This window comes from Sphingobium mellinum (assembly GCF_037860795.1).
GTDB classification, from domain to species: domain Bacteria; phylum Pseudomonadota; class Alphaproteobacteria; order Sphingomonadales; family Sphingomonadaceae; genus Sphingobium; species Sphingobium mellinum.
In genome coordinates this window covers 1-57,367 of sequence record NZ_JBANRK010000013.1, presented here as the reverse complement: position 1 = coordinate 57,367, position 57,367 = coordinate 1, and the positions used below count along the sequence as shown (strand labels likewise).

General features: G+C 63.0%; 48 protein-coding genes, 1 tRNA gene and 2 pseudogenes (1 of these 51 cut by a window edge). 27 read left to right on the top strand and 24 right to left on the bottom strand.

The features are described from left to right. Both AAC640_RS13430 and AAC640_RS13425 read right to left on the bottom strand, forming a co-directional pair. Positions 1-746, bottom strand: partial view of a tetratricopeptide repeat protein gene (locus tag AAC640_RS13430; RefSeq protein WP_340267070.1) — the 5' portion only. The gene continues 103 nt to the left of window position 1, outside the view; 746 of the gene's 849 nt are visible here — the first part of the coding sequence; its start codon is at positions 744-746; its stop codon lies off the left edge, out of view. After that, entirely contained in the window at positions 746-1,501 is a 756-nt protein-coding gene (locus AAC640_RS13425; protein WP_340267068.1) for an alpha/beta hydrolase, read from the bottom strand. Before AAC640_RS13425 ends, AAC640_RS13430 begins: the two co-directional genes overlap by 1 nt. A 141-nt stretch (positions 1,502-1,642) precedes the next feature. On the opposite strand from AAC640_RS13425, the gene AAC640_RS13420 reads away from it, so the two are divergent. Continuing rightward, positions 1,643-1,729: transfer RNA gene (locus AAC640_RS13420), tRNA-Leu, on the top strand. A 162-nt stretch (positions 1,730-1,891) separates the two neighbouring features. Continuing rightward, complete coding sequence (locus AAC640_RS13415) at positions 1,892-3,115, top strand: tyrosine-type recombinase/integrase (protein WP_340267066.1); 1,224 nt, start codon at positions 1,892-1,894, stop codon at positions 3,113-3,115. A 10-nt stretch (positions 3,116-3,125) separates the two neighbouring features. On the opposite strand, the gene AAC640_RS13410 is transcribed toward AAC640_RS13415, so the two are convergent. Then, complete coding sequence (locus AAC640_RS13410) at positions 3,126-3,806, bottom strand: hypothetical protein (RefSeq protein ID WP_340267064.1); 681 nt, start codon at positions 3,804-3,806, stop codon at positions 3,126-3,128. Positions 3,807-4,581: 775 nt separating this feature from the next. Between AAC640_RS13410 and AAC640_RS13405 the strand changes: the two genes are divergently transcribed. The 4 genes from AAC640_RS13405 (at position 4,582) to AAC640_RS13390 (ending at position 11,117) form a co-directional block, all read left to right on the top strand. Beyond that, positions 4,582-5,349: an RNA polymerase sigma factor gene (locus AAC640_RS13405; RefSeq protein WP_340267062.1), complete on the top strand. Its 768-nt coding sequence runs from the start codon at positions 4,582-4,584 to the stop codon at positions 5,347-5,349. Beyond that, positions 5,342-6,331 carry a FecR family protein gene (locus AAC640_RS13400; RefSeq protein ID WP_340267060.1) on the top strand — a complete coding sequence of 330 codons (990 nt, stop codon included), beginning with the start codon at positions 5,342-5,344 and terminating at the stop codon, positions 6,329-6,331. Before AAC640_RS13405 ends, AAC640_RS13400 begins: the two co-directional genes overlap by 8 nt. A gap of 101 nt (positions 6,332-6,432) precedes the next feature. Next, the gene (locus AAC640_RS13395) at positions 6,433-9,003 is read left to right on the top strand and encodes a TonB-dependent receptor domain-containing protein (RefSeq protein ID WP_340267058.1); all 2,571 of its coding nucleotides are present in this window, start codon (positions 6,433-6,435) and stop codon (positions 9,001-9,003) included. 110 nt (positions 9,004-9,113) lie between these two features. Next, complete coding sequence (locus AAC640_RS13390) at positions 9,114-11,117, top strand: Atxe2 family lasso peptide isopeptidase (protein ID WP_340267056.1); 2,004 nt, start codon at positions 9,114-9,116, stop codon at positions 11,115-11,117. Between the two features lie 351 nt (positions 11,118-11,468). Here the strand turns inward: AAC640_RS13390 and AAC640_RS13385 are convergent, their stop codons facing one another. The 11 genes from AAC640_RS13385 to AAC640_RS13335 form a co-directional block, all read right to left on the bottom strand. Further along, positions 11,469-13,076 carry a hypothetical protein gene (locus AAC640_RS13385; protein WP_340267054.1) on the bottom strand — a complete coding sequence of 536 codons (1,608 nt, stop codon included), beginning with the start codon at positions 13,074-13,076 and terminating at the stop codon, positions 11,469-11,471. Positions 13,077-13,245: 169 nt separating this feature from the next. After that, positions 13,246-15,795: a TonB-dependent receptor gene (locus AAC640_RS13380; RefSeq protein ID WP_340267052.1), complete on the bottom strand. Its 2,550-nt coding sequence runs from the start codon at positions 15,793-15,795 to the stop codon at positions 13,246-13,248. A 76-nt stretch (positions 15,796-15,871) separates the two neighbouring features. After that, entirely contained in the window at positions 15,872-16,873 is a 1,002-nt protein-coding gene (locus tag AAC640_RS13375; protein ID WP_340267050.1) for a FecR family protein, read from the bottom strand. Continuing rightward, positions 16,870-17,424, bottom strand: coding sequence for an RNA polymerase sigma factor (locus AAC640_RS13370; RefSeq protein WP_340267048.1), 555 nt, complete (start codon positions 17,422-17,424; stop codon positions 16,870-16,872). Before AAC640_RS13370 ends, AAC640_RS13375 begins: the two co-directional genes overlap by 4 nt. A gap of 416 nt (positions 17,425-17,840) precedes the next feature. Further along, positions 17,841-19,583, bottom strand: a complete 1,743-nt coding sequence (locus tag AAC640_RS13365; protein ID WP_340267046.1) for an asparagine synthase-related protein — start codon at positions 19,581-19,583, stop codon at positions 17,841-17,843. Next, positions 19,580-20,290, bottom strand: coding sequence for a lasso peptide biosynthesis B2 protein (locus AAC640_RS13360; protein ID WP_340267044.1), 711 nt, complete (start codon positions 20,288-20,290; stop codon positions 19,580-19,582). Before AAC640_RS13360 ends, AAC640_RS13365 begins: the two co-directional genes overlap by 4 nt. A 20-nt stretch (positions 20,291-20,310) precedes the next feature. Next, a complete protein-coding gene (locus AAC640_RS13355; protein ID WP_129927693.1) occupies positions 20,311-20,430 on the bottom strand; it encodes a benenodin family lasso peptide in 120 nt (39 codons plus the stop codon). 114 nt (positions 20,431-20,544) lie between these two features. Beyond that, the gene (locus tag AAC640_RS13350) at positions 20,545-21,153 is read right to left on the bottom strand and encodes a GntR family transcriptional regulator (protein ID WP_340267040.1); all 609 of its coding nucleotides are present in this window, start codon (positions 21,151-21,153) and stop codon (positions 20,545-20,547) included. Then, a complete protein-coding gene (locus AAC640_RS13345) occupies positions 21,150-22,022 on the bottom strand; it encodes a phytanoyl-CoA dioxygenase family protein (RefSeq protein ID WP_340267038.1) in 873 nt (290 codons plus the stop codon). The genes AAC640_RS13350 and AAC640_RS13345 overlap by 4 nt, the downstream gene beginning before the upstream one ends. Positions 22,023-22,038: 16 nt before the next feature. Further along, positions 22,039-22,656, bottom strand: coding sequence for an acyl-homoserine-lactone synthase (locus AAC640_RS13340; RefSeq protein ID WP_340267036.1), 618 nt, complete (start codon positions 22,654-22,656; stop codon positions 22,039-22,041). Positions 22,657-22,713: 57 nt separating this feature from the next. Continuing rightward, positions 22,714-23,487, bottom strand: coding sequence for a LuxR family transcriptional regulator (locus tag AAC640_RS13335; protein ID WP_340267034.1), 774 nt, complete (start codon positions 23,485-23,487; stop codon positions 22,714-22,716). 167 nt (positions 23,488-23,654) lie between these two features. On the opposite strand from AAC640_RS13335, the gene AAC640_RS18380 reads away from it, so the two are divergent. Both AAC640_RS18380 and AAC640_RS13330 read left to right on the top strand, forming a co-directional pair. Beyond that, on the top strand, positions 23,655-23,879 hold the full coding sequence (locus tag AAC640_RS18380) for a transcriptional regulator domain-containing protein (protein ID WP_422794995.1): 225 nt from the start codon (positions 23,655-23,657) through the stop codon (positions 23,877-23,879). Continuing rightward, positions 23,812-24,468, top strand: a complete 657-nt coding sequence (locus AAC640_RS13330) for a DNA -binding domain-containing protein (protein WP_340267032.1) — start codon at positions 23,812-23,814, stop codon at positions 24,466-24,468. Before AAC640_RS18380 ends, AAC640_RS13330 begins: the two co-directional genes overlap by 68 nt. Before the next feature lie 254 nt (positions 24,469-24,722). Here the strand turns inward: AAC640_RS13330 and AAC640_RS13325 are convergent, their stop codons facing one another. Then, positions 24,723-24,950 carry a hypothetical protein gene (locus AAC640_RS13325; RefSeq protein ID WP_340267030.1) on the bottom strand — a complete coding sequence of 76 codons (228 nt, stop codon included), beginning with the start codon at positions 24,948-24,950 and terminating at the stop codon, positions 24,723-24,725. A 23-nt stretch (positions 24,951-24,973) separates the two neighbouring features. Between AAC640_RS13325 and AAC640_RS13320 the strand changes: the two are divergent. The 3 genes and pseudogenes from AAC640_RS13320 to AAC640_RS13310 form a co-directional block, all read left to right on the top strand. Continuing rightward, positions 24,974-25,774: pseudogene (locus AAC640_RS13320) on the top strand (TraB/TrbI/VirB10 family type IV secretion system protein); the annotation flags it as partial. A gap of 9 nt (positions 25,775-25,783) precedes the next feature. Continuing rightward, the gene (locus AAC640_RS13315; protein WP_062062182.1) at positions 25,784-26,005 is read left to right on the top strand and encodes a DUF2274 domain-containing protein; all 222 of its coding nucleotides are present in this window, start codon (positions 25,784-25,786) and stop codon (positions 26,003-26,005) included. A 237-nt stretch (positions 26,006-26,242) separates the two neighbouring features. Continuing rightward, on the top strand, positions 26,243-26,479 hold the full coding sequence (locus AAC640_RS13310) for a helix-turn-helix domain-containing protein (protein ID WP_340267027.1): 237 nt from the start codon (positions 26,243-26,245) through the stop codon (positions 26,477-26,479). A gap of 181 nt (positions 26,480-26,660) precedes the next feature. Here AAC640_RS13310 and AAC640_RS13305 read toward each other — a convergent pair whose 3' ends face one another. The 3 genes from AAC640_RS13305 to AAC640_RS13295 form a co-directional block, all read right to left on the bottom strand. Beyond that, the gene (locus AAC640_RS13305; RefSeq protein WP_340267025.1) at positions 26,661-27,917 is read right to left on the bottom strand and encodes a type II toxin-antitoxin system HipA family toxin; all 1,257 of its coding nucleotides are present in this window, start codon (positions 27,915-27,917) and stop codon (positions 26,661-26,663) included. An 11-nt stretch (positions 27,918-27,928) separates the two neighbouring features. Then, positions 27,929-28,222, bottom strand: coding sequence for a helix-turn-helix domain-containing protein (locus tag AAC640_RS13300; RefSeq protein ID WP_062068364.1), 294 nt, complete (start codon positions 28,220-28,222; stop codon positions 27,929-27,931). Between the two features lie 688 nt (positions 28,223-28,910). Beyond that, the gene (locus AAC640_RS13295; RefSeq protein WP_340267022.1) at positions 28,911-31,265 is read right to left on the bottom strand and encodes a TonB-dependent receptor; all 2,355 of its coding nucleotides are present in this window, start codon (positions 31,263-31,265) and stop codon (positions 28,911-28,913) included. 389 nt (positions 31,266-31,654) lie between these two features. Between AAC640_RS13295 and AAC640_RS13290 the strand changes: the two genes are divergently transcribed. From AAC640_RS13290 to AAC640_RS13280, 3 genes are all read left to right on the top strand, one after another. Further along, the gene (locus tag AAC640_RS13290; protein ID WP_340267020.1) at positions 31,655-33,379 is read left to right on the top strand and encodes a CocE/NonD family hydrolase; all 1,725 of its coding nucleotides are present in this window, start codon (positions 31,655-31,657) and stop codon (positions 33,377-33,379) included. After that, entirely contained in the window at positions 33,376-35,019 is a 1,644-nt protein-coding gene (locus AAC640_RS13285) for an AMP-binding protein (RefSeq protein ID WP_340267018.1), read from the top strand. Before AAC640_RS13290 ends, AAC640_RS13285 begins: the two co-directional genes overlap by 4 nt. Before the next feature lie 68 nt (positions 35,020-35,087). Beyond that, positions 35,088-35,771, top strand: a complete 684-nt coding sequence (locus tag AAC640_RS13280; protein ID WP_340267016.1) for a nitroreductase — start codon at positions 35,088-35,090, stop codon at positions 35,769-35,771. A 39-nt stretch (positions 35,772-35,810) separates the two neighbouring features. Here AAC640_RS13280 and AAC640_RS13275 read toward each other — a convergent pair whose 3' ends face one another. The 3 genes from AAC640_RS13275 to iolG all read right to left on the bottom strand — a co-directional run bounded on the left by AAC640_RS13275 (position 35,811) and on the right by iolG (position 38,622). Further along, entirely contained in the window at positions 35,811-36,683 is an 873-nt protein-coding gene (locus AAC640_RS13275) for a MurR/RpiR family transcriptional regulator (protein WP_340267014.1), read from the bottom strand. Between the two features lie 131 nt (positions 36,684-36,814). Further along, complete coding sequence (locus tag AAC640_RS13270) at positions 36,815-37,624, bottom strand: TIM barrel protein (RefSeq protein ID WP_340267012.1); 810 nt, start codon at positions 37,622-37,624, stop codon at positions 36,815-36,817. Further along, positions 37,621-38,622, bottom strand: coding sequence for an inositol 2-dehydrogenase (gene iolG, locus AAC640_RS13265; RefSeq protein ID WP_340267010.1), 1,002 nt, complete (start codon positions 38,620-38,622; stop codon positions 37,621-37,623). The genes AAC640_RS13270 and iolG overlap by 4 nt, the downstream gene beginning before the upstream one ends. Positions 38,623-38,666: 44 nt before the next feature. On the opposite strand from iolG, the gene AAC640_RS13260 reads away from it, so the two are divergent. The 10 genes from AAC640_RS13260 (at position 38,667) to AAC640_RS13215 (ending at position 51,853) form a co-directional block, all read left to right on the top strand. Next, complete coding sequence (locus tag AAC640_RS13260) at positions 38,667-40,070, top strand: MFS transporter (protein WP_340267008.1); 1,404 nt, start codon at positions 38,667-38,669, stop codon at positions 40,068-40,070. Between the two features lie 90 nt (positions 40,071-40,160). Next, entirely contained in the window at positions 40,161-41,471 is a 1,311-nt protein-coding gene (locus tag AAC640_RS13255) for a serine hydrolase domain-containing protein (protein ID WP_340267006.1), read from the top strand. After that, the gene (locus tag AAC640_RS13250; RefSeq protein ID WP_340267004.1) at positions 41,468-43,399 is read left to right on the top strand and encodes a bifunctional 5-dehydro-2-deoxygluconokinase/5-dehydro-2-deoxyphosphogluconate aldolase; all 1,932 of its coding nucleotides are present in this window, start codon (positions 41,468-41,470) and stop codon (positions 43,397-43,399) included. Before AAC640_RS13255 ends, AAC640_RS13250 begins: the two co-directional genes overlap by 4 nt. Next, a complete protein-coding gene (gene iolD, locus AAC640_RS13245) occupies positions 43,396-45,231 on the top strand; it encodes a 3D-(3,5/4)-trihydroxycyclohexane-1,2-dione acylhydrolase (decyclizing) (protein ID WP_340267002.1) in 1,836 nt (611 codons plus the stop codon). Before AAC640_RS13250 ends, iolD begins: the two co-directional genes overlap by 4 nt. After that, complete coding sequence (iolE, locus tag AAC640_RS13240; protein WP_340267000.1) at positions 45,228-46,121, top strand: myo-inosose-2 dehydratase; 894 nt, start codon at positions 45,228-45,230, stop codon at positions 46,119-46,121. Before iolD ends, iolE begins: the two co-directional genes overlap by 4 nt. Further along, positions 46,118-46,942, top strand: coding sequence for a 5-deoxy-glucuronate isomerase (gene iolB / locus AAC640_RS13235; RefSeq protein ID WP_340266998.1), 825 nt, complete (start codon positions 46,118-46,120; stop codon positions 46,940-46,942). Before iolE ends, iolB begins: the two co-directional genes overlap by 4 nt. 1 nt (position 46,943) lies before the next feature. Further along, on the top strand, positions 46,944-47,903 hold the full coding sequence (locus tag AAC640_RS13230; protein WP_340266996.1) for an alpha/beta hydrolase: 960 nt from the start codon (positions 46,944-46,946) through the stop codon (positions 47,901-47,903). 36 nt (positions 47,904-47,939) lie between these two features. Further along, complete coding sequence (locus AAC640_RS13225; RefSeq protein ID WP_340267134.1) at positions 47,940-49,436, top strand: CoA-acylating methylmalonate-semialdehyde dehydrogenase; 1,497 nt, start codon at positions 47,940-47,942, stop codon at positions 49,434-49,436. 97 nt (positions 49,437-49,533) lie between these two features. Next, a complete protein-coding gene (locus AAC640_RS13220; protein WP_340266994.1) occupies positions 49,534-51,210 on the top strand; it encodes an AMP-binding protein in 1,677 nt (558 codons plus the stop codon). A gap of 7 nt (positions 51,211-51,217) precedes the next feature. Then, positions 51,218-51,853 (top strand): glutathione S-transferase family protein, encoded by a 636-nt coding sequence (locus AAC640_RS13215; protein WP_340266992.1) that lies wholly within the window; start codon positions 51,218-51,220, stop codon positions 51,851-51,853. Between the two features lie 137 nt (positions 51,854-51,990). Here AAC640_RS13215 and AAC640_RS13210 read toward each other — a convergent pair whose 3' ends face one another. Next, positions 51,991-52,842 (bottom strand): nucleotidyl transferase AbiEii/AbiGii toxin family protein, encoded by an 852-nt coding sequence (locus AAC640_RS13210; protein ID WP_340266990.1) that lies wholly within the window; start codon positions 52,840-52,842, stop codon positions 51,991-51,993. After that, positions 52,835-53,521: a type IV toxin-antitoxin system AbiEi family antitoxin domain-containing protein gene (locus AAC640_RS13205; protein WP_340266988.1), complete on the bottom strand. Its 687-nt coding sequence runs from the start codon at positions 53,519-53,521 to the stop codon at positions 52,835-52,837. Before AAC640_RS13205 ends, AAC640_RS13210 begins: the two co-directional genes overlap by 8 nt. A 658-nt stretch (positions 53,522-54,179) precedes the next feature. Here AAC640_RS13205 and AAC640_RS13200 point away from each other — a divergent pair. After that, a pseudogene (locus AAC640_RS13200) lies at positions 54,180-54,479 on the top strand (integrase core domain-containing protein); the annotation flags it as partial. Positions 54,480-54,757: 278 nt separating this feature from the next. Here the strand turns inward: AAC640_RS13200 and AAC640_RS13195 are convergent. Further along, on the bottom strand, positions 54,758-55,864 hold the full coding sequence (locus tag AAC640_RS13195; protein WP_340266986.1) for a Fic family protein: 1,107 nt from the start codon (positions 55,862-55,864) through the stop codon (positions 54,758-54,760). Positions 55,865-56,144: 280 nt separating this feature from the next. Between AAC640_RS13195 and AAC640_RS13190 the strand changes: the two genes are divergently transcribed. Beyond that, positions 56,145-56,402: a hypothetical protein gene (locus AAC640_RS13190; RefSeq protein WP_340266984.1), complete on the top strand. Its 258-nt coding sequence runs from the start codon at positions 56,145-56,147 to the stop codon at positions 56,400-56,402. Positions 56,403-56,714: 312 nt separating this feature from the next. Beyond that, a complete protein-coding gene (locus tag AAC640_RS13185) occupies positions 56,715-57,332 on the top strand; it encodes a hypothetical protein (protein ID WP_340266982.1) in 618 nt (205 codons plus the stop codon). Positions 57,333-57,367: the final 35 nt, after the last annotated feature.

Sequence of the window (57,367 nt, the reverse complement as noted above, 5' to 3'; positions counted from 1 at the left end):
GCATGATCGGAAAGGATCGCGATATTGCCTTCCTCCAGCGCGACGGACGCGTCGTCGGGCGACAACTGGACCGCTCGCGCGATATGGGCCTGCGCCAGCGTTGTCTGCCCCGATCGTCGCGCCAGCGTTGCTGACAGCAGCCAGCCGAGCGGGTCCTGCGGCGCCTGATCCAGCGCGATATCCAACGATTCGCGTGCGCCGTTGGCGTCGCCCAGCGCCACGAGCGCGCGAGCGCGGTCGAGATGCGTTTCGCCCTTTTCAATGCCCTCTGGCAGTCCGCGGGCCAAGGCGGCATCGAAGCTGGTCTTTGCCTTGGCCGCGTCTCCTGCCGCCAGCGCTGCATTTCCGGCCTGCGCCCACAGTCGCGCGCTTTGCGCCATTTCGCCGCTGCGTTCTGCCTCCTCGGCCGCTTGTTCAAAGGCGATGATGGCAGGCTGCCACCGCTCCGCCCGTGCATAGGCGAAGCCCATGCAATGGCGGGCATAGAAACTGCCGCCTTCGATGCGCCATTTCTCCGCGAAAGCCACGCCCCGCTCAGGCGAATCTATCGCTTGGTCGAGGCAGGCCTGAAAAGGCTTGGCGAATTTTTCGGGCACGGGAATGCGGCCATCACTTGGCCCTGGTTGCGCGGCAGCCGCTGCGGGTGCAGGCGCAGCGACCTTGGCCTTGCGGTGGCTTATGACTGCCTCGATCTCCGGATCATAAGCTTGCGGCATCATCAGCAACAGGGGCAGAAGAAGGGGCATCAAAGACTGTCCAAAAGGCTGGCGACGGTGCGGATCAGCAGGGCAATGTCGCCGTCGCGGGAAAGGCGGTGGTCGCCATCCTTAACCAGTAACGTCTGCACATCGGATGAACGCACCCGCTGTGAGATGCGCAACGCCGTCTGCCAAGGGACGTCGCGATCCTCCTGTCCGTGCAGCAGCCGCACGGGACAGTCGATCGGGATCTCGCCACCCAGCAGCCGCAGCGCCTGTCCCGACTGCCAGAAGGCGAATGTCGTCACATAGGGCTGGTCGCCATAGGGCGTCTCTTCCTCGATCCGTCCGTCGCTGGCCAGCCGCGCCTTGTCCTCGTCGGTAAAGCCCCAGTCAGTAAAGTCGGGTGCCGCCGCGATGCCGACAAGGCCCACCACCCGGCCCGGCCGGGCCAGCGCGATGAGCAGCGCCAGCCATCCCCCCATTGACGACCCCACCAGCACGATCGGCCCTTCCGTCAGCGCGTCGATCAGCAGCAGCGCGTCATCGCGCCAGCTGGCCAGTGTACCATCCTCGAACTGTCCCTCGCTGGCCCCATTGCCGCCATAGTCGAGCCGCAGCATCGCGCGTCCGGTACGTTCGGCCCACCCGTCGAGCGCCAGCGCCTTGCTCCCTTCCATTTCGGACATGTAACCCGGCAGGAAGATAATCGTGGGCTCCATGCCAATCCGGTGACGATAGGCGAGTCTTATGTCGTCCGAGCGGGGGAACAGCCCCGGCGGCGGGGTGGGGGGATTGTTCATGAACGTCTCCAGGTGGGGCATGATCCTTGTCAGGCCGGCATTAGATCGAGACGCAGGAAAAACCAAAAACAGAAGAAAATAATGCCGCTGCCGTAATTGACAGGCCGCCACCCAACGGCTAATCGCGCCGTCCTACCCCGTGCCCAGATGGCGGAATTGGTAGACGCACCAGCTTCAGGTGCTGGCGATCGCAAGGTCGTGGAGGTTCGAGTCCTCTTCTGGGCACCATTTGTTCTTCCGGCAGCGTCCGGGGACGTCCCGAAAGTGGCTGATTTCAGCCTTTTTTTGTGCTAAGACCGTCCGGTCAAATCCGGGCTGATCCGGCACCAATCGGGAACAAATATGGTATCCTGCATGGTATCGAAGGCCCATTATGGACGGGCCGATACCATGGGAAAACTCTTCGCGACCACCGTCACGAGCGCCAAGCCGAGGGAGCGCGAATACAAGCTCACCGACGGCGCCGGCCTCTATCTCCTCGTCAAGCCTAACGGCAGGAAGCTCTGGCGTCTCAACTACGCCTATCTCGGCAAGCAGCGCACGCTCTCCTTCGGCGCGTGGCCTGACGTCGGTCTCGCCGATGCACGCGAGCGGCGCGACGAAGCCCGCAAGCTGATCGCCGCCGGCCTCGATCCCTCGCACGAAGCCAAGCTCGCCGAAGCCCGCGCGATGCTGTCCGAAGAAAACAGCTTCAAGCTAGTCGCCGAGGAATGGGTTGGCAAGCAGGAACGCGAAGGGATGGCGGAGATCACCCTCAGCAAGATCCGCTGGCTGCTCGCCAAGGCCTATCCCAAGATCGGCAACCGCCCTGTCGCCAAAATTACCGCCCAGGAAGTGCTTGCCGTGCTCCGTTCGATCGAGGCAACCGGACGATACGAAAGCGCCCGGCGGATGCGCAGCGTGCTGAGCCGCGTGTTCCGCTACGCCATCGCCACCACGCGGGCCGAAACTGATCCGGCGCGTGACCTGCGCGGCGCGCTGACCGTACCCAAGGGCAAGCATCTTGCTGCCATCACGACACCCAAGGGCGCCGGTGAACTCATGCGCGCGATCGAAGGCTATACCGGCCATGCCATCACCCTGTTCGGGCTCAGGCTGTCGGCGCACCTGTTCGTGCGCCCGGGTGAACTGCGCCAGGCCGAGTGGAGCGAATTCGACTTCGACCGCTCGGTATGGAACATCCCCGAGCAGAAGATGAAGATGCGACGGCCGCACCGCGTGCCGCTGTCCACGCAGGTGACTGCGCTTTTCGAGCAGCTCTGGGAGCTGACGGGCACAGGACGATATTGCTTTCCCTCTTTCCGCTCGCCGCGTCGCCCGATGTCCGAGAACACGGTCAACGCGGCCCTTCGAGCGCTCGGGTTCGGCCAGGAGGAGATGACGGCGCACGGCTTCCGGGCGATGGCGGCAACGCTGCTCAACGAAACGGGCAAGTTCAATCCCGACGCCATCGAGCGCCAACTCGCCCATATGGAGACCAACGCCATCCGGCGTGCCTACACGCGCGGCGAATATTGGGACGAGCGCGTGCGGATGATGCAGTACTGGTCGGATCAGCTCGACGAGATGCGCGACGGCGCGAGGGTTCTGAAGCCCAATTTCCGACGCGCCTGAGGCTCCCAACCTAGCGATCACGGTAGGTACTCTCCGTCACTTCGGCGATCGACCGGAAGACGACGGACGAATCCTGGGTGAGCGGATCATGGGCCTGCACATGCCCTTGCGCCCATTCCAGCCACTCGATGGCAGGCCTGCCGCCAATTTCCAATGAAGAGTCCGGGATCGCGGCGCGCAGCGCCATGAGGAAATCCCGCGCCAGTCCCGCTTCGCGCCATCTGCCGGCCTGTTCGAGAAAGCATCGAAAGCGATCGCGGTCGAGCTTGAGCTCCCGCGCCAGCATCTGGCGACACCGTTCCTCGGTCTCCCGCAGTCGTTGCCGCTCCTCGGCCTGTTCGCGCGCTGCCGCCATCATCGGGAATGCCTCAAGCAGGGTCGCGACTATGTCGCCTACCTTGTCCTCGATCATACCCTTGCGACCGTCCTGCCAGAGGCGCGACAAATTGCCGGGCAGCCAGCGCTTGATCTCGAACACCAGCACATCCGTCTCGACCAGGTCTCGCCGGTATTGCCTGCCGGAGCCATGCCACCGTCTCTCTTCGGCAGTGAGGAGCTGGCGCACTTCCTTGAGCCGGGGCCTGAGTTGAAATGCGATCTCGTCCCGTCCGCACCGCGCAACGGGACCGTGCCGGTCTGTCTCGGCAATGGCGATCTTCTCTGCCTCCAAGGCTTTGAAAAGGGCGTCCAATATCCTGAGGCGACGCCGTTCGATGGGCTTGAAAGGCGCAGCCCGGACCAGCCGATTGGGCCAGATGTCATAGACCAGCCGGCCCCGGCGATCGCCTCCCTTCGATTTGCAAGCCAGCCGGCAATGATGGGATGCGGATCCGAGAGCCGCTCCGCCACGCGCACCGCTTTCCCATTCTGGCGGGCCGCCGCAAGAGCAGCGTCTCCCTCCATTGCCATGCCTCCAGCCGACTGGGGCGTAATTTCTATCGTTTCGTCCATACCGGCTTTCGCGGGCGGCAAGACCGGCATGGCGATCTCCCTGCCGGCCGCGACCTTGTTCCAGTGCCCAGGCCGAGGACGCGGGATATCGAAACGGTCGCATAGCTTGGCGAGACATTGATCCGAAATGCCGAAGCGTCTTGCGAGGTGACGGAGAGGCTCGGCCCAGACCAAGGCGTGAAGTTCGGTACGGGACAGCAATGCAGGGACCAACTGCGTGGTGGGCATATCCATCGGACAGTCTTTCACTCCAAAGCCACGTGCGTGAGGACGCCGGAAGCTGCCGATCCGCAGCCCAAAACCGTTTCGCCATCATTCCATGACGCTCGGATTCAGAGATACCCGACAAGAAAAATTCATCGGCAGTGACGCTGCTCGATTTGACGGATATTATGCGTGTTCAGAGCCTCAAATCGCCTTGTCCCGCAGAGCCGGGCTTGCGTCTTGGATGACCTGCGATAAGCTGAAGGCGCGCCATCGATGCATGGCGCCGAGGCGTGAGAACCTCGTGCGAGATGAAATGGATCCGCCATCGTGCGGCCGGGTGGCCGACGCGCATGTCCAAGCCGTTCGCGGCCAAAGGCGTTGGCGCATGTGCTCGTGCATGTTCTCAACACCCGGCTTTCGCCGGCATCGCCTCGCCAGAGCGAGGAGATGTGATCGATGCGATCCACAGCCAGGATCGGCGCACTGCGCCGCAAGCCATGCGGCCTGCGCTAGGGGCGGCCCGCTTGCCTCTCGACGAAGGCGAGCCGCTGCCGCCGACGCATGATCGCGTGCCATCGATGGCGACTGCTATCGACGAAATGTACCGGACCGAAAGGCCACGGCTCCTGCGCTTCCTCGATCGTCGCGCCCCGGACGACCGCGCCGAGGAGATCGTCCAGCAGGTCTTCACCCGTCTTGTCGCGCGCGCGCAGACCGATGCCGTCGCGATCCATGCGCCCGGAGCCTATCTGTGCGAGGCCGCGCACAATCTCCTGCGCGATCACGCTCGCGCCGCCGCCCGCAATCACCAGTCCCACCATGTGCCGATCGACGATGTCGAAATTGGAAGCGGGGATCCTGTCGCCGCGTTGGAGGCGCGCGACCGCCTTGCCCGTATCGAACAGGCCGTCCTGCGCCTCAAGCCGCTCACCCGGCAAATATTTCTCGCTTGCCGCCTTGATGGCTATAGTTACGCCGAAATCGCGGAACAGACGGGATTGAGCGTGCGAGGCGTGGAAAAGCAGATGAGCCGGGCCATCAAGCAACTGGGGCGGCACCTCAGCGATCATGCCTGACGAAGTCCGTGCCATACCGCGCGCCATCCGGGATGCCGCCGGGGACTGGCTGGCGCGCCGGCAGGAACCTGCTCGACCAGATGTCGAGCGGGCCTTCGCCGTCTGGATGGATGCCGATCCGCGTCACCGGATCGCTTATGAACAGGCGGAGCGCCACTGGCAGGAAAGCCGATTACTGTTCGACAGCGACGTGGGCCGCACGCGGAAGCTGGTTCGCGCACCCTTCCTGATGCGGCACAGTACCCATGTTGCGGCTGCCAGCCTTGGCGTCGTCGTCCTGCTCGGGATCGGCAGTGTCGGCTTGCTGCGCTATGGATATCCTCTCGAGCTGGTTTCTCCGGCGCAAGCCGCGACCTACGAAACCGCGCTGGGCGAAATCAGGACGATATCGCTGGCGGACGGATCGCAGCTCACGCTCGACACCGCCACGCGCGTGCGCGTCACCCTTTCCGCGGGCGAGCGGAAAGTCTCGCTGGAACGAGGCCGCGCGCGCTTTCGCGTTACGCCAGACGGCAAGCGCCCCTTCACTGTTACGGTTCCCGGCGGCACTGTCGTTGCACGAAGCACGCTGTTCGACGTCAGCGTGGAGAGCAGCAGTCCTGTGGTGGCGGTGATCGAGGGGCGGGTCGATCTCGCCAGCGCGAGTGCCCCGGCCACCCATCCTGTTAGAACGCTTGCCGCGGGGCAGACCGCAGACCTGGGCAGTGCCGACACGCCCCGTCCTACGAAGGCAGGCGAAACCCAATGGGTGTCCGGCATGCTCGCGCTGGACGGCGGCCCGCTTGGCGATGCCGTCGCCGCCGTCAACCGCTACAACCGCATCCAGATACGCCTTGCCGAGCCTGAGCTGGCCCGCCTGTCGGTTACCGGTGCCTTCCAGGTGCGCAATCCGGACGCCTTCGCCCAGGCCGTGGCGGCGACATTCGGGCTCGGTATCGACCGAACCGATCCGGGCGTGATCCTTCTTCGCCGTGCTCCGTAGGACGTTTTGACCCTTCGCTGAAAAAATCTGTCGTGGGTTTTCAGGACCAGGCGTCTCCCCGCCAACCAGCCACGACGTGGCCAGGGGGGAGACACAGGGTAATGGTTCGATTTGACGCAAGATATCTGTTCAACAGCATCGCTGCCGTGGCGCTGGTGGCGGGCCCTTCGGTCGCGCGAGGCCAGGACGTAAAGCGCCATTCCTTTGAAGTGCCGGCGCAAGACTTGGGCGCGTCGCTCAAGGCGCTGGCACTTCAATCCGGTATCACCGTGCTGGTCGACAGCAAGATCGTGGCGGGCAAGCAGGCCCCGGCGCTTCACGGTTCCTACACGATCGAGGAAGCGCTGCGCATCCTGCTCGACCGATTCGGGCTGGCCTATACGCCTGTCGATGGCGGCTTTGCCGTGCGGCAGGCCCGCACAAGCCGTGACGGCAGTTCGACAAATGACGGGCAGGATATTGTCGTCACGGGAAGCCGGCTGCGCGGTGCCGCGATTGCTTCGCCGGTGGTCCGGATCGGTCAGGAAGATATCCGCGATTCCGGCCAGGCTGGCCTGGGCGATGTCGTCCGCAGTATCCCGCAAAGCTTCGGAGGCGGGCAGAACCCCGGCATCGGCATGAATGTTCCCGACGCCAGTGGCGTCGACGTGGGTGGCGGATCGTCCATCAATCTGCGCGGCCTTGGAAGCGATGCTACGCTGACGCTGCTCAACGGCCGGCGCCTTGCCTATACGGCTGTCCGGCAAAGCGTCGATGTATCGGGCATTCCGGTTTCCGCCGTCGATCGTATCGAGGTCGTTCCAGATGGCGCGTCGGCAATCTATGGCTCCGACGCGGTCGCGGGCGTCGCCAACATCATCCTGCGCCGGGACTATGATGGCCTGGAAACCAATGCCCGCTTGGCGGGCACCACGGATGGAGGCGATTTCCAGCAGCAATATGGCGCGCTCGTCGGGCGCACATGGGCATCAGGCGGGCTGTTCGCCGCCTATGAATATGGCAGCAACACTGCGATCCGCGCGAGCCAGCGGTCCTACGCCGCGACACGTTCCCCGGGGCTCGATCTTTACCCGGCGCTGCGCCACCACAGCGCCGTTGCCAGCGGACATCAGGACTTGGGCGGCGGCCTGACCTTCTCGGTCGACGGGCTCTACAATATCCGCTGGAGCGACCTGACATTTCCAACGGTGGCAGGTGGCGATCTTGACGAGGGCAAGGCGACCTTCTCGTCGGTCGACAAATCCTTCGGTATCGCGCCGACCCTCACGCTCGATCTGTCCGGCGGCTGGCAGGTCGCGCTTGGCGGCACCTACGGCAAGGAACGGGTCGACTATCATCAGGTCGAATGCGCCCTCGCGGTCTGCAGCGATTCCGGCCCCAGCTTCTATCGCAACACGGCCAAATCGGTCGAGATCAATGCCAATGGCGACCTCTTCCGCCTGCCCGGTGGCGTGGCCAAGATCGCCGTTGGCGGCGGCTATCGTGACATCGGCTTCCAGCGGTTCGTCGGGTCAGGGAGCGCGGTCAACACCGTCGCCGCCCAGGACAATCTGTTCGCTTTCGGGGAATTGAGCCTCCCCCTGATCGGCCCAGATCAGAATCTACCGCTCATGACCAAGGTCGATGCCAGTGCCGCCCTTCGCTATGAGCGCTACCCCGGCATCGGCGAAGTCGCCACGCCCAAGCTCGGTCTGTCATGGGCGATGACGCCCGATAGCAGCTTGAAAGGAAGCTGGGGTAAATCCTTCCGGGCGCCAACACTCTATCAGCAATATCAGCCGCGCGCGGTCTACCTGTTTCCTTCCGCAGCGCTGGGTGCGACCGGGACGTCGGCGAGCGCGGGCGCCATTCTCATCCTCGGTGGCAATCCTGATCTCAAGCCGGAAAAGGCGACGACCTGGTCGACCACGCTTGCCCTGCATCCGCGCGCACTGCCGGGCGCGAGCCTCGAGATCAGCTATTTCAGCGTACGCTATCGCGACCGGATCGTATCGCCGATCACCTTGCTGGCCCAGGCCTTGAGCAATCCGATCTACGCCGACCAGATCATCTTCAACCCGAGCGCTACTCAACAGGCGGCCGCCATCGCCAGTGCGGGCACCTTCCTCAACATCACCGGCGTGCCCTATGATCCGGCGAACGTCGTCGCGATTGTCGACAATACCAATCTCAATGCCGGTCGGCAGCGCGCGAGCGGCGTCGATGTGCTGGCGAGCTACAATGCCGCAATTGCGCCAGACCAGCGACTGCGCCTGTCGCTCGACATCGCCTATCTCGAAAGCGACCAGCAGCTCAGCGCTGGTCAGCCAATCTACGACCTTGCCGGCACCATCTTCAATCCGCCCCATTGGCGCGGACAGGCTGCGGTCGCATGGACTGGCGGCAATCTCACACTGGCGGCCAATGGCAATTACACTGGCGGTGTCAGTGACACCCGCTCGACACCGGCCGTGCGCGTCAAAGCGATGACCACGCTCGACCTCACCGCGCGCTACCGGCTCGATTCCGAGTCTCCGCTCGGCGGTCTCGAGTTCAGCCTGTCGGTCCAGAACCTGTTCAACGACAAGCCCGATCCGATCGCGACCTCGATACCCTACGACACGCCTTACGATTCGACCAACTATTCACCTGTCGGCCGGATGATCGCTTTCGGGATCACCCGGCAATGGTGAGCGCCAATATAAGGGACTGCTTCGGGCTTACGGCCTTGTGCCTTCTGTTTCCCACCACGGCTTGGGCGAACTGCGAAGACGTGCTGCCCGCGCATGAAGCATCGAGTATCGTGAAACGTAACCTTACGGCAGCGGACCTCATCCAGCTGCGCGAGATCGGCGATCCTGATTCCGCGGTCTTCAATGGCCCGAGCCCGTTCGCGGTCTCGCCGGACGGCAGTCGTATCGCCTATATCATCAACCGCGCCGATCTCGCGACGAACAGCTATTGCCGCGCACTGGTCGTCAGCGGACTGACGGGTGTCGGCTCACCAGACATTGTCGATCGGGGCGGCGAACTCATCAAGATCATGGACGTGCAGCGCGGCTTTTACCTGCCGAGTGGCGCAACGCGCACCATCGTTCCGTCCTGGTCCCCTGATGGACGCAGGCTCGCCTATCTGCGGCGCGACAATGGCGTGACTCAGGCATGGGTGGCACAGGCGGACGTCGGCGGCGCGCACGCCGTCACGCGCTCGGAAGTCGATGTCGAAGCCGTGGCCTGGAGCAAGGATGGGACCCGGCTGCTCTATGGCACGCGCAAGGGAGCGGCGACTGTGCAGGCGGAATTGGATCGCGAAGGCCAGTCAGGGTGGCTGTACGACCGCAGGGTCTCGCCAGAGATTTCCGCGCGGCCGCTGACCCCGGCCACCGAGGCGCTGGAGGTCACCGCCGTCGATTTGCGTACCGGCGCGACCGTGCCAGCAGATGCTGCGGAGCAAGCGGCAGTCGAACGCGCCGCACCAGCCGACATGCCGGTGGATCCCGAAGCCATCAGTGCTGACGGCCGCAAGGCGCATCTCGAGCGTTCGAACATTTCGCCGCTGACGCCCGCGAGGCTCGTCGTCACGAACGGTGACAGCAGTCGGCACTGCGATGCCGAGGCCTGTGCAGGCGGCATCGTCTCGCTGTGGTGGCAAGGCTCGTCGGTACTCATTCTTCGCCGGGAAGGTTGGGCCAAGGAAGCGATGGCGCTCTATCGCTGGCGACCCGGCGCAGCCCGTCCGACCGCCTTGTTGCGCACAACCGACGTGCTGCACGGCTGCGTGATGGCTGGTACCGAACTGGTCTGTACTCGCGAAGACAGCAGGTCCCCGCGCAGAATCATCGCCATCGACACCGCGAACGGCAGGATGCGCACGATTTTTGATCCCAATCCCGAATTTTCCGGCATTCGCCTGGGTTCTGTCACTCGGCTCCGATGGCGCAACGATCTTGGCCTGGAAGCGTGGGGCGACCTGGTCCTTCCGCCCGGTCACAAGCCCGGAGAGAAACTGCCGATGGTCGTCGTGCAATATCATAGCGACGGCTTCCTGCGCGGTGGCACTGGCGACGATTATCCGATCTTCCTGCTCGCCCAGCGCGGGATCGCCGTGCTCAGTACCGAGCGGCCCAATTTCTTCGCTGCGGCCTTTCCCCAGCTTAGGACCTGGTACGAGATCAACGCCGCCAACCAGAAGGATTGGGGTGAACGGCGCAGCCTGCTGTCATCGGCTCTCACCGGCGTGCGTATGACAGTTGATCGTAGCGACATCGATCCAGCGCGCGTGGGCATCACGGGCCTGAGCGACGGCGCGTCGACCGTTGCCTTCGCCTTGATCAATTCGAAAGCCTTCGCAGCCGCGGCGCTCAGTACCTGTTGCATGGAACCCAACACCACGGCCACCTATGGCGGCATCGCCTGGGCGGAGTGGCTGCGCGGGATGGGCTATCCGCCCGTGACCCGAGGCAATCCGGACTTTTGGCGCGACATGTCGCTGGCCCGCAATGCTGGCCGGATCGATACACCGCTGCTCATGCAACTCGCTGACAATGAGTTCCGGCTGGCGCTCGAAGCCTATGGTGCTCTGCACGAGCAGAACAAGCCGGTGGAGATGTATGTCTATCCCGACGAATTCCACGTGAAATGGCAGCCGATCCACCGGCGTGCCGTCTATGAGCGCAATCTGGACTGGTTCTCCTTCTGGCTGCAGGATCGGGAAGATCCGGATGGGGCCAAGATCGCGCAATATCGTCGCTGGCACGCCATGCGATCCGGAGGGCAGCCTTCACCTGAGCCGGTTCCAGTCCGCTAATTTGCTGATGTCCGTCTGACCTTTTTGAGGCAGAGATTCGAATGGTTTCCCTTGACTGAGGCTATCAGGTGACTGTTCCCGACCAGCTTCGGTCGTTCACCTTCCACCGCCAGAACGTCCTCAGTTGGGAAAAGCCGTCATTTGCAATGATGGACGCCGGCGATCGGCTATGCGCGAGTCTAAGATGTTCAGTCAGTTCGAAGCTCATCCCAGCAGCAGGCATTTGCCAGTTCGGCCGTGCGATGCCCGATAGACCATTCAATGCAACTACGAGATTGGTCTCGGCAGAGTGCCCATCCCTGTTCGTCCCCACGGGCTCTCTTCAAAACTGAGGGCAGACCAACAATCCGGTCACTGCTGGAACCTCGCCTGCGGCGGGGTGCGCACCCGGAACATGCCAAATCCTCCCGCACAGCCACATTCGATATCGCCGTTGGGAGCGATATTCACCAACCCACCCACGGCCGTATAGCGATAGCTCTTCCCCAGCACATAGTGGAACACGGATTTGCCATTATTCCAGTCGATGGCCTCGATCGTCGAAGCGCCATCCCGCATCCCGACGCAATAAAGCAGATGATTGGCGTTCGGCGTGCATATCGACGCCACCAGCGCCAGCGGGGTTTTCCAGGCTATATCCAGCGACCGCGTCTGCGGGTTCCACGTCCATTTCATGCCGCCCCTGATTTCGTTGCCGCCGGTCTGGCCGGCATATTTCTCCGCCAGTGTCGTCTTCATCTGCGACCCTTGCCAGGGAATTTTCGTTTCGAGCGTGTCGTTGGCAACGAATATGCCATAATCCTGGGTGACGAGCGCATTTTCCAGGCGGATAGGGTTTTTCCCGAACCGGATCGGCGTGATCGCGGCCACCCGCCGCGGCTGGCCGGAGAGGCCGCGCCAGTCATCGGGAATGTGGTCGCGCCAGTATAGCACGGCGTTGCCAACGCCATCGCCGATCACGACCAGCTTGTCGCTGGCCTTTTCCCAACCCAAGAGCGCCGGCGTCGTTCCGCTACCGCGCGGCCCGGTTGCGTAGGGCACCGACCATGCACCGTCCCGTTCGTCGAACGACAATTTCGTTCCGGTCCACTTCACCCGTTGCATGCGTGTGCCGGTGACAATGAAGATGCCGCCTGCATCGTCGATGGCAATCGAGTTGCGGACAAACGCGTCCATGAACTCCTTGCCATCCGTGGCGCGGTCGGCCAAAACGGCTTTATCCAGTATCCTGAAATCCCGCGATACGGCAAATAGCGTTCCGTCCAGCGTGACTACGATGATCGTCCCGTCATAGGTCATATTCATCGCTATGGCTGTCATCCGCCTTCCTGCCTCGGCGGGAAGCTTGATCTGTTGTTTCAGAACGATGTCGGAATTGGGATCATTGATGACGGCATCGCCAAATTTGCGGATATATTGATCGCCGCTGCTCCTGTCCGTGTAGAGAACATAAAGATTGTTCTCATTATCTATCAGCCGGTAGATCGCCTGCGCGCCACGTTCGATGCCGATCGCCAGTGGCGGCACGATAGCATCATATAAAGCCTGGCTGCTGAGCTTGTCAGCCTTGTCGATCAGTCGCCCGATTTCTTCGGGAGAATAGAATTTGCCTTCATGCAGCGAATAGGTGGAAATGGTCTCCAACGTGTCGGCATCCAGCTTGACCAGCTGCTGCTGGCCACCAAACCAGCCGACGCGCTTGCCGTTGGGATATAGCCCGGAATATTGGTAGGAATAGCCGTCGCTTGGACCAAGCTTTTTCCAGATGATATTCTCCTGCTCGATCGTCCGGCTCTCGTCAATCGGGCCTGGAACCGCAGTCGCGCCGGTCTGGCCTGAATCATTATGGAAAATAGGAATGACGGAATCCGCCAGAAACGGATTGCGCGGGGGCAAGGCGACAGCCAGCGTCGGCATGGCCATGACGATCGCCGCCAATCCCAACATGATGTTACGCATTTGACCTTCGTCCCATAGTTCGAATGTATCATCGCCTCGGCTGAGCGCCGCTGTTATGAGGCTTTTGTCGTCTGTGCGGCCTTTGGCCTTGACCCGCCCGGTCCGCCGTCCGGCAAGGGCCTATCGCGCATTCGGCGCTGTGGAACCGGGGTCCCACAGCGCTTTTGAGCTAGAACTTAAATTGAACGTCGACGCCATAGGTCCGTGGCGGCGCGTAGGATGCCCGGATGCCGGTGCCTGCGGCCGCCACATCGTCGAAATATTTCTTGTCGAACGCATTGTTGACCCAGGCGGACACGTTCCACCTGTCCGAGTCCGGCGTGAAGCCGATCCGGCCGTTCACCAGGCCATAGCCCTTTTGCCTCAGAGCGCTAGTTGAGCCGGTCTCGGTTATGCCAGGTGGGTCGAAGATGAAGTCGAACAGATAACTGCTCTTGTAAGCGTAAGACAAGCTGACGGGAATTTTTCCGCCGTTGACAGAGACGGTATAGTTCGCTCCGGCGAAGGCCGAAAATTTGGGTGCCCGGAGCAGGCTCTGGCCGCTCGCGTTGAAGCCCACATCGATCATTCCGGCGGGTCGCACAGCCAGGGTCGAGCCCGGTGGGATTAACCCGCGATAGACTTTGGCGTTGGCCAGATAGCCCTGATACTCGGAGTGAAGCAGAGATATCCCGCCAGTCAAGGTGAACGCACGGCTGACCGCCCAGTTCATATCGGCGTCAAGACCGTAGAGCTTGGCGTTCGCCGCATTCTCGGTGGTGACGACGGCGCTACCCTCGGCAGCCGCACGGCTGACCTGGAGGTCGGAGTAATCATAATAGAAGGCCGACAACGTTGTCCGCAGCTTGCGATTGAACAGGCTTGCTTTCAGGCCCGCCTCGTACATGTCGAGGGTTTCGGGATTAACGACCGGCTGATTGGCAGGATAGTTCGGCCCGCCGCTCTTATATCCACGCGCAAATTTCAAATAGGTCAAAACGTCGCCGAAATCATATTCCGCAGTCAGGCTGGGCGTAAATTTCGACCAGGATTTTTCGCCGATAAAGGGCAATGGACCTGGAAGGGTGACGGGGGAATTGCCCGATGGACCCGCGTACCAACTTTTCTTGTCATGCGTATACCTGCCGCCGGCCGTGAGACTCAGTTTGTCGGTGATATTCCACTTCAGCTGGCCAAAGACGGCAACCGACTTCGTCTTGACATTCTCGTCACTCTGGCTGGCGACAGGCGACGCAGGAACGGCTGTCGCACGATTGACGATAGTGTCGAAATCCGTGTCGTCATGGAAATAATAGCCGCCGACGAGCCATTCGAAAGGGCCCTTGCCAGCCGACGCGAGCTGAATCTCATGCGAGAAGGTCTTCGACTTTTCGAAGATCACTGCGTCAACCAACTGGGCGCTGGTGCCATCGCCATCGAAGCCAAGCACATTGTTCAGATCTGCGTAAGTGGTGATGGTCGTGAGGTCGGCGAAGCCGAGGTTGAAATGCAGGTCGAGTTCCGTGGCATATTCCCGCTTGTCGTTCGGTTGCTGAAGCGCGCTCGCCACATGCTTGCTGTCCGTGCCGGTGATCCCTCCCAGCCTGAGTCCGGTGGAAAGATCGAGGCGGCCGACCTGGACGACGTCGGTTCCGGCCAGATCGTTGGATGTCCAGTAGCTGCCGGTCAGCCGGGCATCGAACCAGTCCGTCGGCTCCCAGCGGATCTTCCCGCGCACCGAATACCAATTTCGGTCGTCCCATTGCTTGCGCCCGGCGGGGAAGATGTTCTTGGCGAAACCGTCCCGGTGCAAAGTGTCGCCGCTGATGCGGATGCCGAGCGTATCACTGATGGGTATGTTGACCGCCCCCTGCAGCATCCAGCGGTTATAATTTCCGTAGCCGGCCTTGACATAGCCTTCGAAGTCTTTGGAAACATCGCGCGTGATGATGCGGATTGCGCCCGCCGACGCGTTGCGCCCGAACAGCACGCCCTGCGGCCCCTTGAGCACCTCGACCCGTTCGATGTCGGCGAATTCGAAGTTCATCGACGACTGGCGCCCGATATATCGCCCATCGACATAGGCTGCGACGCTCGGATCGAACCCGGCCTGGTTAAGCCGACTGCCCACCCCGCGGATATAGGGCTGCGAGAATGCGCCGGTGTTTGGAAAGACGACGGCGGGGGTCGCAATCTGGAGGGCCTGCACCCCCTGCACGCCGAGCGCGGTAAGCGTGTCTCCAGACAGGGCAGAGACGGCGACCGGAATGTTCATCAAATTCTCGGACCGTTTCGTGGCAGTCACAACGATATCTGGTGTCCCTTCCGGGGCCGCCTCCGTCGCCGCTGCCGGGACGACCGGGCCTTCCTGGATCAGCGCGGTCCGTTCAAAGGTTGCCACCGTAGCAGCGGTGCGGCTGGGGATGATCGCGATAGCGCCCGAACTGTCATGATGTTGCTGAAAGCCTGAACCCGCAAGAAGGGCGCGCAGACCGGCTTCCCTGGTCAGCAGTCCCGAAACACCGGCGCTTCGTCCCTTCGCGACCTCCTGGGGTCGATAAATCAACTGGATATCGGTTTGATCGCGATACAGATCCAGCGCCTGTTTCAGATTCCCGGCTGGAATATTGAATTGCTGCGTCAGGGCCTGCGCCTGACCTGGCGTCTGCGCTTCCGCTTGCCATGATACCGGCATGGTCGACACGCCGCAGAGCATCGCGACCAGAAATTTGTTGCCCATCTATCCTACCCCCTTGATCGCCAGTTTTCTTACTGGTCGATCATAAGGACACATGGGCGGAGAAATCCCGTATGTCTCACCGCGAATTAATTTCGATCCTATTTTCGGAGCGGGCGACATCGAGACCATAGGCGTGCTCGAGCAGGCTGGCGAACCCCTCCACATTACCCATACGGAAAGAACCGCTGATACGCAGATTCTGCGCATCGCGCCCTTCGATCACCAACTGGCGAATATTGTAGCGGTTGAACTGCGCGGCCGCATCGCGCAGGCTGATATTGTCGAATGTGAGCATCGAAAAGCGCCATGACAGGCTCTTGCGAATCTGGGCGAGCCTGCCGGCGGTAACCAGCATCGACTGTCCGTTCGTCGCGGCGATCTCGCCAGCGGTGAGCAGTGCCGATCCTCCGTCCGGCTTTGTCCCGGTCGTGACGCGAACCCGTCCCTCCAGCACCGAAACGGTGATGTCATTGCCCTCGCGGCGAACCGCGAACTTCGTGCCAAGCACGGTCACGCGCCGCGATCCGGCATGGACGACGAAGGGGCGGCCCTCGTCTTTCGCGACTTCGAAATAGGCCTCTCCTCGATCGAGCCAGAGCATGCGTTCGTCGCGTGCGTTGGCGATGCGCACGTCACTGTCGGTATTGAGTTCAACTTGACTGCCATCGGCGAGCGCAAGCTTTCCGATCTGACCGAATTTCGTCATATGCCGGGTATATTCCGGCCTTGGCTCCCGTACCGTAAACGCGAGATATCCGGCGATGGATATCGCCATGAAGCCTGCCATCAGGAGGGTTGGGCGCAACAGGGTCGTCACGGGCCGGGTGATGGCGATCTGAAAACGCCGCCGCAGCCCGTCAGGAAAGCCGCCATCCGGCTCCTGCCGGGCGAGTGCCGCGCTCAGGTGCCGGTCGACCCGCGCGCCACCGTCCTGAAGCCGCCAGAAGGCGGCTGTATGCGCCATCGATTGCTCAAGCCACAAGTCGAGTTCGCGCTGATCGGCGTCCGACCAGTCCGGTTGCTGACTGCGCATCAGGAAGAGCGCGGCTGCCTGTTCAAGACTGGAATGATGGGTCATGAAACCGGTCCATGCTTGATTGTTCGCGCCCGGCTTGGCCGTTGCACGCGTCCATCGCCGCCATGCATGAAGTCGATCAGGGCGCGCATCCCCAACGTCACCTGCTGTTCTACCGCATCGATGCCGATCCCCAACTGTTGCGACACCTCTCTCGTAGTATGGCCCTCCACTTTCCGAAGGCGCAATATTTCGCGACACCGGGGAGGGAGAATGTCCAGCCCGGCCTGGACCCGCCTGAGTTCCTCGCGCGCCTCCAGATGGCGGGCAGGGGTCAGCCAGTCCATGTCGGGCACCACCTGCTCCAGTTCGGCGACCAGGTCGATCTTGATGATCTTGGCGCGTCGCGCCCGGTTGATCATGACGTTGCGAGCGACTGTGAATATATAGGGACCAGCAAGGTCCGGCAGGGCGCGACTGGCGCCGAGCAGCACACGTTCGTAGACATCCTGCCGGATATCGAGCAGCTCGTCCGACGAGTGCCAGTGGCGGCTGATAAATTGCGTCAGAACAGGCTCACGCCGCAGCACCTCGAGGCGAAACCACGCGTTCAAGGCCTCCTTGGTCACCATTCCCTATCGAGGCCTTTGATCCCTGTCATACTGCTAATGACAGTGCAGAGTAGATTTCCCGTATGTCAATCGCACGAGAAACGATTCTTTCCAGGCCGATCCTGGAACCAGTCGTACGTCTCGGTCTCTTGGAGGAAAGGTTCGTTCCAGTGATGCGCGACAAACAGGTGTTTTTCCAGCAATCTCCGCTAGCAGGACATTGGCCGCCCAGCAGCCGCAACGCCGCCGCTGATCCATTCAGGATAATAAACGGCAGGTTTATCCGAAACCCGACACGCACAGTCGTGCAAAGGAATGGCGGTTTTGTCCCATGCTCAGGCGATCCGGGCAGCGGTGAATGGCGAAGCGTGAGGTCAGCATCCACGAAGAGACCAAACTGTCGTAGGCGGTTCTGGTCCTTACATTTGCGCTGCGGCCCAGGTTTCGGCATCGACAAGTTCCATGATCTGCACGAAGCGCAGATCGCGAACCGGGCCGGGCGCTGACAGCGCCTGCGTGAGCTTGGCTTCGTCGATAAGGCCGAAGTCGGCCAGACGGCCGCCGAGCAGCGTGTCGCGGATGGCTTTGCGCTCCCTGTCGAAGATCGCCGCGACGAAGCCGGTGGGCGTGCCCTTTGATCGGCGCGCGATGATTTCTTGGGGGAGTTCGGGCGCGAAGGCGCGACGCGCGGTCGCCCGATCCCGTCCCGGCGCGAGCCAGTGCCAGCTCGGAACACGAAGGCAGGCTTCCACCACGGGCTGCGAGACCAACGGTGAAATTGCCTGCTGCGGTGCCTGGGCATTGATCGCCTCCACCAGATTCTGCGCCGGGGCGAGCAGGGCAACGTGGCTTGCACGACCGGGCAGGACACCTTCCGGCGGCAGGAACCAGGGGTGCGCGATGGTGTCGGCGACGATCGATCGTGCCACATCGGAGAGAAACGTGACTGCCGGCGGCTGGCGCGGGGCTGGTGAGCGCAACCAAGCGCGATGTACCGCGCGCCAGGCCAGTGCCCAGGTCCCGGTCTGGCCCAGGTCGCCGAGTGCTCGCGCGGCGCTCCAAAATCGCTTGTCCAGACCGCCGGTGGCGAGGCAGTCGGCGAGAATCGAAACGGTGCGCGAAGCGAAGAAGACATTGTCGCCACCGCCGCCATCGATGAGGAGATCGGCTCCGCAGCGCTCTGCGGTTTCGGCCGCTACCGTGTCCTGCGCCTGCGTAAAGCAGCGATGCACCGGATAGGGCATATGCGCCGCACCCGAGCGCCGGACATCGACGCAGTCCAAATCAAAAGTCCGCGTCAGCAGTTCGATGCCAGCAGACCGGGCGACCATTCCGGCATAGCGCCTCTCGTCGCTCGCAGCGTCATCGCCGATAAGGTTGAGACCGGTCACCTCCGTGCTTGCCGCTTTGAGACTGGCGGCCACGATCGCCGAATCGAGGCCACCGGAAAGCAGCAGGACGGCGCGATCATGGCCGGCGGCGCGGGCGCGCACGGCAAGATGTACCGCATTGCGCACGACGCGAGCCGCTTCCCCAGGATCGTCGATCATCCGGTCCTGGGTGGCGAAGGCCCAGGGCGACCATAATGTCTCGCATTCTACCCCGTTCGCCAAGACGAGCAGGCGATCACCGCCGCGCAGTTCCTCCAAGCCGTTGAGGCAGGTCTCGCTGCGCCGCCATTCCGGATAGGCGATGTGACGCGCAAGGGCGCCGCGATCGATGGCGAAGCGGCATCCGAGATCCGACAGCAGTGCCAGATCGGACGCGACCAGGAGCGCGCCGCCGCCCCGGGCATGATAGCATCCCAGGTCGCCCATCGGTGCTCGCAAGACCGCCATGCACCTGACGTCGGTCGTGAAGGCGACATAGCTGCCCCAATAGCGTTCGATCAGTCTCTCGCCCCGCGACCAGGCGATCGCCGTCCATGCCGCATCGTCAAGCGTGGTTTCCGGCCGCGTGCTACCGCGATAGAACAGCTCGCCGACTATCGCATGGCTGCCAGCCTGTGTAACCCTGTGCCGGTGGTCGCTCCACAGCATCAAGCGATCGGTTTCGATCAGCGGCACGAGCGATGCCGCAGCCTTGCGCGCGCTATTGATCCGCCCCGGAGATAGCGGCTCGGCGGTGGTCGCGATCAGCGCGAGAAAGCGGCGCCTCGTCATAAGGCCAGGATCGGCGTGAAGGTCCGCACCATGTCGACGCGGTCGTTGACGAGCCGGTCGTTATGCTGAACCCAGCAATGGGCGGAGAATGGCCCGAGTTGTACCCCCAGTACGACGTCGGGCCGTATTCCCTTCGCGATCATGAGCGATGCCACCGCGATGGAGTTCGCAAGGCAGAGGTCGATCTGGCTGGCAAGGTGCGCCGCCGAAACGAACCCGGCCATGATCCGTTCTACCTGCCTTTCGGGCAAGGCACGGGATGTCGATAAGCGCGACTTGCGGGTCGACAACCAGGAAAGGGTCCGGCCGAGACCTGCCATCTTCAATCGTGCGCGCGTGGCGGCAAGGCAGCACAGAGCGCTGGTCGTCCCCGCGAAGGCAGGCAGCGGAAGGTCGAGATCGAGAATACTTGTCTGCGGCATGACGATCGGGGGGCAGGCGGCCGGTGCCTCTGGGGCCGCCGAGGCCGTTAGCAGGCCGCGCGCCAGCAGTCCCTGGAGGTGCAAATCGTCTGGCGGCGGGGTCGCGCCTTCCGCCAGCGCCCGGAAGCTGTGCTCGGCTTCTGGCGACAGGCAGAAATACCGGTCCGCAACGATATCGAGAAAGATGATCCGGTCGCCGACGCGGCAGAAGGAGATGCCATTGCGAAGGGTGAAGCCCATGATCGAACGCCCAGGATCGAAGCCCAGATCGGCGCGCGATCCCATGGGACCGCGCGCCGACGCCGTCAGTCGTCGGCAATGCCGAAGAGCTGCTGGCCATTCTTGGCATCGATGACCAGGCCGGCGCCGCCCTTGGTTTCGATGCTGGCGGTGCCGAGGTCGATCACTTCGTCTTCACGTTCCATGATGCACTCCTTCGTCCTGCTGCGAAATGCAGCCATGGCAGACTATGGAGGGCGGCTGCCTATCCGAACTTTATACGGATTCTATATCGATTTTGTTTGGCAGGGCGGCGGGCGTCAGTCCGCGCGGTAGACGGCCCGCACGATGTCGGCGGCAGCGCGGCGGCGGCGGCGATGATAGCTGCGGCACAGGGTTTTCAGGTGCTTGCGTTCGGCGGTCCTGACGGCCTGCCACAGCGCCTGCAGTTCAGCGTGTGTGCCTTCGAGCACATGCTCTTCGACGGTCCTGACGGCATGAAGGCGGGCGTTGAGCCGGTCGAGTGCGTGCGCATGCTCACGATTAGCGGAATGGCGGGCAACGGCCAGAAACGTCGCCGCAGTCCGGTCGGCCAATGCCGCGTCGTCCGCGAGGTCGCCAAGGATCGGAAGTACGGCCGGGCGTCGCCATGCGTTGATGGCAAGCAGGACGAGTTCGGCCGACCAATCGTAGAGATCCTCCAGGCCGGGTTCATCGAGCGCCGGCACATGGAAGCCGCCGGCGCTGCGCGTCTCCACCAGACCCTCGCCGGTCAGCCTGTGGAGCGCGTCGCGCACGGGCGTGACGCTCGCGGCGAGCGGCGCGGCCAGCACCGCCGGATCGAGCCTGTCGCCTGGCCGGAATTCACGGCTCATGATCCGGAGGCGTAGCGCCTCATGGACCCGTTCGGCGGTCGCCCCGGCGTTCACGGCGCTTCTCGCTGTTCCTGCGCATAGGCATCGACCAGCACCTGCTGGTCGGGCCGCAGCGCATCGACGGCGCCGAGCGGCCGGTCCGCGCGCCCGCCCAGCAGCACCGAAGGGCATTGTCCCTCAAAATTACCGAGATTAGGCCGATGCTGGCGATAACCGACCAGCGCCGCCAGATCGGGCGGGAACATACGCGCGACGTCGGGCGGATAGGCGAGCCATTGGTTCTCATAGGGCTTGAGCCAGCCCAAGGCATAGCCGATGACGATTCCGCGTCGCACCTCCCGTGTGCGGTTTGCACCCGCGCCGTGGAGCGTCGAGCCGAGGAACAGAAGCGCCGCGCCGGGAGCCATCTCGGCGGCGAGAGGCGCGCCGTCCGGCTCGGCCAGGGCATTGACGCCATGGCTCTCCGGCCAGACACGCGTGGCGCCATTTTCCTCCGTAAAATCGGTCAGCGGCCACATCACATTGACGAGATATTCGGCCTCGCCGACCGGGCCGCGCCACATGTCCTGGTCGCGGTGCGGCAATTGCGCCGGCGCGCCGGGATGGACCGCGATCGCCTGGGTTGTATTGAGCTGGATGCACTCGCACCAGGGCGCGAGCACGGCCTCGACGATACCGAGAATGCGCGGGTGCTGGACCAGCGCCGCGGCGCCGGCCGCGCGCGTGAGCAGGCGGCCGAACCGCTTGGTGGTGCTGCCGTAGAAGCCGCCTTGGCCGAACGGCGTCGCCGCGAAATCACCCGCCAGGTCATCGTCGAGCGCGTGGATATGCGCCGGCGGCAGGGCATCGGCAAGGACGCACCAGCCATGGTCGAGAAGATCGCGCGCGCTGCGGGCGATCTCGTCGTCGAGCCTGTCGATCATTGTCCTGCTCCTTTTTTCAGGCCGCGATGCGCTGGCTGTACCGGATGGCCGGTGTCGCCTGGATGCCCGCCGCGGCGAGCAGGCCGGGCGTGTCGGGGGCGATGTCGATGCGCAGCGCCGCCAGCATCGCGCCATCGACGACTTGCGGCAGTCCGAGCGGACGGCAGCGCCAGCCGAAGGCGAGGATCTGCTGGAACCAGCCCATTTCGGCGATTGCGCTGTAGCCGGTGATGCCATGATCCAGCGCATGATCGACGAGCGAGGTCACCAGCGTGTCGCGCACCGCGCGGCGCTCGGCCGCGCGCAGCCGGCGGTCGAGACAGAAGCGGGTGATCTCGAAGATGTCCGGGGCGCGCGGCGGCCCGTCCTCGCACAGGCCCGGATAGAGGCTGTCAAGTATATGCGGTCGCGTGGTCGGCAGCAGGCGCGCCGAGCCCAGGTGCGACCCGTCGGGTTCGGCGAGGATCAGATAGGTGGCGTTGAGATCGTCGAACTGGTCGACTTCATAGCGGCCCTCGAGGACCGGAACATCCCATTTGAGCAGGTCGACGAAGACCGACTTGCGCGCGGCGAACATCGCGCGCAGCGCCGCGTCCGACGCGGACGGCGGGGCGGATTGCAGGATATGCAGCATGGCACTTGCTCCCTTGGCCGTGATCGGCCGAGGGTCGGCGAGATGCCGGTCGCAGCGCTATGCCCGAAAAGGGGCATAGCGACGGCGAAAGATATCCGAGAAGGTGAGGGTTCCGTCGAACAGCGTCCGGATCACCAGCAATGTCCGCTTGTTCACGCCGTAGCGCTCGCAGGCCTGCTTGATATGCCGGGCCACCGTCTCTTCGCTGATCCCCAGGATGCGGCTGATCTCCCAGTCGCCCTTGCCGCGCGCAACCCACAGAACGCAGTCGCGCTGCCGGTCGGTCAGTGCTGGCACTGGACGCGACAAGAGCCCGCCGCGTCCCATCCACAATCGGCGCGCTGCTTCGAATGCGAAATTGCCGGCGAGTTGCGCCATCGGCAGCATGACGTGCGGCAGCGGCCGCCCCGATTCGCCCGCAAAGGAGCAGGAACCGCGCGCTTCGCCCGGAACATGGGCCGGAACGGTGAAGCCATCGCCGATGCCCTGTGCGCGGCCGAGCTCCAGGATCCGATGATCGGCCGGCGTCAACGGGATCATCGCCGCTATCTGCGACCAGGAAAAACCGATGCTGGTGACATGGCTCGCGCGATGCACCGGGTCGCTCACGCCCAGGGCGTTCTCGTCATAATAGTCCGCCCAGCGCCGCGGATAATTATGCAGCCGGATCGCCGCGTCACCGGCCGTGGCCACGTCGACATGATGGCTGAGCGCGAAATACTGGAAGCCCAGCTCCATGCTGATGGCGGCCATGGCCGCCGCAAGCTCATCTGCGCTGCCGACCGTTTCGACGATGCGCGCAAGCTGCATCGCCATGCCCGAATAAGGCATCTGGTCCTGTCGCGACCGTCGGCGGCGTCTCGTGCTGCCCGAATCCCGGCGATCGCCCTTTCTTGGTCCTGTGGGCCAGGCGGCGGGGCCTCAAGCCGTCGCCGGGCGACTCCTGTCATGGAAGTGTCATATCATGTTGGTCAGGCGCGCAGAAGTTGTCTTGTGCGATGCAGCATCTGTGCCTCCGCGCTGTTCGCGGGTTTCTGCCCGTGACGCTGAAGCAGGCGTGGCGCGAGAGCACCGCTTATGCCCGGCCGCGGGGTATCGATCGCACCGGGCTCATGTGGGAGTGGTTGCGTCGCGATCCTGATTACATCGCCTGGCATGCCCGGGCGAGCAGCGTTACCCGCGGCAGTCCGGATCCGCGCGCGTGGGGGCTGCACTTTCGCTGAAGATCCGGCCCGGTCGGCACCCGAGGCGCGGATCATCTGGCATGCCGATCTCGATCCTGGAACGCTGCGCGTTGAAGCGATCCCCACCGGTCGCGCCGATCCCGATGGCCTCGATCTGGAACGAGTCGCCGCTTGGCTGACCGTCGTCACCGATCCGGACGGCTATGACCATGCCGTCCTCTCGGATGGTCGCCACCATATCCGGCTCGATGTGGCACATGGCCGGCTGGCAGGCGAGACGAGGGTTCATCTGCACTATCGGTTGCATGGGCTCGGCAGCGCCGAGCTCGGCATTTTGCCGCTGCGCCGCCTCCTCCATCTCCAGCAACATCGCCGCTTCGCCCGCTCACTGTACCCGCGCGACCCCTGGATCGAACGCGGCATCCAGTTGCTGCGCGTCCATGACGCGCTGGTCGACGGCGCGAGCCAGCGCGAAATCGGGGCCGTCTTGTTTGGCGAGGCGCGCGTGGCCGAGGACTGGAACGACCGATCCGACTCGCTGCGTTCGCGCGTCCGCCGGCTGGTGCGCGAGGCAAGAACCTTGGCGTCGGGCGGGTATCGCGAACTAATGCGGCGGCGCCACCGATGAGGGGGAGCGGTGGTTGTACATCGGCGAGGACGTCTAGACGGGCGCCTCGCGCCGGGGCTGCGCCGCCGGCGCGACCGCGCTCTATGGCTGCGGCGTTCGTCGCGCTGGCGCTCCGACGCCTCGCCACCGAGCCCCGGCGGCGCCGGGTCTCGGCCTGGCGGTGACGATCGCTGGCGCGGCCACCACGACCGACAGTGCTGTGGAGAACGTCAGGTCATGCTGCGTTGTGGACGGAAGCGTGCCGTCGGCGGATTTTACCTAGTGACGAGTGGATTCTGCGCCCGCCAACGCTGAAACATGGCAGCGAGGTCCGCCACGATGCCACCCTCGCGTTGCGCGATGTCGATGCTCCGCAGGTGCAGCCGGTCCGTGCTGCCGTGGATCAGGTAATCGGTAGCGAACGGACCCGATCCGAGACCGGGATGGTGCGGATAGAGGAGAATAAGATCGGGGCAGGCATAGAGCTGCCCATAGGCCATCATCTGATAGACATCGGTCTGACTGCCAGCTTGCCGAACTGAAGGCCGCGCGCGAATCCGGTGTGTTGGTACAGGGACGGCAGGCAGCGGCATCCGCCGAAGCACCGACGGCCAGCGTACCTGCTGGAGAGGGTGCCCAGCCCAGTCCGCCGAAACTGGCGCTCGATCCGACGACCGATCCCAATGCCCAGGGACGCAAGGAAGCCTTCGTCGGGAATCTCGATCCGCGCGGCGACGTCAATCCCCATGTCCTGACACCGCCGCTATCACCCTACACCCTGTCGGCGGGCAGTGTGATTTCCGCGAGCCTGATAACCGGCCTGCGTTCCGACCTGCCGGGGCTGGTTACCGCGCAAGTCACCGAGAACACCTATGACAGCGCCACGGGGCGGATCCTGCTCATTCCGCAAGGCGCGCGGCTAATCGGCAGTTACGACTCGGTCGTGGCATTCGGCCAGAGCCGCGCGCTGATCGTCTGGCAGCGGATCGTCATGCCCGATGGCTCATCGTTGCGCATAGACAACGTGCCCGCCACCGATCCCTCGGGCTATGCGGGCCTGTCGGACAAGGTGGATTTTCACACCTGGGCTCTGCTCAAGGGCGTGGCGATATCGACCCTGCTCGGCGTGGGTGCGAACCTGACGTTCACCGGCGAAAGCGACCTCGTCCAGGCGATCCGGGAGTCGACGCAGCAGAACGTGTCCCGCGCCGGCGACCAGATCACATCCCGCAATCTCCAGGTCCAGCCGACGATCACGATCCGGCCCGGTGCCCCGGTACGGCTGATCGTCCATCGCGATCTCATTCTCGCGCCGTGGCGCAATTAGGAGGAACATATGCCGGAACTCAAGCTCCCCAAGCTGCCGGACAGAACGGCGATCAAGCTGTCCATCACCGTCACGCCAGACCTGCATCAAATGCTCCAGGACTATGCCGCGCTCTATGCAGAGTCCTATGGGCGCGAAGAGCCGATTGCAGAACTCATTCCAGCAATGCTGGCCGCATTCCTCGAAAGCGACCGGGCCTTCCTGCGCTCGCGGCGTGTCCCGGTGCGATGATGATCGCCTACGTTTCCGGCAATGGCACAGGTCGCGATCTGGATGCCCTGCGTGCCGCTGGGTGGCGGCTGATGATATCAGCACGCGGTGTCTATCGCACTGAGGGATACCTCTATGCGCTCGACAACGGCGCGTGGACCTCGTTCCGGGTGGCGAACCCTTGCATGCAGCCGCGTTCGAGAGGCTGGCTGGCAGGAAGGGTCACAATATGACGCTCAATTGCCTGCGATCGCGGCCATGACGAGATCACCGACCATCGAAGAGCGCAGACAGGCGAGGCAGGAAGCCCTTGCCGCTCTTGAGGCATTGCCGACCGAGCCGATCAGCGTGCGGGTATCCACTGCGGTGAAGCTCACGGGCATCCCCCGATCGACGCTTTACGAGTTGATCAAGTCCGGCGAGATCGAGACCGTCAAGATCGGCAGATCGACATTCATCCCCTATCGCTGCCTGAGGCGGCTGGTTGAAGGCTGAAGCAGCAAATTGTCGAAGGCGTACGCGCGGCGACGCAGAAAAATGTTCCTGATCGGGAATAAATGCGGCGGCCGAAGATCGATAGGAGCGTCATATTCCCGATCGGGAACATGGATAGTCATCGTCTCGACAAGATTGTTTCGTTTGCGATGACGACAATATCGTCCGACTTCTTCCGTGCTCACTTATCCGCGCAGGAGTTCAGAATCGGCGTCATCACTTTTACATGCGCGTCGATACGCTCGAGCACCTTCGCAGGGACGACGGCGCGCTCCGGCAGATGCCACCAATGCTCATTGACGCGAGCCACCGTCTCCACGACGGCTTGGAGAACCGCCGGCTCGGGCAGCCTCGCGCGGTTCGCGAAGGATTTCCAGCGCGGTGCCGACAGCGCCTTGAACGACCGTTCGCCACCAAGTGACAGCGCCATGCTGTCTGTGGGAATGTAAGGGATAGTCGATAATACGTCATAGATCGGCGCGAGCGCGGGCGTACTGCCGTCATCACGATAGATCAGCGACCAGTTCTTCAGGTGCATGTCGCCATTGCCGGTCACCACCGCCAGCGCGAGCCGGCGCACAAATTCGAGCGCGGAGGCAGGGGACACGGCCGCGTTCACGGCGGCAGCCACATCGTGATAGGCCGCCCCCTCATATTTGCGCGAAGGATAGACGCCAAACACCTGGGCGAAGTCCTCGATGTGGATCCTCTCACCCTGCCGGCCACGGTCAAAACGCCTGATGAGAAGAACCTTGCCTTCCGACAGCGTGTCGAAATCCTCCGGTATTCCCTCAAAATCGGATTTCTCGACCAGTTCGCGCTCGGGCACGTCCATGCCGATCGCGGCCGCCAGGGCGAGATTGGCAAACTCGTTCTCGGACACGCCAGGAAATGCCGTGGAGGGGAACTTCGCGATATATTGCCCCTGGTTGTCATCGAGCGGAAGCGTCAGGCCGCCCCCCTTGCCGGTATTCTTCATCACCGACAGCTTCATCTGCACGCCCGCGAGTGAAAAACGCGCCTTCGGCTTTCCCTTTGCACTGTCCTGCAACGTTACTTTCGTGCCGTCACTCGGCAGGACCCGGACGGCTCCCGGCAGATCCGCGCCGAGCGCCGCCAACAGGTCGAAATCATTGCCCGGACGGACGGCGCCTGCATGATGCTTTTCCATCGCCTCGCGCAGCTTGTCTTCTGGTAGCAGGTTGGCGAAGAAGGCCGGCAATGCCCCGCTCACCGGCTTGGGATCCTTGCGCAAGCCCCCGGTGGCCGCGCGAAAGGACAGGCTGAGGATCGGCACACCGCCAGTCGTCCGGTATGCCTCGTCAAAGCTGAACGCGTTGAAGTCACCGGGCGTCCTGACGATCACACCGACCTTCAGAGCATTCAGGAACACGTCCAGGGACTGGATCGCCTGAGGTGCGTGAGAAGTCTGAGCCATGAGGTTCGCCTTCAATCGGGCTGTGAAACAAAGGCGGGCAAGTCGTCGTCGTCACGCGGACGCATCAATGCCCGGACGGCCGGGACCATCGCTTGCGGCACCAGCATCATCTCCAGCCCGAGCGCACGGGAGACATTCATGAGCGTCGTTGCGCGCGCTGCAGCAATGCCCGTTTCGATATCGCGATAGCGTGGACGGGATATGCCAGCCAGATCGGCCACCTGTTCTTGCGTCAACCCGGCCGCCAGCCTCGCCTGCCGCAGGAGGTCGCCGAGTTCGCGCAGAGTTTCGGATATAGCGTTCACGGTGATCCCTATACGATTCAAAATGAAATCACATGAAGCGTCTACATATCTTGCTTCAACCGGCACGTCAAATTTGAATGATCCCTTTTCATATCATATAGGCTGAATGAGACATGTAAACGTATCATGATTTGGATAACGTCTGCCCGTTCAGGAGCGAAGAGAACAAGCGACTGGTAGCGACGAGGCGCTGGGAAATGGCATCTTCAGGGTCTGGCGGCCCATGATCTGTCCGAAATTTGCAGTCGTATTTCGGACAGCGGCGGCTCCTCACGCCGGGTCAAGCGCTTCGGGATGCGCAGATTTCAGGTTATCGTTCCGCGCGAAAATTAGGTTTCGTGTTTGGAACGGTCGGAATCGTGCCATCCGAATCACTCGCCTGATTGACCTGCTTTCAGGTCGGAATTTTCCGTCGAAGGACTCGAACCTCTGAAGCAAAAAGTCCCAGGGTATCGATTATGGTATCTACCGACGACAGACGTTGTATTCTATTGAATTATAATAACAAATTTGCCGTTTTTGAGTCCTCTTCTGCTCGAAGTCCGTGGACGTTCAGCAGCGTCCGGCCATGTCCAGAACGGCGCTTGCGACTTGAGGCGGTATGACCCCCGATTCCCTGTGATGTCATCAGCCCGTTGGGTAGGCAGGTGCCCACCTTCACCGCACGGGTGAGGTCGGCATCAAACCGTTACATGCGATAATTCAGCGTCACGCCGATGGTGCGGAATGAGTTCGGGCCGAAATTCTGCCAGTAATTGCCGCCCAACGCACCGTCGCTCCGCCCGGTGGGACCAGTGTAGAAATTGGCGACCGGATCGGCAAGAATATAGCTTGGCACGCGCTTGTCGAACAGGTTGCGTACGAAGGCCGTCAGGGACAGTCGGTCATCGGAGCTCCGGGCACCGATCGAAAGGCCGACAATCGCATTTGCTTTGACGCGCGTTTGAGGATCGTTTGTCTGGGAGAATTTGAAGGAACTGCGATGGTAGACGTCACCCTGCAAGAAGCCGATCCAATCACCCGAAACCGGATGCTCGTAACGGGCCGTAGCTGTCGTGGTCCATCGCGGCGCGTTCGCGAGCTGGTTTCCGCTTACATCTGTTGTCCCGTTTGGCAGGCAGACATTCGTGCCACTCATGCCTGTCGGCTGACCATAGTAACATGGAATGCCAGACAGGTCCTTATATTCGGTATGATTGTACGTGGTACCACCGCTGATCGTCAGACCTGCGAACGGCAGCGCCGTGAATTCGACTTCGACGCCCCTGGTCTTCAATTGACCCGCGTTGAGAGTCATGAAGCCGGCCGCGGTGCCCTGCTTTTGCGCCTGCGTTTGATATCCATCGAAGATGGTATCGAACAGCGCCACGTTCAACCGGAGCCTGCGGTCCAGAATCGTGGACTTGAGACCCAGTTCGATGCTCTTGGGTATCTCGGGATTGACGGCGGCTCCACTGAGCTGGTCGAACGTCGGCCCCTTATAGCCTCGCGAGTAGGTGGCATAGGCAAGCACATCCGGCGCGACCTTATAGTCGATACCAAAGCGATAAGACAAATTATTGTTGGTGAGCCGACGAGTGAAATGGGTGTCAGGCCCGTAGAGAGGCAGGATAGCCGCCGGATTGGTCAGGTCCAGACTATAGCCGATATCGTCATGCGTGTAGCGGGCGCCTGCGGTCAGTGCCAGATTTTCAGTGAGCTTGAATTGACCCTCGAAAAATCCAGCATAGCTCTTGGTCGGGGAAGTGCCATCTATATATCCGCCTAGGAGTGACAACCCGGGGGGAACAGGTGCTCCTAAGTTTGCGCCCTGCAGGAGAAACTCCCGCGCAACAAGGTTCAGATAGAAGAACCCCAACTGGTAGCTGAGCCGGCCTTCCTGTGGTGATGAAAGGCGCAGTTCTTCGGTCGTTTGATGACGCGTTTGGCCGCCGGTATTGACATTGAAGAGGTCGGCCGTCGTCGTATCGGTGTCAATCGAGGTGTTCATCTTGTAGTTGCGGTATGCAAGTACGTTGGTCAGCGTATAGCCGCCGCCCAGTTCGAATTCCGCTTTGAGCTGCACGCCATACACCGTGGAGTCGTTGTCATCAGGGACGTCCGTGGCGATACGGGCGTTGTTGGGGGACGCGAAAATGCCGTTGGACGCATTGATCGTGTCGATCAAACCACCCGGCGCGGTGAAGCGATGCACGAGGACACCTTCACCGGGTCCTTTAGAACGTTGATAGTCGCCCGCGAGCGTCAGGTGGATAGCATCGGTCGGCTCCCAAAGATATTTGAGGCGTCCGCCATAGGCCGTATTGCCGAGGCTCTGATGGAGCATCACGTCGCGAACGTAAGCATCCTGACGTGTGACGAACGCCGAAAGCCGAACCGCTGAATTGCTCGTGACAGAAAGGTTCGCCGCCACTTGGAGCGTTCCGATATTTCCGGATCCCGGCGCGGTCGTGTTGCCGTACTGGGCATTGGCCAGCAGCTCGGTACGCCCCAGTTTTGGTTGCGTCGTAACGATATTGATCAGGCCGGCCGCCGCGTTTTTCCCGAACAACATTCCCTGGGGTCCGCGCAGAACTTCGACACGTTCGAGATCGAAAAACTGGATATTGCCGAATTGCGGGCGGCTCATAGCGACATCGTCGATAACGATACCGACGCTCGACTCGACCTGCGGCCCGAAGACGGTCGTCCCGATACCGCGAATAGCGAAGTTGACGGCACCAGCCTGCTGATTGCTCGATTGCACCTGCAAGCTTGGAGTCAGGTTCACGAGCTGATAGGCATTGAGAACCTGATGCTGCTCGAGGGCGGCTGAGCTTACAACGCTGACGGCTACCGGGACGGTCTGGGCGCTCTCGCTGCGTCGGCGTGCGGTGACGATGATGTCCTGCAGCCCTTTACCGTCGGTGGACGCGGCTTGCCTTGCTCCAGTTGGCGCAGAATTGGCGACTGAAGCGGCAGTCGCAGCCACCTCTTGCGCCTGTGCCACGCCCGCGCAAAGCGCAGTAGCCGCCCCCCCAGTCATCAGCAGTTGCCGTATCATCATCTCACCCTCCCTATGAGCAAGGCCGTACCCTTTTTGCGAGCGAAGCAGGGAATCGGCCAAACATTCCAATAATTTTCTATATGAAATAAATGTTCTGTCAAGAGGGCCTTCTACAATTTACAGCCACGGGCGCTTCATCGCCAGCCCGCGCTGGGAGAAGTGCCCGGCAGGATAGCCGCTCAAGCTCTTAGCTGCCGTGCCCTATAATGCCGTAATCGCGAACCGTTCCGGCCAAGGAGCGAGAGGTGACGCTTCTAGGGCGATGCTTGACCGAATAAAATTTCCACACTATTCCACTCATGGAACGGGGGTATCCGAGGGAGCCCTGGATCCGGGCGCGCCGAAAACCCTTTCGGACCGGAATGAGAAACGCAATGGAGAGAGTGATGAAGACGCAGGCCCCGGCTGACCAGCTGAAGCGATCTCTGGCGGTGACGATTGAAGCCGACGTCCCGGTGCCGATGCGCGATGGCACTGTCTTACTCGCCGATGTCTATACGCCGGAAGGCGACGGGCCGTGGCCCGTCCTGCTGTCGCGCACGCCCTATGGCCGCGCGGCGCCGGATCACCTGATGGTTCTGGAACCCGTGCGTGCGGCGCAAAAGGGCTTCATCATCGTGCATCAGGACACCCGCAGCCGCGGCGGGTCCGAGGGCGAATGGATGCCGTTCCGCCACGAATATGACGACGGCTATGACACCGTCGAATGGGCGGCCCGCCTGCCCAAGGCGAACGGTCGCGTCGGCATGTTCGGCGGCAGCTATGTCGGCAATACCCAATGGATGGCCGCGGCGGCGCAGCCTCCGTCACTGGGCGCCATCTCCCCCATGGTGACGTGGTGCGATCCGATGGACGGTCTCTACGGCCGCGGAGGCGCGATCGAATGGGGAGTGGAGCTGCCCTGGACGACGCAGATGGGGTTCGAGTATATCGCCAAGAACCCCGCACTCCCGCCCGTAGACAAGGCACGACTCGCCGGCGAGTTGCTCGCTGATGTCGACGGCATGAAGGATCGGGGCTATTGGGACCTGCCCGTTCGCCGCAGCCCGACCCTCGAGAAGTACAAGCTGCCGGGCCTGGGCGCGATCCGCGCGATCGACGAGCCCGAGACGGTGGCGTGGTGCCGTGTCGCGGGGCAGCACGACCGGATCGACGTGCCGAGCCTCCATTGGGGCGGGTGGTACGATGTCTTCCTGCAGGGGACGCTCGACAATTACGTCGCGATGGCGGCGGCCGGCAAGGATGCGCGGCTTCTGGTCGGTCCCTGGACGCACGGCATCTTCCGCGATCCAATCGGCGACCTGTGCTTCGGCGCGATGGCGTCGCGACTCTACGCCCCCGTCCACCCGCACGGCGACACCAACGACTTCCAGCTGGCCTGGTTTCGGCGTCACCTGACGCCCGATACGGACGTGGCGCTACCCGACACGCCCGTGCGCATCTTCGTGATGGGTCGTAATGAATGGCGCGACGAGCCGGCCTGGCCGCTGGCGCGCGCCCGCACGGAACAACATTTCCTGCGCAGCGGCGGCGGCCTGACTATGGGCGAACCGGATGCGTCGGAGGACGTCTCGACCTTCACCTACGACCCCGCCGATCCTGTGCCGACGCTTGGCGGCCCGCTCGTCATGGCGGCCGCCTATCCCGCCGGACCGTTGGATCAGGCGCCGGTCGAGGCGCGCGACGATGTGCTGGTCTTTACCTCCGCCCCGCTGGAAGAAGAGGTCGAGGTCACCGGCCGTATCCGCGTCGTGCTGCACGCGGCGAGCTCTGCGCCGTCGACCGATTGGGTCGCGCGGCTGTGCGACGTGCATCCCGATGGACGCTCGATCATCCTGGCCGACGGCATCACGCGCGTCGTGACCGGCGCGGACGCGATCGATCGCCACGAAATCGACCTGTGGTCGACCAGCAACGTGTTTCTGCCCGGACATTGCATCCGCGTGCAGGTGACCAGCAGCTGCTTCCCCCGCTGGGACCGCAATCTCAATACCGGCGATCAGGATGGGACGGCGATGCAGGTCGCGCAGCAGCGCATCTTCCATGATGCCGATCGCCCCTCCTTCATCGCGCTTCCCGTGGTCCCGGGCCGCGGAGAGGCGTCGGCATGAGCCGCCCGGACTATGGCGTAGCGGCGGCCCGTTTCGATGCGGCGGCGGCGCTGGCATCGGTGGCGATGGACTCCGCCGGGCATATGAACGCGGCGGAGGTCTGCTGCGATCGTCATGCCGACGACGGGAACCGGGTCGCGCTGCGTCACCGCAATCCGGCCGGCGAAACCCGCGACTGGACCTTCGCCGAACTGAAGCGGCGGTCGTCGCAGTTCGCGCAGGTGCTGGCGGAGCTGGGCGTGGGCAAGGGCGACCGGGTCGCCGGCCTGCTGCCGCGCACGCCGGAACTGATCATCACCATCCTGGCCGCCTGGCGGCTGGGCGCGGCCTATCAGCCGTTGTTCACCGCCTTCGGGCCAAAGGCGATCGAACACCGTCTCACGCTCGCCGAAACACGGGTGGTGGTCACGGACGGGGCGAACCGTCCGAAGCTGGACGGGCTGGAGCATCTCGCCGCCATCGTCCAGGTCGGCGCGGCGGCGGGGTCTGGCGATCACGATTTCTGGTCGTCGCTCGAAGGCTGCGGCGAAGCGCTGGAGCCGGTCGTCTGTGAAGCGCAAGACCCGTTCCTGATGATGTTCACCTCTGGCACCACCGGGCTGCCCAAGCCGATGTTCATCCCGCTGCGCGCGATCGCGGCGTTCGTGGGCTACATGCGCGACGCGGTTGGCCTGCGCGAGGACGACCGCTTCTGGAACCTCGCCGATCCCGGCTGGGGCTATGGCCTCTATTATGCCGTCATCGGTCCACTGGCGATGGGCATGACCACCCTGTTCCACGAAGGGGCATTCAGCGTCGAGTCGACCTATGCGACGATCGCCGACCATGGCATCACCAGCCTCGCCGGATCGCCCACCGCCTATCGCATGCTGATGGCCGACGGCGCGGAGAAGGCGGCGAAGATCAAAGGGCAATTGCGCGCGGTGAGCAGCGCGGGCGAGCCGCTGAACCCAGAGATCATTCGCTGGTTTGACCAGAATCTCGGCGTGACGATCCACGATCATTATGGCGCGACCGAACTGGGCATGGTGTTGTGCAACCATCACGGCCTCGATCATCCGGTGCGGATCGGATCGGCCGGTTACGCCACGCCGGGGCATCGGGTGGTCGTCTTGTCGCCTGAAGAAAAAGAACTGGGCGTGGGCGTGCCGGGCGAACTGGCGCTCGATATCGCCGGCTCGCCGATGATGTGGTTCACGGGCTATCATGGGCGCGAGACCCCGGCTCTGGGCAAGGCCTATTTCCGCAGCGGCGACATGGTCGAGCTGAACGACGATGGCAGTATCTCGTTCGTGGGGCGCGCGGACGATGTCATCACCACATCCGGCTACCGGGTAGGCCCGTTCGACGTTGAAAGCGCGCTGCTTGAGCATGAAGCGGTGACCGAGTCTGCGGTCATCGGCAAGCCCGACGCCGAACGGACCGAGATCATCAAGGCGTTCGTCGTGCTCAAGCCAGGCTACGAGCCGGGTGCGGACCTGGCCGAGCAGCTGCGGCTCCATGTCCGTGCGCGCCTGTCCGCCCACGCCTATCCGCGCGAGATCGAATTCGTCGCGGACCTGCCCAAGACACCGAGCGGCAAGGTGCAGCGCTTCCTGCTGCGCAACCAGGAAATCGCCAGGACCACGGCACCGGCGTGACGCCGATGGCCCTTTGCATCGGCGGCGGCGAAGCCACGGCGACGACTTTCGAGCTAGTGGACTGAGCGGTGGTCGATCCCGATAAAAGGGTCTCCGCATATGACGCGATCGCCGGCCGCCGCTCGGTGCGCGCCTTCCTTCCCGTCCCGGTCGCCGACGAAGTGATCGACCAGATCCTCACGGCGGCGTCGCGCGCGCCGTCGGGACAGAACATGCAGCCGTGGCAGGTTCACGTCGTGACCGGCGACACGCGCGCTCGACTTTGCGCCGAGGTCACCGCCGCCGTGTCCGCCGGGGAACGCAGTGATGAATATCCGTATTTCCCGGCCGACATCCGCGAGCCCTATCGCAGCTGCCGACGCAAGGTCGGCTTCGACCTCTTCGCGATCTACGGCATCGGCCGAGACGATCTGGAGGGCCGCCAGCGCGCGCTGTTGCGCAATTTCGACTTTTTCGGCGCGCCGGTAGGCCTGTTCTTCACGATGGAGCGCGACTGGGGTTACGGCGCCTGGATCGACATGGGCAATTTCATGACCAATGTCATGACACTGGCGCCGGCGTTCGGGCTGGCGACGTGCCCCCAACAGGCGTGGGCGGAATATGGCGCCGCGGTCCGGCGTGTGTTGCCGGTGCCCAAGCAGCACGTGATCGTCTCCGGCATGGCGCTGGGCTATGCGGACCCGCGCGCTGACGTGAATAGGCTCGTCACCGAGCGCGTGCCGGTGGAACAGTTCGTCATTCGATACGACTGACGTGACACGATCGGGACCGTGCGATTGAGAGCGCCCTATTCACGATACGGGCTGCGCACTGACCTCGTCAGAGGGTTCGTCCGGCAGCGTACGACGGCTGGCGAGCCCGATAGCCAGCGACTGGGCCAGGCACATCGATGCCGATAGCGAGCGAAACCCGCGAACCTCCGACTCGCGGACCTGCAGTACCAGCGCGCCATTCTTCGCGATGGCACCGACCACGCTGTCGGTGATGGCGATCACCGCGCCATGACCGGCGAATGCATCGACGAGGGCGATCGTTTCCGGGCTGTACGGGGCGTAGCTGATTGCCACGAGGACGTCCCCGTCCCGCAGGCCGCGGGCCTGCTGTAGGTGAAGGCCGCCGACCCCGTCGACAAGGACGGTCCGCTTGTCGGCTTGCGCGAGCATGTAGGTAAGATAGCTCGCGACGGGAAAGGAACGACGGAAGCCGGCGACATAGACTGTGTCCGCCTTCTCGATGAGGTCAATGGCCTCGGTCAGTTCGCGCATTCCCACCGAATGGTTCAGATTCTCCAGTGCGAGGATGTTGCCCTTGACGAATTCGGACAGCAATTCGCGCGGCCCCTCCTCCTCGCCCGGCGCGGCATAGCGATGCTGCCGGATCCGCTCGGCATAGCCCAGCGAGCGATCCTCCTGGAGCAGTCCGTCCCGGATCAGCCGCTGCATGGGGCTGGCACCGACGAAGCCGAACGCCTGTGCGAACCGCACGATGGCAGAAGGCTGAACATTGCTGCGTTCGGCCACGACCGCCAGCGTCTCGAACGCGAGGTCGTTGGGCTCGTCCAGGATGTGCCGGGCGATGCGCTGCAAGCGGTCGCTCAGCTCGTCGTAGCGCTCACGTATCGCCAGAAGGAAGCTCTCCAGATCCTCAGGCGGCTTGATCGTCATTTGCATCGTCCTTACAGAACACGAAACGGATCGCAGAACAACCATTTCATACGGCTGTCCGATGAGTCAATCGTACCACCTGACATTTCAGCGGCTTCGTAGGTGGCGGCAATAGCGGCATCCCGATATTGCTAAACTACCGTAAAAGCAGCCCGGAAGGCATCAAGCGCGGCAGAAGGATCGCCTGATGCCCAGCCCTCTAAGCCGACAGGACCGTCATACCCCATCGCGGCTAGTGCGCGCGCGATGTTGGAATAGTTGATCTCGCCGGTGCCGGGTTCACAGCGGCCCGGCACGTCGGCAACCTGGATCTCGCCGATATACGGCAGCGCCTGGCGGCATAGCTCGATCAAATTCCCCTCGCCAATCTGCGCGTGATAGAGGTCGAGCATCAGGCGAAGTGAGGGGCGATCGATCGACGTGATCAGCTCCAGGCATTCGGCCGCCTTGCCGAACGGAACGCCGGGATGATCTACTGGCGCGTTCAGATTCTCCAGCACGAAGGTGACGTCCGCTTCCTCGCCCAGGTCGGCGAGGCGGCGCAGCGTGTCGCCCGCCTGCAGCCACATGGCGCCCGTCACTTCGGTCGCAGGTCGCAGCGGCAGGCCGTCGCCGCCCAGCCCGGTGCCGTGCAGGTTGAGCCGAGGCACGCCCAGCCGTTTCGCAACCGCCACCGATTCACGCGCCGTCGCCAGCAACTCATCGGCGCCGTCGCGGTCGGCGAGGCGGCCGCGAATATAACCGGTCATCGACGAGAAGGTGGCACCACTCGCCGCGAGCGCGTCGATGTCGTGGCGCGTCCAGTCCCAGATCTCCACCAGGAAGCCGGCGGCGTCGATCCTGCGCACGCGCTCCAGCGGCGGCAGATCGACGAACAGCATCTCGCTCGACGCCGCAAGCAGAAAGGGGACGCCCGCGAAGCGGCCTTTGTCGGCGCTCATTGATCGCCCCCGGTTCCAAGTGTGACCACGCTGCCGGTGCGGGCGGACTGTTCTGCTGCCTGCGCCAACAGCAGCGCGCCGACGCCGTCGTGCTGGTCCGCTAGCGGTGCCGCCTTGCCCTCCACCACGTCGGCGAAATGGGCCATCTCGATCCGATAGGCGTCGGCGTAGCGATCGAGGAAGAAGTTCTCGAACGGCGCCTTCTTCGCGCCTGGCTCGGTCCAGCTTTGTACAGTGGTCTCGAGCACATTGTCGGCGCGGATCAGGCCCTTGGACCCGAAGGCTTCGATGCGCTGGTCATAGCCATAGCCGCTGCGCCGGCTGTTGGAGATGACGCACAGCTTGCCAGTGGCAGTGCGCAGGATGATCTTGGCGCTGTCAAAGTCGCCAGCCGCGCCGATTTCCGGGTCGACCAGCACCGAAGCCGATGCGAAGACGCTCTCGATTTCCTCGTCCAGCAGCCAGCGCGCCATGTCGAAATCGTGAATCGACATGTCCTTGAAGATACCGCCCGAGGTTTTGATGTAGGCCGGCGGTGGCGGCGCGGGATCGTGGCTGATGATATGGAGCGTCTCCAGCGCGCCGACAGCGCCCTGCGACAGCTGCGCGCGCAGGCTGGCGAAGTTCGGGTCGAAGCGGCGATTGAAGCCGAGCAATATCTTAGGCCCGGCAGCCTCCAATTCCTTCAACGCCCCTAGCGCGCGATCGACGTCCTGATCGAGCGGCTTTTCGCAGAAAACGTGCTTTCCGGCCCGAACCGCAGCGAGCGTGTAATCGAGGTGCGTGTCGGTCGAACTCGCGATCACGACGCCGGCGACCTCGGGGTCGGCCCAGGCCTGCTCCACGTCGGTTGTCTGCGCGCCATGCTCCTGCGCCAGTCCGGTGGCATCGCCATATGGGTCGACGACATATTTCAGCGACAGCCGCGCATTGGCCGCAGCGTTCGCCGCGTGGATGCGGCCGATACGGCCGGCGCCGATGACCGCAATACCAATCATGTCCGATCCTCATTAAAATAGAATAGATATTCCGCACCGTAGCTATGGAGCAGCTCGTTGTGAAGAGGTTCCCTCTGAAAATAGGTCGCCATACCCACTCCAATGATGGAATTAATTTTCCATCACATTCATTGACAGAAATTGTGGTTCTCGTATTTTGGAGTGGAGAGGAAAAATGGATGACCGAAATGATCGGACTCACCGTGGCGGAGCGGCAGCCGAGGCTGCTGCGCTCGAAGACACGGCGTTTGGCCATCCTCCTGTTCCTCGCCTATTCCTCGCTCATCACCATTTTCCAGGGCGTGCAGAACATTCTGCTGCCCCCCGTCGTGCAGCGGCTGGCGCCCGATGCGAAGGTGTCGACGATGGCCCTGCTTATTACACTCGCCTCGGTCACCACGGTCATCTCGCTCTTTGCAGGGGGTGCCGTGTCGGATCGCACCCGGTCTCGGTGGGGACGGCGGACGCCGTCGCTGATGCTCTCGTGGCTCGCGGGCGTGATCCTGATGCCGGTCATGGGCATCGCCGGTTCGGTCACGCTTCTCGCGGTGGTGATGCCGCTGCTGTGGTTCGCGCTGAACTATTACCAGTCGGTGCTGCTGGCCGCGCTGCCCGATCGCATCCCCGAAAACGAGCTCGGCTTCGCCTCGGCGGCGATCGGCCTCGGCGCGCCGGTCGGGATATTCTGCGGAGTCAACCTGGCGGCGTTCGCGTCGAATACGCTCGTCGGTTATGTCCTTCTGGCGACCCCCTTCACGATCCTGACCTGGACACTGGTGTTGCTGGAGCCGGAGGGATCGTCGGTCGACCTGTCGGTCCCGTCCCGGCAACCCATGTCATTGATCACCTTCCTGGCGCAATTCTCCAGCGTGCGGGAACGCAATTTCGCCCTGGCACTGGCGTCGCGCTTTCTGATGTTTCTGTGCTATTTCTCCGTCAGTGGGTACATGTTTTACATTGTCCAGGATTATGTTGGAGCAGCAAAGGTCCCCTTTGGCAACGTTGCCGCGGGCGTCAGCATTCTGATGAGCGTGATGACGGTCACTTGGCTCGTGATCACGCTCGGATCTGGATATTTCGCCGACCGGATTGGCCGCACCGCGCTGGTCGTCGCACTCGCGTCTTTCGGCGCCGCGATCGTCACCATGCTGCCAGCGGCAAGCGCGAGCTGGCCGGTCATGCTCGCTTTCGCTCTCGGCATCGGGCTGACCTTCGGCGCCTATTTCGTACTGGACCTGAAGCTTGCCACCCTCGTCCTGTCGGCTCCAGAGGCCGCCGGACGCGACCTGGGTATCCTTCTGGCAGCCGGGTCCGCCCCCGGGGTCATCTCCCCTGCGATCGCGGCGGCGATCATCGAAGCGGGCGGCTACTCCGCGTTGTTTGTTTTCGGCGCGGCAGTCGCTGCGCTGGCGGGCGTTTGCGCGATCCTGATTCGCGTCGCGCGTTGAGCGCAAAAACGCGGTTCAGACATTGGGGTCTTGCATGGCTCATTCTACTATAGTAGATCGTAGAAGAAATATTCTGGAGTCGATGCTGGCATGCAATTAGGGACGGAACTGTCGGATCTCGACGCGTCGTCGGTCGGCAGCACAGCTGGCTGGGCGCCGATCGATGCGATGATCCGCGACGTGGTCGATCGCGGGCTGCTCAGTGGCGCAGTGGCGATGGCCTGGCATCGCGGCACATTGGCGCATATGTCCGCGATCGGATGGCAGGACGTCGCCACTGCTGCGTCGATGCGCCCGGACACGATCTTTCGGCTGTTCTCGATGACCAAGCCGGTCATGGCGGTCGCGATGATGATCCTGCGCGAAGAAGGACGCTGGAGGCCGCAGGACCGGCTGGCGGACCATTTGCCCGAACTGGCAGACCTTCAGGTGTTCCGCGGGGTGGATGACGATGGCACGCCGATCGTTTCGCCGCCAGTGGTTCCGGTGCTGATCGATCATGTCATGACGCATCGCGCCGGCTTCACTTATGGCTTCAGCGACGAGCCGGTCGATCAGGCCTTCCGCGCGGCGGATGTGCCCGTCATTCCCCATGACTTGCCGCTTGCCGACTATCTCGCGCGACTGGCCCGCGCGCCGCTCGCCTTCGATCCGGGCACGGGATGGCGCTACGGCGTCGCGATGGACGTGCAAGGGGCGCTGGTCGAGCGGCTGAGCGGCATGACGCTGCGCGACTTCATGATCGAGCGGATCTTCGCGCCGCTCGGCATGGTCGACACCGATTTCGTCGTGCCGGCGTCGAAGCGCGACCGTTTCGCCAGCCTGTACGTGCTGCCAGGCGACGCCTTGGTGGAGGCGCATGCCGAAGGGCCAATGCCCTACGATAACATGGCCCATGTCCCGGCGCGTGAACTTGTTCTGGCTTACGACCGGATTCCCGCCTTTGCATCGGGTGGCGGCGGGCTGGTGTCGACGGCGGGCGACTATCTGCGCTTTGCACGGATGCTGCTCAACCGGGGCGAACTGGAAGGCGCGCGCATCCTGAGCGCCGGGGCTGTCGCGGAAATGACACGCAGCCACACGCCACCTGACCTCCTGAGCGGCGCATTCGGCACGGCGCCGCACAGCCTGCGTCCGGGCTACGAATATGCCTATAACGGCGTGGTCGTCACCGATCCGGCGGCGGCGGACGTCCGCCTGGGACGCGACACCTATTTCTGGGACGGAGCGGCGGGATGCTGGTTCTGGGTCGATCCCACCAACGATGTGGCGTTCGTCTGCATGGTCCAGTTGCTGGCGGATGCCGAGCGCCTGTCGCTGCAGTTCCGCAGCCGGGGACTGGTGGCCGATATCCTTTCGGCCGGGACGGATCGGGCGCAACAAGGGGGAGACGTCGGATGAGCGAAACGGTAGCTGCGGCCAGACCACTGGACCTCATCGCCCTGGGCCGGTCCGGCGTCGACCTTTATGGCGAGCAGATTGGCGGTCGGCTGGAGGACATGGGGTCCTTCGCCAAATATATCGGCGGCAGTCCCACGAATACGGCGATCGGCTCCGCGCGGCTGGGGCTGAGGACCGGGCTTATCACGCGCGTCGGGGCCGATCATATGGGACGCTTCATCCGCGAGGAACTCGAACGCGAGGGGGTAGACGTGGCGGGGGTGATCAGCGATCCCGATCGCCTGACCGCGCTCGTCATCCTGGGCATCCGTGATCCCGACAGCTTTCCCCTGATCTTCTACCGCGAAAACTGCGCCGACATGGCGCTGTGCGAAGCGGATATCGACCCGGAATTCGTCGCGTCGGCCGGCGCGCTTCTCATCAATGGCACGCATCTGTCGCGGCCTAACGTGCGTGCCGCGAGCCTCAAGGCGGCACGGGCGATCAAGGCGGCGGGCGGGCAGGTGATCTTCGATATCGATTATCGGCCGGTGCTGTGGGGTCTGGCGCAAAAGGACAATGGCGAGGACCGCTTCGTCGCGAGTGCGATCGTGACCAACAAACTGCAAAGCGTGCTGCCGCTTTGCGACCTGATCGTCGGCACCGAGGAGGAAATTCATATCCTGGGCGGCACGACCGACACGCTTGCGGCGCTGCGCACGATTCGGGCGACCACCGACGCGCTGCTGGTCTGCAAGCGCGGCGCAGACGGCTGCGTGGCGTTTCCGGGCGCGATACCGGACGGCCTCGATGGCGGTATCGTCGGGCGCGGCTTCCCGATCGAGGTGTTCAACGTCCTGGGCGCGGGCGACGCCTTCATGGCCGGGTTCCTGCGCGGCTGGCTGCGCGGCGAACCGATCGAAACCTGCTGCACTTATGCCAATGCGTGCGGCGCGATCGTCGTCTCTCGCCACGGCTGCGCGCCGGCCGAGCCGAGCTGGAAGGAATTGCAGACGTTCCTCGGGCGCGACGACTGGCCGCACCGCCTGCGCGACAGCGCGGTACTGGAACAAACGCATTGGTCGACCAACCGTCACCCTGATTATCCCGACCTGACTGTGCTCGCGATCGATCATCGTAGCCAGTTCGACGATCTCGTAGCGACGCTGGGCACCGGCAATTTCGACCGGGTGCCCCGTTTCAAGGAATTGGCACTGCGCGCTCTGGAGCGGGTGGCGCGCGACAATCATGGCTATGGCCTGCTGGCCGACGGGCGCTATGGCGCGCGTGCGCTGGAGGCGGCGGCGGAGATGCCCTATTGGGTCGGCCGTCCGATCGAGCAACCCGGATCGCGTCCGCTGGTGTTCGAAGGCGGGCTTGAGGCCGCGACGATCCTCGCCGACTGGCCGCTCGACCATGTCGTCAAGTGCCTGGTTTTCTACCACCCCGACGATGATCGCGCGCTGCGCGAGGCCCAGGATCGACAGATACTGCGGTTGTTCGAGGCATGTCGCCAGACCCGGCACGAATTGCTGCTGGAGGTGATCGCGTCCAAACATGGCCCAGTCACGACCGATACGGTGGCAGGGCTGGTGGAGCATTTCTATGCGCTTGGCGTCTATCCGGACTGGTGGAAGCTGGAGCCCGCCGTCGAACCGGCGGCATGGGCCGCGGTCGAAGCGGTGATCAGCAAGCATGATCCTCACTGCCGTGGTATCGTGCTGCTGGGCCTGGCCGCCACGCAGGATGCGCTGCTGACCAGTTTCGCCGCTGCGGCCACCAGTCCGCTGGTCAAGGGCTTCGCGGTAGGTCGCACGATCTGGGCCGAGCCGGCAGCGAACTGGCTCAAGGGCACGATCGACGACGAGGACGCAGTGGAAGCGATGGCGGCGAACTTCTCCGTCCTCGTCGATGGCTGGCGCGCGGTCCGCGAAAGGCAGGCGGCATGAGCGCGGCGATGATCCGACTGACCACCGCGCAGGCGTTGGTGCGCTGGATGGCGGCGCAACACGTCGCCACCAGTGAGGGCGAGGTGCCGTTCTTCGCCGGCGTTTGGGCAATCTTCGGTCATGGCAACGTGGCCGGTATGGGCGAAGCGCTGGCCGGCGCAGGCGACACACTGCCAACCTACCGCGCGCACAACGAACAGGGGATGGCGCACGCCGCCATCGCCTTTGCCAAGGCGCACCGGCGCGAGCGTGCCATGGCCTGCACCACCTCGATCGGGCCGGGCGCCACCAACATGGTGACCGCAGCCGCTCTGGCGCACGTCAACCGCCTGCCCGTGCTGTTCCTGCCCGGCGACGTCTACGCGAGCCGCCGCCCCGATCCGGTCCTGCAGCAAATCGAGGATTTCGGTGACGGCACGGTCAGCGCCAACGACTGCTTCCGCCCGGTCAGCCGCTATTTCGATCGGATCACCCGGCCCGAACAGCTGCTGGACGCCGCGCCCCGCGCGATGGCGGTGTTGACCGATCCGGCACAGTGCGGCCCGGCGACGGTAGCCTTGTGCCAGGATGTGCAGGCGGAAGCGCACGACTGGCCGGAAAGCTTTTTCGCGCGGCGGCTATGGCGCAGACGGCGTCCCCGGCCCGACGAGGCTGAACTGAACGCACTGATCGACGCGCTCCGTACGGCGGAGCGTCCGCTGATCGTCGCCGGCGGCGGCGTACTCTATTCGCGTGGTGAAGCGGCGCTGGCGGCCTTCGCGCGGGCGACCGGTGTGCCGGTGGTCGAGACGCAGGCCGGCAAAGGCTCGCTGCCATGGGATCAGCCCGAGGCGCTCGGATCCGTCGGCGTCACCGGAACCAGCGCCGCCAATCGCGCGGCCACGGCCGCCGACCTGGTGATCGGCGTTGGTACGCGGTTGCAGGACTTCACCACCGGATCGCGCACCCTGTTCGGCGGCAGGCTGTTCCAGGTCAACGTCGCCCCGCACGACGCGGCGAAGCACCATGCGAACACCGTCGTCGGTGATGCCCGCACGGTGATCGAGGCCCTGGCGGCGCACCTTGGCGAATGGCAGGTGCCTGCGCCATGGCGCGATGCCAATGCCGCCGCGTTGACGGAATGGAACGCCGCGGCCGAAGCGGCGATGGCGCCGTCGGCCGCACTGCCGTCCGATGCGCAGGTGATCGGCGCGGTCTGGCGACGGGCGGGCGCCGACACCGTCGTGGTCTGCGCCGCAGGGGGCCTGCCCGGCGAGCTGCACAAGCTGTGGCGCACGCACCGACCGGGCGGTTATCATGTCGAATACGGTTATTCCTGCATGGGCTATGAGGTCGCAGGCGGACTGGGCGTGAAGATGGCCGATCCGTCGCGCGACGTTGTCGTGATGGTCGGCGACGGCAGCTATCTGATGCTCAATTCGGAACTGGCGACCTCGGTCATGCTGGGGCTGAAGATCACCGTCGTGCTCCTCGACAACCGCGGATACGGCTGCATCAACCGGTTACAGCAGGCGACCGGCGGGCAGCCCTTCAACAACCTGCTTGCCGATACGCGGCACGAAACACTGCCCGTGATCGACTTCGCCGCCCATGCCCGCAGCCTTGGCGCGGCAGCGGAGAAGGTGGCAAGCCTTGCCGAACTCGATGCCGCGCTTGCGCGCGCCGCGGCGTCGCCGATCAGCACCGTCGTCGTGATCGATACCGATCCCGCGCCAACGACGGAGGCCGGTGGCCATTGGTGGGATGTCGCCATTGCCGAGGTCTCGACACACACGGACGTGCTGGCGGCGAGAGCGCGCTACGACGATACCAGAAAGGGACAAGTGAAATGACGATCCGCTGGGGCGCCAGCCCGATCGCCTGGGCCAATGACGACCTGCCCGAACTGGGCGGCGACACGACGCTCGACGCGCTGCTGACCGATGTGAAGGAGATCGGCTTTGACGGTGTCGAGCTCGGCAACAAATTTCCCCGCGATCCTGCCACGCTGAAGCCGATCATGGCGGGTTATGGGCTCGACATCGTCGGCGGCTGGTATTCCTCGAACCTGCTGGTCCGCGATGCCGACGCAGAGATCGAGGCGATGACCGATCATCTGGCGCTCCTCGAAGCCATGGGATCGAACGTGTTCATCCTCGCCGAAACCTCCAACGCGGTGCACGGCGACCGCAGCAGTCGGCTCGACATGCATCCGCAGCTTGCCGACGATGCGTGGGCGCGTTTCGGCCAGCGGCTGGATGCGGTCGCGGCCCATGTCAACCGACGTGGCCTGCGCTTCGCCTACCATCATCATTGTGGCACCGTCGTCGAGACCGACGCCGAACTCCGCCGCTTCTTCGAGGTGACCGGCGACCATGTCGGGCTGGTGCTCGACACCGGCCACGCCTATTGCGGCGGCATCGAACCGGTCACGGTCGTGCAGGAGCGGTTGGAACGGGTTAACCACATCCACTGCAAGGACGTGCGCGCCGCCCAGCACAAGGCCTTCCTCACCAGCGGCGCCAGCTTTCTCGACGGCGTGATCGGTGGCATGTTCACGACGCCGGGGGATGGCGATTATGATTTCGCGCCCCTGATGCAGGCCCTTGCCGGGGTCGATTATACCGGCTGGATCGTCATCGAGGCGGAGCAGGATCCTGCGATCGCGAATCCGCGCACGTACCAGCAGCTCGGACTGGACACGCTCAAGCGTCTCGCCCGCGATGCCGAGCTGATCATATGAGCCTGCGCGTCCGTAGCCGAACGCCCGACGCAAGCGGCGTCATGCTGGACATCACGCCGGAGAGCGCGGGCTGGCGCTATGTCGGCTTCCGCGTCGTCCGGCTGGCTTCGGGCCAGGCTTATGAGGGAACCGAACAAGGCCGGGAGGCTTGCCTCGTGATCCTTTCGGGCAGGATCAACGTCACCGTCGGCCAGGAATGCTTCGCTGGACTTGGCGGGCGGGCAAACGTTTTCGATGGTCCGGCCACCTCGATCTATGTTCCAGCCGGGATGCCGTATCGGGTCGAGGCGGATGGGGTTGCCGAAATCGCCATCTGCACGGCGCCCGCCAATGGCGAGGGCCGGCCGCGCCTGCTCCCGCCAGGGGATGTCGGCCTCGAAACGCGTGGGCAAGGCACCAACACCCGCTATGTCCGCAACATCCTGGACGACAAGGCGGAAGCCGAGAGCCTTCTGGTCGTGGAGGTCATAACGCCCGGCGGTCACTGGTCGAGCTATCCGCCGCACAAGCATGACCGCGACGCCTATCCGGAGGAGACCTTCCTCGAGGAGACCTATTACCACCGCCTGTCGCCGCCACAGGGCTTCGCCTTCCAGCGGGTCTATACCGACGATCGTTCGATCGACGAGACCATCGCGGTTGAGGATGGCGATGTCGTCATGGTCCCGCGCGGATACCATCCGGTCGGCGCCGCGCATGGTTACGACCTCTATTATCTGAACGTCATGGCAGGCCCCCGTCGCAACTGGGTCTTCGCCAACGATCCCGCGCACGAATGGATCGTGCGCGCGCGCGCCTCTATCGACAGCACAGGAAACTGACATGCCCCTAGACCCCGTCCTGCAACAACTGATCGATCAGATGCCGATTCCGAAGTCGGACGAGCTGGACATCGCCGCATATCGCGCCTCGAGCGAGCCGCTTCGCGCGCTGATGATCGGGCCCGACGGACTGATCCCGGTCGCGTCGATCGAGGATCGGACGCTCGCAGGACCGCGTGGCGACATCGCCATGAAAATCTATCGCCCCAGCGGCGATGTGAGAGGCACGCTTCATCACTTCTACGGCGGGGGCTGGTCGACGGGCAGCATCGACCTCATCGATCCAATCGTGCGCCGGATGGTACGTGACCTGTCGATGGTCGTAGTGACGAGCAGCTACCGGCTCGCGCCGGAGAATCCTTTCCCGGCCGGGCTCGACGACAGCCTCGTCGCGGCGCGCTGGACGCTCGATCATGTCGGGGAACTGGGCGGCGGCGGCCGGCCGGTGGTGGTGAGCGGCGAGAGCGCCGGTGCCAATCTTGCCGCCGTGGTGGCGCTCGTGCTGCGCGACGAGCGGCCGGGCAGAAGCTTCGACGCCCAGTTGCTCGTCAATCCCGCGGTCGACCTGCGCGACAGCGCGTTCGAACGCGCCTCGGTCCGCGCCGATGCCGATCCCATGTTGCGCAGCCATTCGCTGCGGCAACTATATCCGCTCTACAGCGCCGGGCACGACCGCGCCGATCCGCGCCTTTCGCCGCTGGCTGCCGACGACTTGTCCGGCCTGCCGCCGGCGGTGATCGCCGTCCTGACCGCCGACCCGCTGCGCGACGAAGCGGTGGAATATGCCGAACGGCTGCGCGCGTCCGGAGTGCCGGTCGAGCTGATGGAATTCGGCGACCTGGGACATGGGTTCACGGGCCTCACCGTCCTGGTGCCGGCGGCCGATCGCGCGTTCCGGCGCACGCTGGCCGGGTTGCAAGACATGCTCGCGCGCACGAACGCGGTAACCGCGCGTGCTTGACCCGCTTCAAGGAGAATGACGTTGACCAGATCGACCATCCGCGAGGTGGAACATTTCGTCGCCGGATCAGCGCTGCGACCCTCGTCCGGTCGTACCGCCGACATATTCGATCCCAACACCGGGCAGGTTCAGGCGCGTGTCGGGTTGGGCGGGGCCGCCGATCTGGAAGCGGCTGTCGCTGCGGCGCAGGCCGCGCAGCCGGAATGGGCTGCGGTCAACCCACAGCGGCGCGCGAGGGTGATGTTCGCCTTCAAGCAGTTGGTGGAAGCCGAAATGGAGTCGCTGGCGCGGCTGCTTTCCTCCGAACATGGCAAGGTGGTCAGCGACGCCAAGGGCGACATCCAGCGCGGCCTCGACGTGGTGGAATTCGCCTGTGGCATCCCCCACCTGCTGAAGGGGGACTATACCGAGGGCGCCGGACCGGGGATCGACGTTTATTCGATGCGCCAGCCGATCGGGATTGGCGCGGGCATCACCCCGTTCAACTTCCCGGCGATGATTCCGTTGTGGATGAGCGCGGTGGCGATCGCCTGCGGCAACGCCTTCATCCTCAAGCCCTCCGAACGCGACCCGTCGGTGCCGGTGCGTCTCGCCGAACTGTTCAAGGCTGCGGGCCTGCCCGATGGCATCTTTCAGGTCGTGCAAGGTGACAAGGAGATGGTGGACGCGATCCTCGATCATCCCGCGATCGGCGCCGTCAGCTTTGTCGGCTCGTCCGACATCGCCCAATATGTCTATTCGCGCGGCGTCGCGGCCGGCAAGCGCGTGCAGGCGATGGGCGGGGCGAAGAACCACGGCATCGTCATGCCCGACGCCGATCTCGACCAGACCGTCGCCGATCTGTGCGGCGCGGCGTTCGGTTCGGCCGGCGAGCGCTGCATGGCGCTGCCCGTGGTGGTGCCGGTCGGTGCCGATACTGCGGAGCGGCTGAAGGCGAAGCTGATCCCTGCGATCGAGGCGCTGCGGGTCGGGGTCTCCACCGACGCTGACGCCCATTATGGTCCGGTCATCACCGCCGAGCACAAGGCGCGGATCGAACGCTGGATCCAGATCGGGGTGGATGAGGGCGCGGAGCTGGTGGTCGACGGCCGCGGCTTCACCCTGCAGGGGCATGAGGACGGTTTCTTCATCGGTCCCAGCCTGTTCGACCACGTTACGCCCGACATGTCCGCCTACCGCGAGGAGATATTCGGTCCGGTGCTGCAAATCGTCCGCGCTTCGAGCTTCGAAGAGGCAATCACGCTACCCTCCAGGCATCAATACGGCAACGGCGTAGCAATCTTCACGCGTAATGGCGATACCGCGCGCGAATTTGCACAGCGCGTCAACGTCGGCATGGTCGGCGTCAACGTGCCCATTCCCGTGCCAGTAGCATATCACAGCTTCGGCGGCTGGAAGCGTTCGGCATTTGGCGATCACAACCAGCACGGGATGGAAGGCGTGCGCTTTTGGACCAAGGTCAAGACAATTACCCAGCGCTGGCCTGCTGGCGGGGCAGTCACGGATTCGAGCTTTGTCATACCGACGATGTAGTGACCACTCGTTCCGCGCCACGGCAACTCGCCTACGCCCCCTTGCCGAAGCCAAATGACGAGGGCTAACGGAGTTTGGAAACAAATGGTGGGGCGCCATGAGCATTGAGGAATTCAGTCACGTCGGCGGTGCTTTTGAACCGCCACTGCTTGAGCATACGATCGGCGAAGCGCTGGAACATGCGGCTCAGCGCTGGCCGGAGGCCGAGGCGCTCGTGTCGCGCCACCAGAATGTCCGCCTCTCCTGGGCCGGGCTCAAGGTCGCGGCCGATGCGTTCGCGGCAGGACTGCTGTCGCTCGGACTTCGTCCCGGTGACCGGGTCGGGGTATGTGCGCCCAACTGTGCCGAGTGGGCCATCGCCCAATTCGCCACCGCCCGCGTCGGCATGGTGCAGGTCAACATCAATCCGGCCTACCGCACCTCCGAGCTCGAATATACGCTGCGGAAAGTCGGTGCGAAGGCGCTCATTTGCGCGGCATCCTTCAAGACGAGCGACTATATCGCCATGGTGGAGGCGTTGGTCCCGGAGGTCGCAGGCCAGACGGGCGCGCTGATGTCCGACCGCCTGCCGGACCTTGCCCATCTCATCAAGATCGGCGGCCAGCATCACCCCGGTTGGCTCGACTTCGACGCGGTGGCGGCGCTTGCGACGAACGCGTCCGAGCAGGAACTCGCCGCCATCGCTGCAAGCCTTCAGCCGAACGACCCGATCAATATCCAGTTCACCAGCGGGACCACCGGATCGCCCAAGGGCGCGACGCTGTCGCACAGGAACGTGCTCAACAACGCCTATTTCTGCGGCCTTGCCATGGGCTTGCAGCAGGGCGACCGGCTGTGCATTCCGGTGCCGCTCTATCACTGCTTTGGCATGGTGATGAGCAACCTGGCCTGCCTCGTTCACGGCGCGACGATGGTCTATCCGTCGCCCGGCTTCGAGCCGCTCGCCGTCCTCGAGGCGGTCGAAGCCGAACGTTGTACCGCGCTGCACGGTGTGCCCACCATGTTCATCGCCGCGCTCGAGCATCCTGAATTCGCTCGTTTCGACCTGTCAAGCCTGCGCACCGGCCTCATGGCCGGATCGCCGTGCCCGGTCGAGGTGATGCGCAAGGTCATGACCCGCATGCATATGCGGGATGTCGGCATAGCCTACGGCATGACGGAGACCAGTCCGGTCAGCTTCCAGACGGCGCTCGATGATTCGATCGAGCGGCGTGTCGGCACGATCGGGCGGGTTCAGCCCCACCTTGAGGTGAAAATCATCGATCCGGAGACGGGCGAAACCCTGCCGCGCGGCGAGCAGGGCGAGCTGTGCACGCGCGGCTATTCGGTGATGCTTGGCTATTGGGAGGATCCCGAAATGACTACCGCCGCTGTCCGCGACGGCTGGATGCACACCGGCGACCTCGCCGTCATCGACGAGGCGGGGTACGCCCGCATTGTCGGGCGCATCAAGGACATGATCATTCGCGGTGGCGAGAACATCTATCCGCGCGAGATCGAGGAATTCATCTACAGCCACCCTGCGGTCGAGGATGTGCAGGTGATCGGCGTGCCCGACGCGAAGTTCGGCGAAGAGGTGCTCGCCTGCATCAAGCTGCGCGCCGGTGCGTCGCAAGATGCCGACGAGATCATTGCTTTCTGCCGCGGGAAGATCGCCCATTACAAGGTTCCGCGCTACGTCCGCTTCGTCGAGGCCTTCCCGATGACCGTCTCCGGCAAGGTTCAGAAATATCTGCTGCGCGAAGCGATGATCGCCGATCTCGGGGAGGGCTGAAAACGTCATGCTCAAGCTTTATCATTGCCGGGAGACACGTTCGCTGCGCCCGCTTTGGGCACTGGAGGAGATGGAAATCCCCTACGAGCCGGTCCTGCTTCCCTTCCCGCCCAGAGCCCTTGCGAGGGAATATCTGGACATTAATCCGATCGGCACCATTCCCTTTCTGGAGGATGGGGAGGTCCGGATGACGGAGTCGACGGCTATCTGCCTGTACCTGACTGCGCGCTACGGTCCGACGCCGCTTGCGCTATCTCCAGACGAAAAAGACTATCCGCTGTTCCTGAACTGGTTGTTCTACAGCGATGCGACGCTGACTTTCCCGCAAACCATCGTCTTGCGATACCGGCAACTCGAAGCGCCCGAGAACCGAGCCGAACAGCCAGCGGCGGATTACGAAAAATGGTTCAATGGCCGACTCCGGGCCGTCGAGTCGGCACTGGCGGATCGGGAGTGGCTGTGTGCCGGGCGGTTCACGATCGCGGACATCGCGATTGCCTACGCGTTGTATCTGGCAGACCGCGTTGTTGGTCTTGGTGCGAATTTCGGACCGCACGTCCGCGCTTATCTCGAAAGGGCGTGCGCGCGGCCAGGTTTCCAGCGCGCCAGCATCGTGGACGTGCAGGCGCCCGCCTGGCGCTAGGGCGCGCTTGGGCGGAGAGCATGAAGGCATCGCAGTTCTATCGCGAAGGTTCCGACGATCTCCTTTTCTGCGGCATGGAAACCAGTCCGCGCAAAGGGGATCAACCCAACGCTGATCCTCATTTCCGGATAAAAACGTCAAGTCCGCGTCATCTTTTCTAGTTTTGCGAGGAAGAAGCGTTCGCTCCATAATTCCAGCGATTTCGCCTCCGCCGGACGCAGGAATCGCCTGACATCATCAGCGGCGGCCTTCCAGTCGACAGCGGCTATGCTGTTGCCCAGCGTGTGCTGCAGCCATGCCATGTCGATCGTGAGGTCTTCCTGCCCCGCCCATGGGCCAGCCTGGATCAGGGCGGCCTCGAGATGCATCAGATTGGGAGACACCCCGTTCGAGACATACCAGGAAAAGTCATACCAATCCCTGCCCTTCAGATATCCTCGGCAAAGAAGCGCATGGATTTTTAGCGCGAGGTTTGAAGGCAGATCCTGATGCCGCACCTCGTAATCGGAAGGAAAATCGAGAAACGTGCTGGCTTCGCCGGATCGCGGCGGCGGATTGGTGTCGATCTCCAGCTTGATCTTGATCGTCCTGCGACGTCCTGTGCCGGCGAAGGTCAGATCGAGCTGACTCGCGATGGACTCATCCTTGAGCACCGCTTCCCGAACCGCCTTTTCCATCCTCTCTTTGGGCTGGGCATCGAGCTTCAAGCCGAACTGCGCGAAAACCTCGACCAGAATTTTGAGATAGGATGTCCAGTCGAACTCGGGGTTCGGTGATCGGAGCATGAAATCGAGATCTTCGGAAAATCTTGGCAGGTGGTGCAGAATACGCAGGCTGGTGCCCCCCTGGAAAAGAGCGACATCGAAAAATTCAGCACGCCAAAGCGCGTACAGAGCTATCTCCTGGATGATCTCTTTGGTCGCATTCTCTTCCTCGACCGCGTTGGTCGCTCCATATCGGCGGAGCTTGTCCTGAATAATCTCAATCATCCGAGGGACGTCCTTTGGCCGCGGCTTTGATCGTCAGAATGGCGTCTTCAAGTGAATGGAGGAACTCGTTGGCGGCCTTGTGCCTGTAAACTGGCCGGAGCGCTGAAAAATCCTTGCGTCTGAGCGATCGCAGCCGGTCCTCGTCGATCCGCATGCCCTCGGTGAGCCAGTCCAAGCCGGACCAATGCTCCTTCCGCAAAGCGACAAGATCGATCAGTGCCCGTAAGGGTTGTGCGACAAATGCCGTGAGCTTGCCGAACTTTTCACGATCGACGCTTGTCAGGAATTGGTATTCCTGGAGTGCAAGCGGGTGAAAGCTGAATTGCCCGAAGGATGGCGTATCATGGCTGATCGTCTTGCGCCCCGGTGAAACGCTTGCCGTGGTGAATACGGCCTCTGGAATCCAGCCATGATAGCCCAGGGCTGTTTCAAAGGAGATATAGCTGCCCGGCAGGAGCGCCTGCGCCACGGCAAAGGGATGGATGGCATCGTTGCTGGTGCGCCGACCGAGCATATAGGTAGCCCGTTTTAGACGGATCAACGAACCGTCCTTCAGCGCCCTATGAACCAGAGCATAGCGGCGGGCATCGCTGCCGCCCAGAAGGTCACCAAGCTGGCCTTCGCTGAAGATCCGCTCAGCAAGGCTTGACTGTGTGACCTGATCAGCAAGCGCGCTCATAAAATTCCAAATACTTTCAAACAATGAAAGTTTCAAGAATTTCTCGAAACGGCGTGAGTGATATCTTCCTGTCCAACACAGCCTCGCCGAATCACCTGCCGACGCACATGATTTTGGAGGCTTGGGGACTCACATCATTCCGACAAAAAGTCCCAAGGTATCGAGCATGGTATCGCCCTGTGATGACTCTCAAAAAATGGTGATTTTCTGCGCCGGAACAGGCCGTTTTCGAGTCCTCTTCTGGCACCATTTGTGCTCTAAGGTTATGAAAGCCTTGGATTTCTGCGAAAATATGGCCCTGATCGCTGAAAAAGCGGCACAAGAAAGGGCACATTTCGCGCTATGGGGCAGCTCTTGGCTCACGTCCTGAAAGACAAGAAAACCGGGCGGCTGTCCTATCGTCGGCCCTATCCGCCTGAGCTGTTGCCGTTCCTGAATATTCCGCCCGACAGGTCCACGCCTCCGAAGGAGCTAAAGCGAAGCCTCAAGGCCGCTTCTCTTGCCGAAGGGGACGCCCTGGACATTTGGCGGGACGCAAATGCCGAATGGGAAGCAAATGTTGCGGCGGCCCGGAAGCGCAAGGACGCGGCTTTCGATCCGCTGACTACCGAGCATATCGGCTAACTTGCGGGCCTATTCGTCCACGAATGGCGAGAGGCCGAGCCATGTGCGCGGCGCTCCGATGCACCCCCAGACCCAAGGCAAGATCGAACGCTGGCACCAGACCCTGAAAAACCGCATCCTGCTGGAGAACTATTTCCTGCCCGGCGACCTTGAGGCCCAGATCGAGGCCTTCGTCGAGCACTACAACAACCAGCGTTACCACGAGAGCCTGAACAACGTCACACCCGCCGATGCCTACTTCGGCAGAGCCCCCGCCATCATCAAACAGCGCGAAAGGATCAAGCGACAGACCATCCAATATCGGCGCTTGCAACACCGCAAGCTCGCCGCCTAACATCAACCCTGAGACGAGGCCCGCACTCCGCTAATTTACGCCGCGACTTGTGCCAAATGTTCTGACGAGGGACATACGGATGAGCTACAAAATCCTCGTGGAACCAAGACTTTTGCTCTCTAAATTCGGCGGGGAAGCGGTCGATCACAGACGTCAAAATAGGGAACAACTTCGCGCACACCCTAAGCGGCCACTTATGCCTGCTCGCCTGATGAACAGGCGGCAGCCGACGAGCACCTCGACGCCGACCGGGAATGTCCGACATGCGAGGCGATTGGTCATTCGCCAAGGTCCAAATAGTATCTTGTGTGCTTCAGTTCCCCTTGCTTGCGAAGAGCTTTCAACTCAACCAGTTCCGCGAGATCGCGAGTGGCCGTCGCCGGGGCTGCGTCGGTGATCGTTCGATAGTTTGCCGCGCTCAACCCACCCCTGAAGCCATCCGGTCCTTCGGCGAACATGCGAAGCAGGGCCTTCTCTTGCCGTGCGTTGATCTGACCGCGGAGGCGGTCGAGCAGCTTGGCCTTGGCCAGGAGGAAATGAACCCGATCCAGCGTGCGCTGTTGAGCCGCAAGCGTGATGTCGGAGAACCATTCGAGCCAATCGTCGATATTGTTCGACAAACTCGCACGCTGAAGCTGAGTATAATAGTCCTTGCGATGGCGCTGGACGGTCTCTGCAAGCGCCGTGATCGCGGGTGCATCAAGCCCCTGGGCCAAGGCTTTTTCCGCAATCGCGCGGCCGAGGCGCCCGTTGCCATCTTCGAAGGGGTGAATGGACTCGAACCATAGATGAGCAATCCCGGCTCGCGTCAGTGCGCTCACCGGTGAAGGGCCAGCCGGCCTGGTATCGTTGAACCAGGCGATGAATGCGTCCATCTCGCCTGGCACCGCTTGCGATGGCGGAGCCTCGAAATGCACCTTGGGCGCGTGCAGGGCTCCCGAGACGATCTGCATAGGATCGGCATGGGTTCGATATCGGCCTATGTCGGCGAGGTCCCGCCTGCCGTTCAGGAGCAAGGCATGCCAATGGAACAGCATGGCATCGCTGATCGGCTCGCGATAGCTGCGGAAGAGGTTCGCCATGAGTTCTGCAGCGCCCGCCTCGGCAGCGTTAGCGCGGCGGTGGTCGGTCTTAATCCCTAGATGCTTCGCCACGGACGACTGTACGCTCGCGCGATCGAGAATCTCCCCCTCGATTGCAGAGCTATCGACGGCTTCCTGCGCCATGAGTTCGATGGAGAGGGTCTGGCGATCTTCGGCATCGAGATGGGCCATGACGCCCACCAGAATGCCCGCATCCTTCAGAAATTGATCCTCACGGCTTCTCAAACGCGTCGCATCATAGGCGAAGTTCGGCCAATCAGATTGCTGCCAGTTCCAACGCATGATCGATAACGCCCCTTTCTATCGATCAAATATCAGCATTATTTGATTTATAAAAGATGTTCTTATCGCCCAGAACGAGCACCCGATCGTATGGGTCGGTCAAGGAGGCGACGAATCGGCGATGTAAGCTGACGATCTGCAGCCTTTAGGACTCGAACCATTCCAATAAAAAGTCCCAGGGTATCGGTGAGGGTATCGCCTCATGGTGCCTCTCAAGAAATGGCGGTTTTCTGCGCCAGAATGGGTCGCTTTCGAGTCCTCTTCTGCTTGACATCGGTGAATGTTCATCGGCGTCTTTCATTACCGTGCAAACGCGGCTGAGGCAGGCGTGAGCGAAGATCAATATGATGAAATCCTGGCGGTTGATCGTCCTCTCGAGGACACGGATCGAGAATTAGTCGTATTCGCACCGCCATCCTGCGACGCTACTGAAAGGACGCTCGGCGGATCGACCAAAACAAGCCTTTTAAGCAGACGGATTGCCGAATCTTCATTTCGCGTCATTCAAGAACCATCCTTTTGGATGGCCCAGCCATGATCCATGCGTGGTGAATCAAACGGTGTGCCGAACTGCCGCAACTGTTTGCACGCTAGATTATGGACCGCTGCTCTATGCGCGTGCAAAACACTCGTGAAAATATGATAGGAGGAGCCTATGGCTAGCGATATAGCTCTTCGGGGCGGCGCAACGCCAACCTCGTGGTCCACAAGACATGACGTCCCCGCCTTGGAGAAGGTAGCTGATCATGTCGGTCCCGTCACGCGTTGGCTCCGGCAACGAACCGTGTTCGTTTATGGTCTACTATGCCTGATTGGCGCTGCTCCTACCCTCCTGTCGCTTTTTGGAATAGTGCGCAGCAGCTACGCTCTTCAGGCGCTGGGCTGGAGCCTCTGGCTTCCGGGGGGCGGTCTGCTGGCGATCGGGGGATGGGGCATATTGGGCTTCGCCATCAGCTTGTTCCTTTTCCGGATCTTTCTGCTGGTTTGGGGGCTGACCGGCCTGCTCGCGTTGCCGCTCGCGGCCTGGTTTGTCTCGGCAGCGATTGCCGGTGCGGTAGCCGATGAGCCCCTCAGCCCTTACGGCCGGCTTGCGGTGGTCGCCCTTGTGGTCGCCTTTTGCATCAAGGAATATCGGCAATGGCGGGCTGACACGAGGCTGGCGGCCGCGGCGAAGGAGCGGCGGCAAGCCTATATGCCGACAGCGGTCGTGCGGCAGGAGCGGCGGCAGGCGGAGGCTGGGCGCGCACTCTCGAAGAGCCTGCCCGAACTGGACTTGCAAGCCTTGCGCGGGGCGCGTCACGTCTTTGATCTGGCGCTGCAGCCGGTCGGCACGTTCGAGGGCTTCACCCGCATCGACAATATCCAGGGCGCGTCACTGCGCTATCAGTTGAATTTCATCAGCTACGGCCTGGCGCTGATGCAATATCTGTCAACGGCGGTCGGATTCCAGGCCATGATGGCGGAGTAAAAGCAGGCCATTGAAGATGAGCGCGGATGATATGC

What these genes read in the sequence shown, in the direction of transcription:
- AAC640_RS13380 (WP_340267052.1), bottom strand. Translation starts at nt 15,795, where the DNA reads ATGGGCAACAAATTTCTGGTCGCGATGCTCTGCGGCGTGTCGACCATG.
- AAC640_RS18380 (WP_422794995.1), top strand. Translation starts at nt 23,655, where the DNA reads ATGCAGCATCTGTGCCTCCGCGCTGTTCGCGGGTTTCTGCCCGTGACG.
- AAC640_RS13205 (WP_340266988.1), bottom strand. Translation starts at nt 53,521, where the DNA reads ATGAGCGCGCTTGCTGATCAGGTCACACAGTCAAGCCTTGCTGAGCGG.
- AAC640_RS13330 (WP_340267032.1), top strand. Translation starts at nt 23,812, where the DNA reads ATGCCCGGGCGAGCAGCGTTACCCGCGGCAGTCCGGATCCGCGCGCGT.
- AAC640_RS13195 (WP_340266986.1), bottom strand. Translation starts at nt 55,864, where the DNA reads ATGCGTTGGAACTGGCAGCAATCTGATTGGCCGAACTTCGCCTATGAT.
- AAC640_RS13275 (WP_340267014.1), bottom strand. Translation starts at nt 36,683, where the DNA reads ATGACGATCAAGCCGCCTGAGGATCTGGAGAGCTTCCTTCTGGCGATA.
- iolD (WP_340267002.1), top strand. Translation starts at nt 43,396, where the DNA reads ATGAGCGCGGCGATGATCCGACTGACCACCGCGCAGGCGTTGGTGCGC.
- iolG (WP_340267010.1), bottom strand. Translation starts at nt 38,622, where the DNA reads ATGATTGGTATTGCGGTCATCGGCGCCGGCCGTATCGGCCGCATCCAC.
- AAC640_RS13250 (WP_340267004.1), top strand. Translation starts at nt 41,468, where the DNA reads ATGAGCGAAACGGTAGCTGCGGCCAGACCACTGGACCTCATCGCCCTG.
- AAC640_RS13400 (WP_340267060.1), top strand. Translation starts at nt 5,342, where the DNA reads ATGCCTGACGAAGTCCGTGCCATACCGCGCGCCATCCGGGATGCCGCC.
- AAC640_RS13415 (WP_340267066.1), top strand. Translation starts at nt 1,892, where the DNA reads ATGGGAAAACTCTTCGCGACCACCGTCACGAGCGCCAAGCCGAGGGAG.
- AAC640_RS13360 (WP_340267044.1), bottom strand. Translation starts at nt 20,290, where the DNA reads ATGGGATCGCGCGCCGATCTGGGCTTCGATCCTGGGCGTTCGATCATG.
- iolE (WP_340267000.1), top strand. Translation starts at nt 45,228, where the DNA reads ATGACGATCCGCTGGGGCGCCAGCCCGATCGCCTGGGCCAATGACGAC.
- AAC640_RS13210 (WP_340266990.1), bottom strand. Translation starts at nt 52,842, where the DNA reads ATGATTGAGATTATTCAGGACAAGCTCCGCCGATATGGAGCGACCAAC.
- AAC640_RS13345 (WP_340267038.1), bottom strand. Translation starts at nt 22,022, where the DNA reads ATGATCGACAGGCTCGACGACGAGATCGCCCGCAGCGCGCGCGATCTT.
- AAC640_RS13290 (WP_340267020.1), top strand. Translation starts at nt 31,655, where the DNA reads ATGAAGACGCAGGCCCCGGCTGACCAGCTGAAGCGATCTCTGGCGGTG.
- AAC640_RS13405 (WP_340267062.1), top strand. Translation starts at nt 4,582, where the DNA reads ATGAAATGGATCCGCCATCGTGCGGCCGGGTGGCCGACGCGCATGTCC.
- AAC640_RS13220 (WP_340266994.1), top strand. Translation starts at nt 49,534, where the DNA reads ATGAGCATTGAGGAATTCAGTCACGTCGGCGGTGCTTTTGAACCGCCA.
- AAC640_RS13285 (WP_340267018.1), top strand. Translation starts at nt 33,376, where the DNA reads ATGAGCCGCCCGGACTATGGCGTAGCGGCGGCCCGTTTCGATGCGGCG.
- AAC640_RS13260 (WP_340267008.1), top strand. Translation starts at nt 38,667, where the DNA reads ATGGAGCAGCTCGTTGTGAAGAGGTTCCCTCTGAAAATAGGTCGCCAT.
- AAC640_RS13425 (WP_340267068.1), bottom strand. Translation starts at nt 1,501, where the DNA reads ATGAACAATCCCCCCACCCCGCCGCCGGGGCTGTTCCCCCGCTCGGAC.
- AAC640_RS13215 (WP_340266992.1), top strand. Translation starts at nt 51,218, where the DNA reads ATGCTCAAGCTTTATCATTGCCGGGAGACACGTTCGCTGCGCCCGCTT.
- AAC640_RS13255 (WP_340267006.1), top strand. Translation starts at nt 40,161, where the DNA reads ATGCAATTAGGGACGGAACTGTCGGATCTCGACGCGTCGTCGGTCGGC.
- AAC640_RS13270 (WP_340267012.1), bottom strand. Translation starts at nt 37,624, where the DNA reads ATGAGCGCCGACAAAGGCCGCTTCGCGGGCGTCCCCTTTCTGCTTGCG.
- AAC640_RS13335 (WP_340267034.1), bottom strand. Translation starts at nt 23,487, where the DNA reads ATGCCTTATTCGGGCATGGCGATGCAGCTTGCGCGCATCGTCGAAACG.
- AAC640_RS13230 (WP_340266996.1), top strand. Translation starts at nt 46,944, where the DNA reads ATGCCCCTAGACCCCGTCCTGCAACAACTGATCGATCAGATGCCGATT.
- AAC640_RS13305 (WP_340267025.1), bottom strand. Translation starts at nt 27,917, where the DNA reads ATGGCTCAGACTTCTCACGCACCTCAGGCGATCCAGTCCCTGGACGTG.
- AAC640_RS13190 (WP_340266984.1), top strand. Translation starts at nt 56,145, where the DNA reads ATGTTCATCGGCGTCTTTCATTACCGTGCAAACGCGGCTGAGGCAGGC.
- AAC640_RS13375 (WP_340267050.1), bottom strand. Translation starts at nt 16,873, where the DNA reads ATGACCCATCATTCCAGTCTTGAACAGGCAGCCGCGCTCTTCCTGATG.
- AAC640_RS13315 (WP_062062182.1), top strand. Translation starts at nt 25,784, where the DNA reads ATGCCGGAACTCAAGCTCCCCAAGCTGCCGGACAGAACGGCGATCAAG.
- AAC640_RS13310 (WP_340267027.1), top strand. Translation starts at nt 26,243, where the DNA reads ATGACGAGATCACCGACCATCGAAGAGCGCAGACAGGCGAGGCAGGAA.
- iolB (WP_340266998.1), top strand. Translation starts at nt 46,118, where the DNA reads ATGAGCCTGCGCGTCCGTAGCCGAACGCCCGACGCAAGCGGCGTCATG.
- AAC640_RS13340 (WP_340267036.1), bottom strand. Translation starts at nt 22,656, where the DNA reads ATGCTGCATATCCTGCAATCCGCCCCGCCGTCCGCGTCGGACGCGGCG.
- AAC640_RS13395 (WP_340267058.1), top strand. Translation starts at nt 6,433, where the DNA reads ATGGTTCGATTTGACGCAAGATATCTGTTCAACAGCATCGCTGCCGTG.
- AAC640_RS13325 (WP_340267030.1), bottom strand. Translation starts at nt 24,950, where the DNA reads ATGATGGCCTATGGGCAGCTCTATGCCTGCCCCGATCTTATTCTCCTC.
- AAC640_RS13295 (WP_340267022.1), bottom strand. Translation starts at nt 31,265, where the DNA reads ATGATACGGCAACTGCTGATGACTGGGGGGGCGGCTACTGCGCTTTGC.
- AAC640_RS13355 (WP_129927693.1), bottom strand. Translation starts at nt 20,430, where the DNA reads ATGGAACGTGAAGACGAAGTGATCGACCTCGGCACCGCCAGCATCGAA.
- AAC640_RS13385 (WP_340267054.1), bottom strand. Translation starts at nt 13,076, where the DNA reads ATGCGTAACATCATGTTGGGATTGGCGGCGATCGTCATGGCCATGCCG.
- AAC640_RS13365 (WP_340267046.1), bottom strand. Translation starts at nt 19,583, where the DNA reads ATGACGAGGCGCCGCTTTCTCGCGCTGATCGCGACCACCGCCGAGCCG.